A 57,671-nucleotide genomic window follows, 5' to 3' on the forward strand; every position below is an offset into this window, starting at 1 on the left:
TCACCCGTCCGCCGCTAAGCTGCTCGAGAGCAAGCTCTCTCACAACTCCGCTCGACTTGCATGTATTAGGCACGCCGCCAGCGTTCGTCCTGAGCCAGGATCAAACTCTCCATAAAGGTAAACCTTAAGTGAAGAGCCGTGATGGCTCAAAAGTTAAAGCTGGTTTTCGAACCGAAGTCCGAATCCGTATTACGCTCGATGTTCAGTTTTCAAGGAGCAATTCGCTCGGCCCGAAGGCCTCTGATTTCGCACCGCTCAAGAAGCGGCTTAAATAATATATCACGGTCGCCCGCCCGATGCAACCCTTTTTAGGCTGGTTATTTCAGTAAATTCACGAGTATACCGATTTAGAATAACCTTTGCGGCTTAGCTTAACGTAATCCATGATGTTCGACGCGGTGACTCCCGCATGGGCAGCCTTGCGGAACTCAGCGCCTTTCATTTAATCGAATACTGCGGTTTGTTAAACTAACGGGACCGGAAGCCCTTATTCGCCTTCAGACAAGGGTTTTCCCCCCAAAATCCGCCCAATCAGCGCATCTGGTCCCGTTAGATTCGGCAATGTCACAGAAAAGGACGCCTAACGGCTGTGAGTTACGTTAGTTCGGTCTCCGCATCACAAATGAAGCATCGCCCAAGCACCGATCGTTTACGGAACTTGCGAATCGATCTACTAGACGATTGCAGCGATCGCATCAAGCGCGGTCCCCAAGCATAATGAAAAGCCGCCCGCCCCAAGGGCGAACGGCTCCCGCAATCCTCAGTCTTCTGCGCGCTCCCGCATGTGCGGGAACAGCAGCACGTCGCGGATGGACGGCGAATCGGTCAGCAGCATGACCAGACGGTCGACGCCGATGCCCAAACCGCCCGTAGGCGGCATCCCGTATTCCAGCGCCCGGATGAAATCTTCGTCCATCTCGTGCGCCTCGTCGTTGCCCGCGGCTTTCTCCTTCAATTGCGCTTCGAAACGCTGGCGCTGGTCGATCGGGTCGTTCAGCTCGGTGAACGCGTTCGCGTGCTCGCGCGCCACGATGAACAGCTCGAAACGGTCCGTGAACCGGGGGTCCTTGTCGTTCTTCTTCGCCAGAGGAGAGATATCGACCGGATGTCCGGTCACGAAGGTCGGCTGAATGAGCGTGTGCTCGACGAACGTTTCGAAAAACGCGTTGACGATATGTCCGAACGCCATGTGAGGCTCGACCGGAACCTTGTGTTCTTTGGCCAGCCGGTGCGCTTCTTCGTCGGTCATCTGGGCGGTAAAGTCGATGCCTACGGCTTCCCGGATCAGCTCCATCATCGACACACGGCGCCAAGGCGGGGCCAAATCGACCTCCTGGCCCTGATACATGATCTTCGTCGTGCCCAGCACCTCTTGCGCGATATGGGCGATCAGGTTTTCGGTCAAATCCATGATATCCTTGTAGTCGGCATAAGCCTCGTACAATTCGATCATCGTGAACTCGGGGTTATGCCGCGTCGAAATGCCTTCGTTGCGGTACACCCTTCCGATTTCGTACACCTTCTCCAAACCGCCTACGATAAGGCGTTTGAGATGGAGTTCGATGGCGATCCGCATGTACAATTCCATGTCCAGAGCGTTGTGATGCGTAATGAAGGGACGCGCCGAAGCGCCGCCCGCGATCGCATGGAGCGTCGGTGTCTCGACTTCGAGATAGCCGCGGCTGTCCAGGTAACGGCGCATCGATTGGATGATCCGCGAACGGGTAATGAACGTTTTCTGAACTTCCGGGTTGACGATCAGGTCCACGTACCGCTGGCGGTACCGGGTCTCTACGTCCTTGAGGCCGTGGAACTTGTCCGGCAGCGGCAGCAGCGACTTCGTCAGCACGGTCAGTTCCCGCACTTTGACGGACGTCTCGCCGGTCTTGGTTTTGAAAACGACGCCTTCCACTCCGACCATGTCCCCGATATCGAGCAGGTCGAATGCCGCGAATTGGTTGCCGGGCACCGTATCCTGGCGGACGTAAATCTGAATTTTGCCGCTCAAATCCTGCAAATGCGCGAAAGCGGCTTTGCCCATCCCGCGCTTCTGCATGATCCGTCCGGCCAGACGAACCTTGATGGCCCGCTCTTCCAGCTCGTCGTGAGACAGCTCGCCGAATTGCGCCAAGATGTCGCCGGCTTGATGAGTGCGGACGAACTTCGCCCCGAACGGGTCGACGCCAAGGTCGCGCAGCTCATCCAGCTTGTTGCGCCGAATCTGCAGCAGCTCGCTCAGTTCGGCCGTTTCCGTAGATCCCGTATGCTCCATGATCGAACACTTCTCCTTTGTATCCATCCAAACGCGCGAAAACGCCTGCCGCTTTTCACGATGGTTTCTCTGCGATGGTCTTTGCCCGCCTGCGTCCAATTCTCTTGCCATAACAGCCAAAAAAGCTTCCGGAGGAAGCTTTTCTGCGCGGTTCGCGCTTGCGCCGGCAAGGCCGATTTACTTCTTGATATCGACGATTTTGTATTGGATGATGCCCGCAGGAACGTTGACTTCGACGGTCGTGCCCTTCTTCTTGCCGATAATCGCTCTGCCGACGGGGCTTTCGTTGGAAATCTTGTTCTGCGCGGGGTCCGATTCGGCCGTTCCGACGATCGTGTATTCCATCGTATCGCCGTATTCCAGATCCTCCACGATAACCGTCGATCCGATGCCTACCGTTTCGAGATCGATTTCCTCGTTATTGATGATGCGCGCGTTGCGGAGCATCTTCTCCAGCGTGATGATGCGTCCTTCGATGAAGGCTTGTTCGTTCTTCGCATCTTCGTACTCCGAGTTCTCGCTGATATCGCCGTATCCGATCGCGATCTTGATGCGCTCGGCCACTTCGCGGCGTTTGACCGACTTCAGGTTCTCAAGCTCCTCTTCCAGCTTTTTGAGCCCGTCGGGGGTCAACAGAACTTCCTTATCGCTCATTTCACCGATCTCCTGTCATGGATATGTTAACTGCAACGGTTAATTACTCCAATATATGGCGCTTGCGCCCCGTCATGACACCGAAGGGAGGAAACTGGCCCGAACCAGCCGGCCCTTGCGAATATTGGTACTGATTATATTTCAACCCCTCAAAAATGTCAATTCACGGAAACGCTTGCCAGCGCCCACTTAGTGGACGAGAACGGATCCCGCCTCCGCGTCGCCGGTACCGTCCATGTTTTCGATCGACCGCACGTATTCGTTCAGCACGGCTTCTACGGCATCGCGCTCCGTCAGCTCCATGATCGAGTCCTTCACCTTATGCGCGTTCGGGAGCCCTTTCAAATACCAAGCCAGGTGCTTGCGCATCTCGCGCACCGCCTGCCCCTCGCCTTTCAGGTTGACCAGGCGGTCGAGATGCAGCATGGCGATGCGGATTTTCTCGCTCGGGGAGGGCTCCGGGAGGATTTCCCCGCGGGTGAGGAAATGGACGGTGCGGTACAGCATCCACGGATTGCCGAGCGCGCCGCGGCCGATCATGACGCCGTCCGCCCCCGTGTGCTCCAGCAGTCGTTTCGCATCCTCCGGCGAAAACACGTCCCCGTTGCCGATGACCGGAATGGACACAGCCTGTTTAACGTCCCTTATGGTATCCCAGTTCGCTTTGCCCGTATACAGTTGTTCCCGGGTCCGGCCGTGCACGCTGACGGCGGCGCCGCCCGCGCGCTCCACCGCCTGGGCGTTCTCGACCGCGTAAATGTGCTGGTCGTCCCAGCCGATCCGCATCTTTACGGTGACCGGCTTCTTGGCGGCTTCGACGGCATACGAAACCATATCGTAGATCTTGTTCGGATCCAGCAGCCAACGCGCGCCGGCGTCGCATTTGGTCACCTTGGGCACCGGACAGCCCATGTTGATGTCGATGATGTCGGCATTCGTGTTCTCGTCGACGTATTTGACGGCCGAGACGAGCGACTCCTTGTCGCCTCCGAAAATCTGCAGGCTGAGCGGCTTCTCCCGCTCGTCCACGTACAGCATCTCCAACGTCCGCTGATTTCCGTGGAGAATCGCCTTGTCGCTGACCATTTCCGCGCAGACGAGCCCGCATCCGAATTCCTTGGCGATCAGCCGGAACGCCGGGTTGCAGACGCCCGCCATCGGGGCCAGCACGACGTTGTTGTCCATCTCTATGTTGCCGATCTTAAGCATCCTGTCCACTCCTTTCCGTCACCGGATTCTCTTCTAAGTCCAAACGGCCCCGCAGCCGGATGCCGGCCGCCTCGACCGCTTCCGCGTTCAAGAGGCTGTCCCAAGGGAACGAGGCCTCCGGCCTCCATACGTCCCGCAGCGGCACCAACACGAATGCCCGCTCCCCCATTCGGGGATGCGGGAGCGTTAAGGTCTCCGTCTCCATCTCAACGCCTTCGTACAACAGCAGGTCCAGGTCGATCGTCCGGGGTCCCCAGCGGATCTCCCGCACGCGTCCCATCTCCTGCTCGATCCGAAGAAGCGTCTCCAGCAGCGCCTCCGGCTCCAGATCGGTCGCCACGGCCGCCGCCATATTCAGAAAAGCCGGCTGATCGGTATATCCGACCGGATCCGTCTCGTATACGCCGGAAATCCGGCGCACTTCCAATCCCGGAACGCATGCCATCCTGCCCAAGGCTTCCCTCAAGGCAAGATGCCGTTCGCCCAAATTGGCCCCCAGAGCCACATATGCTTCCTTCAAAACGTTCCATCCTTTGCGGGAACCGCGCCGCCGCCGCCATCCCGGCGTCTTCGAAGCTCCACGGTCACTCCGTCGAAGGTGATATCGAACGGGGGATTCGGCTTCGTTACCGCCACTGCGGCTTCGCTGATAATAGTATACGTACCGAGTATCGCCGACGCAATCTTTTCGGCAAGCGCTTCAATCAGCTTGACGGGCGTCCCTTCGACAATCTTCTTCACCAAAGCGTGGATTTCGGCGTAGTTGACGGTGTCCTCCACCTCGTCCGATCGCGCCGCCTTCGACAAGTCGAGCCGGAGATCCAAATCGACGTAGAACTTTTGCCCCAATTTGTTTTCTTCCGGATAAACCCCATGGTAGCCGAAGAAAACCATTCGTTTCAAAACCATCCGGTCCATTAAAGCCCGCTCCTTCCCGCTTGCCGGTAAACGATGGCGTCCGTCATTGCCGCCACCCGCTTCATTTGTTTGACGTCGTGGACGCGGATGATCTGGCAGCCTTGCGCGATGCCGACCGCTTGGGTCGCGGCCGTTCCTTCCAGCGCGTCCCACGCTTCCACGTTCAGCGTGCGGCGGATGAAGGTTTTGCGCGAGGTCCCGAGCAGCACCGGGTAGCCGAGCCGGACGATTTCGTCCAAACGTCCCATGAGTTCGACATTCTCGTCGTATTCCTTCGCGAATCCGATCCCGGGGTCGAGCCAAATGTTCTCCTCGGCGACGCCCGCCGACTTGGCGCGGGACACGGAAGCCAGCAAATCCCCGATCACGTCCGGCACGAAATCCGCGTAATCCCGGCGCTCGCGGTTGTGCGTGAGAATCACGGGACAGCCGTATTCCGCGGCTATCGCCGCGATGCGTTGATCCCTTTTGAAGCCCCACACGTCGTTGATTAAATGTGCCCCGGCCTCCAGCGCCTGGCGAGCGGTTTCCGCCTTGTAGGTGTCGACGCTGATTGGCAGCCGGACCGCTTGGCGAACCGCTTGCACCGCGGGGATGACCCGCCGCAGCTCTTCCTCGAGCGGAACCGGGTCATGGCCGGGACGCGTCGATTCGCCGCCGATGTCGATCAGGTCGGCGCCTTCGCTCTCCATCTGCCGGGCTCGTTCGACAGCCGCTTCGACGGCATCGTACCGCCCTCCGTCGGAGAAAGAATCCGGAGTGACGTTCAGGATTCCCATGATCAGCGTCCGGCGGCCAAGCTCCAGCCGCAATCCGCCCTGAAACGAGTAGCTCCTATCGTGAAAAACCGGCTTCATCGTTCGCCCCCTTCCGCGCGATTCCGGTACAGCGCCATCCATTCCCGCGTCAACGACCCGGCGTCTCCCGACGCGAACCGCCGAACGGTTTGGCCGTACTCGTCCTCCAGCTCCGTCACCGGAACGATCTCCTGGATCGAATTCGTCAGGAAAACCTCTTCGGCGGCTGCCAGCTCTTCGAAGCGATAACCGCCTTCCCGTACCGGATACCCCGAGGAGGCAGCCATTTCCAAGACGAATGCCCGGGTAATGCCCGGCAACGGCCCTGTTTCGAGCGAAGGCGTGTACAACGAGCCGGCCGACAGCCAGAACACGTTGCTGACGATCCCCTCGCACACGTTCCCGTCAGCGTCGAGGAACAAGCCTTCCACCGCGGGACTGGCGCCCGCAGCGGCCAATTCCCGCTTGGCAACAATATTGTTCATATAATGGAAAGATTTTAACCGGACCTCGCCCTCGGGGGAGCTCCGCCGGAGCCTGAGCAGCCGCAGCGTCTTGCCGGCGCGGGTGCGCGGGGTATCTGCCGCAAGCTCCTTGGCATAGACGATTTCGACGGGGGCTTCATACGGTCCGGAAGGCAAACCCACGATGCCTTCGCCCGCCGACACCGACCAGCGGATGTAGGCGTCCTCCATCCCGTTCGCCGACAGAAGCCGGGCAATGCCGTCCCGCATCCTTTCGGCGTCCGGCGAGTAATCGATGCCGAGCTGCCGGCAGCCTTCAGCCAGCCTGGCCGCATGCCGTTCCAGCAGCCACGGCCGCCCTCCGTAGGTGCGGAACGTTTCGAATAACCCCATGCCGTAAAGAAAGCCGTGATCGAATGCGGAGATCACGGCTTCCTTGCTGTCTATGACTTGTCCGTTCCGGAGAACGTTCATGCCCGAATGCCGTCCTTGTAGGCCAGGAAGTTGCGTAGCATGCGGAGCCCGCTTTCGGTCATGATCGATTCGGGATGGAACTGCACGCCCTCCACCGCGTACTCCTTGTGCCGCAGTCCCATGATTTCGCCGTCGTCCGTCTCCGCGCTGATTTCGAGGCATTCCGGCAGCGTATCCCGTTTCACCACCAGCGAGTGGTAGCGGGTTGCCGTAAAGGGCGAAGGAAGCCCTTCGAAAATCGTGCGCTCGTCATGCTTGATTTCCGACGTTTTGCCGTGCATCAGCTTGTCCGCCCGCACGACGTCCCCGCCGAAGGCTTGGCCGATCGACTGATGGCCCAGGCAGACGCCGAGAATCGGGATTTTTCCTTTAAAACGCTCGATGAGCGCCAGGCTGATGCCGGCGTCATCCGGAGTTCCCGGCCCGGGAGAGATAAGAATATGATCCGGCTTCAGCCGCTCGATCGTATCCAGGTCGATCTCGTCGTTGCGGTACACGGCGATCTCTTCCCCGAGTTCCCCCAAATATTGAACCAGGTTATAGGTAAATGAATCGTAATTGTCAATGACGAGAATCACCGTTCGTTCCTCCCCTGCGTTCAGACGGGCGGCTGCACCCTTCCCGCAGCCCGCTCCGCGAAACGCTGTCCGTATTGTACCGCTTTCCATAACGCCTTGGCTTTGTTCAAGCATTCGTAGAATTCCCGCTCAGGGTCGGAATCGATGACGATCCCCGCTCCGGCTTGGATGTGGCAAACGCCCCCGGTTACGGCGATCGTGCGGATAATAATATTAAATTCCATATTCCCGGCATAGTCAATCCACCCCATCGAGCCCGTATAAGGCCCCCGGCGGACCGGCTCCAATTCCTCGATGATTTCCATCGTTCGGATTTTGGGCGCCCCGGTGATCGTCCCGCCCGGAAACATCGCCGCCGCGACGTCCAGCGCATCCTTTCCGGGTGCCAGCCGGGCCTCCACCTGGGAAACGAGGTGCATGACGTGGGAGTACCGCTCTATGGTCAGGAGTTCAGGCACTTTCACCGTTCCGTAAGCCGCGACCCGGCCCAGATCGTTGCGCTCCAGATCCACGAGCATGATATGCTCCGCCCGCTCCTTCTCGCTGGACAGAAGCTCGTCCTCCATGGCCCGATCCTCCTCCGGCGTCCGGCCCCGGCGGCGCGTTCCGGCGATCGGCCGGGCGGACAGCTTGCCGCGGTCCAGCTTCACCAACAACTCCGGGGATGCGCTGACGAGCGAAAAGCCGGGCGTTCTCAGCATGCCCATATAAGGAGAAGGATTCACGATCCGCAGCCATTCATACAGCTGTTCGGCCGGCGTCTCGACCGGCAGGCTCTGGCGGATCGCCAGGTTGACCTGAAACGCGTCGCCCTGGCCGATATACGCCTGGACCCGGCGCACGGCGTCTTGGTAGCCCTCTTTGTTCAAGGAGGTCGTCAAGCCGGGCAGCTTCTCCACGTCGATCTCGAGCCGATCCTCCTCCAATAGCCCCCGCATGCGGCGCAAACGGGACAACGTCTCCGGATCGTCCGCTACCCGGCACCAGTCCCGCCACTGCCGTTCCATTTCGTCCGCCGCCCGTTCCGCTTCCCGATAGCAGAAGGCCAGTCCGTCTTCGGATACATCCGGTCCGACCGCGGCATGGACCGCCAGATGCACCGTGCCTTGCCGATGGTCGGCGATCCACAGCCGCTCGTATCGTTGGAACAGGTAATCCGGCCAACCGAGATCGTCAGCCGCGAGCTCGGGCAGCTTCTCCAGGCTGCGGGCCATGTCATAGGACCAGAACCCGACCGCGCCTCCGTTGCAATCGGGATATCCTTCCGGCCGCGGTGCCGTCCAGCCGCCCAACCAAGACCGCACCACCTCGATCGGCGCCCCCCGAAGCCGGGCTTGTTCCGTCCAATCCTCTCCGTCCGGAGACCAAATCCGCGCCTCGCGGCCCTTGCCCTCGATCACCTCTGCCGGATGAAGGCCGGCGATCGTATAGCGCCCCCCTTTGCCGCTTTCCAGGATGCATGAATACGAGGAAGCGTCCCGCCAGAAACGGTCCCAAACGAGCGGAAGCAAAGCCTCCCCCGGGGACCGAATCGTCCTGATATAAGGAAGCAGGGTGTACTTGCCCTGCCATGTCTTCCATTGCTCCAACGTTACGTTGTTCACGATGTTTCACCCTCGCCGATCCGCCTAGGTCCGAAGCTCCGTCCGGACGTTTACTTAGCAGGATACCACTCCCTCCGCAAGCGGCGCAATGCTTTCTTCCTCTCGGGAAATGTTTCAATTTTGTAACCATAGTTACAGTTTTTTGGAAACGGGGCCTGTAAAATGGTCCACGGTGCCGATCCGACGAAGGCGCCAATCCGATAACGGTACAAAGGAGCAAAATGATGTCCAGGAAACGGTTTACGATCACGCGGCGATTGAAGTTCATGGTTACGCTGGGACTTATCGCAGCCCAATTGCTCTCGTATTATCCGGCCGGCCAAGCGAGCGCCGCTTCGGAATTCGCGGCCGCGGTGCAAGCCAGCCAGCCGAGCGCGAAACCCGGCGACACCGTCACGCTGACGGCTTCGATTTCCCCTTCCATTACCCGTTCGATCAACGTGCAGCTGCAGGTTGTCGGCGCGAACGGAGCGAAGGTGTTCGACAAATGGTTGACCCGGTTGCCCGTCACGGCGGGGGTCACGGAGCAATATCCCGTCGATTGGACGTTGCCCGATGGTCTGCCCGCGGGGAAATACAGCGTCAGCCTCGGCATCTTCGGTGCCGACTGGGACCGGATGTACAGCTGGGATACGGGTCTCGCGTACGTGACGGTTCAATCGGGCGCCTCGCTGCCGGCTTTCCGTGCGACGATCGATGCTCCATCCCAAGCCGCGGCGGGCAGCACCGCCTCCGTGAAGGCCAAGCTCGTCAGCGATCAATCGGCCGCCGCTTCGGTCAGACTGGCGATCTACAGCCCGTCTAACGCCAAAGTCCACGAGGAAACGTTCGCCGATCAGGTTTTCGCCGCCCAGACGGCCCTATCGCTCTCGACTCATTGGCCAATCCCGGCTGATGCTTCCGGGACTTACCGCGTCGAGCTTGCGGCAACTTCTCCGGATGGAGCGCAAACCTATTACAGCCAGCCGAATGCCGGATCGATCGCGGTCGCGAAGGACGATCCGGCCGCGTCCGCCGCATTCGTCACGGGTGCCGCCGCGGAGAACCCTAACGTCAAAGCGGGCGACACCGCGGCTTTCACCGCGAAGATCGCTTCCGACCGGAACGCATCCGTGCTCGTTGACGTCGTCGTCCGAAATCCGTACACCCGCGAGACCGTCTTCCAAGCCGTATTCGAGCGCCAAGCCTTGACCGCCGGCACGGCCCTCGATATCCCCGTGTCGTGGAACGTGCCCGCGGACGCCGCGACGGGCACTTATCCGATCGAAATCGGCATATTCGGCAACGGTTGGGAAGGTCCGTACCACTGGAACGCGAACGCCGGGTACATCCAAGTAACGGACGGAACGGCGCCGCAGATCCAATTCACCGCCTCGACGTCCGTCGCGCAGACTCCGATTCGAGCGGGCACGACCCAAAGCTTGTCCGTTACCGCCTCAAGCCATTCGGCGACGGAGGCCCTCGTGAGCGTGAAAGTGTTGAACCCGCAAGGCACTGCCGTCTATACCCGGGAGTTCCCGAACGAATCGTTTGGCGCCCGGCAACCGAAGAACTTAACGGTAAGCTGGCCGATCCCGACCGGCGCGGAGTTAGGCACCTATACGATCGAAACTGCCATTACCAACGCCGACCGTACTCTCATCTACTACCGCAATGCTTCGGCCGCCCAATTCATCGTAGAAGCCGGATCGACGGAGCCCGATCAGCCGGATCACGGCGCAACGGCGAATTGGACGACGTCGGCCGAGGTTGCCGCTTCCGCCGAAGCCGGTTATCCGGTCACCGTCACGGCGCAAGTCGTCAGCGACGATTACGCCAAGGCGCTCGTCGACGTCGAAATCTGGGACGAATCCGGCCAAGTGTACCAATCTTTCGTCGACAATCAGTATTTTCAGCCGAATGTGCCGAAACAAATTCCGGTCACCTGGAACATTCCGGCGATGCAGCACCGCGGCCGGTATACGGTCAAGATCGGGGTCTTCCCGCCCGGGTGGAACACAGCCTGGGAGCACCATTGGAACAACGGCGCCGCTTCTTTCGAAGTGAATTGGGGCCTCGTGCCGGATATCACGCTGACAAGCACGGTCGATGCGGAAACGGTTCAGCCCGGCACCGAACAAACGATCCATACGCGGCTGACGAGCAGCGAAACGCTGCCGGCGGCCGTCCGGCTCGAGTTGCTCGATCCGGCGGGCAACCGGGTTGCAAGCGGAGAATACCCGGATGCCTCCTTTACGCAAGGCGTTCCGAACGATTATGCCCTGGAATGGACTCCGGGTTCCGATGCGGTCAACGGCGTTTACAAGCTGCGGGTTTCCGTCGCCAAACCGGACGGGGTGCGGGTGTTCTATTCGAACCCGGACGCCGCGCGGTTCAGCTTGACAGGCGGCATCGATTTGGCTTACACGCTGTCCGCGGAGACGGCGCAGGCCGAAGTCAGCGCAGACCAGACGCTGAACGTAGAAGCCCGCGTGGGAAGCACCGCTCCGGCCGTCGTGTCCGTGAAAGTCAACTTCGTCGACGCGCTCACCGGCGAGACGGTGCATAGCGAAACGCTCCGGAATCAAGCGGTATCCGCTTCGCAAGAAGCAACCTTGAATGTGAAATGGAAGCTGCCGAAATGGATCAAGATGGACGAGAACAAGGTCCGTTCCGGCGAAGAGCCGCTGGTCCGGTACGTGCTGGACGGGGACTACAAGATCGGCATCGAGCTCTACAACGCGGATTTGAGCTATAAGATCATGGCCCAAGACGACGCCGCGGCCTTCAAGGTCGTTTCGCCCGTCGATGCTCCCGCCCCGCAGCCTGCCGAACCGCCGACTTTGCCGAACATTTTGAAACTGGGCGTTTTCGCAACCAATAACGATGAGTACGGAGTGACCGGCTGGATGCCGGAAACGGGACTCCCCTGGAACTTCGCTTACCGGTATCTCAACGGCGGAGTGAACAACGAGGAAGGCTGGACGTCCTGGGATCCCTACAACGTGGGCGATTGGCGGGGCGCGTATGCCTACGATTACGCGAAGGATGCCACCGACCGCGGGTACACGCCGGTTTTCACGTTTTACGAGATGCTTCAAACGATTTCCGGCGATTGCCTGAACTGCGGGGATAACGAAGCGAAGGACGACCTCGTCACCTTGAACGACGAGTACGCCATGCGGGCTTATTTCGAGGAATTCAAGCTCCTCATGCAGCTGATCGGCACGGGCACCTATAACGGAAGGCAAGGCATCGGCAAAACGGCCATCGTGCACGTGGACCCCGACCTCGCCGGATACGCCCAGCAAGCCGTGCTCGACAACGGCCGCTGTTACGGACAATGCACGGGCCAAGGCAACAACCCCGCATTCTTGAAAGCCGCGGTGTCCAGCACCCGCATGCCCGAGCTGGCCGACCTGCCCGATACGTTCCAAGGTTATAACTGGGCGCTGCTGCGACTTCGCGACCTGTACGCTCCGAACGTCATCTTGGCCCCGCACGTGAACAGCTGGGGAACTTTGATCGACGTAGGAAGGGACACGAACCCGAACCTGGACGTGACCGCACTCGGCAAGCTTGCCGGCGAGTTCGCCAACCTGAGCGGAGTGCAGACGGTACCCGCAGGAATCAAGCCTTACGACTTCATCTTCAACGATATCGACGACGATGACGCGGGCGGCGATCGGGGCTATTGGCTGGATCGCACGAACTTGACGCTGCCCAACTTCCACCGGTGGGAGCAGTTCGTGAAAGCCGCATCGGAAACAACCCGGAAGAAGGTGATGATCTGGCAAATCCCGGTCGGCAACCAGGTCTACCGCGCGATGGACAACACGCCGGGCCATTATCAGGACAACAAGGTGGAATATTTCTTCGGTCACCTGCAGGAGCTTATCGACATCGGGATCGTCGGCCTCATGTTCGGACACGGCCAACCCGGATCGACCTCGCATTACAACCGGATGGACGACAACGGCCTTGACGCCCCGCCATCCGAGGACTATTACAATCCGGAGCCGCTTACGTTCTCCGACGGCTGGGGAGACGGGAGCGTGCATACGAACGGCAAGGAAGCCGATTTCACCGACGACGACGGCGGCTACCTGCGATTGCAAGCGACGGAATATTACAAGCATCCGTTACCCGTATCCAACCAATATTGAGCGTACAATGAAACCGCCCATGCAGATTGATCTGCATGGGCGGTTTGTTGTCCATAAGCGCGAATCGGGTCTTAATTCTCGAAGTTGAACAGCGGCGTGCTCAGGTAACGTTCGCCGTTCGACGGGACGACCGCGACGACGCGTTTGCCTTCGCCCAGCTCCTTGGCGACCTTCAGCGCGGCGTAGATGGCAGCGCCGGAGGAAATGCCGCACAGGATGCCTTCTTGCTTGGCGGCCGCGCGGGCGGTTTCGAACGCTTCCTCGTTCTCAACGGTGAGGACGCCGTCATAGATTTCACGATCCAGAATATCCGGAATGAAGTTCGCGCCGATGCCTTGGATCTTATGCGGACCCGGCTTGCCGCCGGAGAGAATCGGGGATGCCGAAGGCTCGACCGCGTAGATTTTGATATTCGGGAAGTTCTTCTTCAGCACTTCGCCTGCGCCCGAGATCGTGCCGCCCGTACCGATGCCGGCCACGAACGCGTCCAGCTTGCCGTCAAGCGATTGGATGGCTTCGACGATTTCCGGACCCGTCGTTTCGCGGTGGATCTTCACGTTGTCCGGGTTCTTGAATTGCTGCGGCATGAAGTAGTCCTTGTTCTCGGCCGCGATTTCCTCGGCTTTCTTCACGGCACCGTTCATGCCTTCGGAACCCGGCGTCAGCACGAGCTCCGCTCCGTAAGCGCGAAGCAGGTTGCGGCGCTCGAGGCTCATCGTCTCCGGCATGACGAGAATCGCGCGGTAGCCTTTGGCCGCGGCTACCATGGCCAAGCCGATCCCGGTGTTGCCGCTCGTCGGCTCGACGATCGTCGTGACGCCCGGCTTGATGTCGCCGCGTTTCTCGGCTTCCTCGATCATGCTGATGGCGATCCGGTCCTTGACGCTGGCGCCGGGATTCTGGTATTCCAGCTTCACGTAGATTTCGGCGCTGCCCGCCGGCACGAGCCGATTCAGACGCACGAGCGGCGTATCGCCGATCAACTGGGTGATATTCTGGACAATCTTAGCCATGGACAATTTCCCTCCCGATATGTTGCGGCTGCTGCCGCTCGAGCTTTAATCCGACTAAATCAGTCGGCATTTAACTACAATCATCTTATCAACACGGCAAGGGAATGTCAATAGCGGCGCTGCCGGAACAGGCCGCCGCGGCGCGATTGAAATCGGTTTCCCGCCTTACCGATTTGACGGTAACCGGAGCCGGGGATCCAGCGTTTTCGCCCCGTATTCGTCCAGAAGTGACTGCTCCACATCCCGCAAGGAAGGGGCCTGTTCCATGGCCAACTGCCGCCGGATTTCCTCACGTACGGATTCGTAGTCCTTCCCTTGGACGGTTTTGATCCCGTTCAATTGCAGTACGGCATACCCTTGGTCCGTTTGGATCGGCCCGGCCGCTTCCCCCACCTGCAGCCCGCCGGCCGCCGTGATCAGCTTAGGGTCCTGCAAGGGATCGAGCTCGTCGACCCAGCCCAGGTCTCCGCCGTTCTCCGCGGTCATCGCGTCGGCGGAATACCGTTTGGCCAGTTCGCCGAAGTCCTGGCCGTTCTCCAGCCGGCTCAGCACGGAAGCCGCTGCCTCTTCGCTAACCGTCAGGATCCAGACGAGCTCGTATTGCTTACGCGGGCCGTATTCGCGTCTGTGTTCTTCATAATACTTGCGGATATCGGCTTCCGGAACGTCCACGTTCCGGGTCGCCAGCTTCTCCAGCAGCAATCGGTGCCTGGCATCCTCCCGGACGGCTGCCCGGTTCATCCCCAGCTGTTGCTGCATGGAAGCATAGAAATCCGCCTCGCTCCCATACCCTTCGCTCATTCGGCGAAGCTCCCCGTCCAGCTCTTCCCCGCTTACGGTGACCCCCAGCCGCTCCGCCTCCCGGTTTACCGCTTCGCGCAGCATCAGCTCCCGCAGCACTTCGGCACCATAGCCGTCAAGCAGGCGGTCGACGAGTTCTGCCCTCGTGATCGTGACGCCTCCGACGACGGCGACCGCGTCATCCGGAGGCGAAGACGAAGGGCCGCCGGACGGCGTGTCCGGCGGCTGGCGGGTCGGGCTCTCGGAGGAGGAGGACGATCCGCCCGTGCATCCGGCCAGCAAGACCAGCATGAGCACCAGGGCAGACCAATAGAACCGCCGAAACGGCGCACCCGCGACGTTCATTCCGCGTCAATCTCCCTTCGGGATTCTCTCCGAAGCGCGCCGATGCAGCTCCTCCAGTTCTTCGGCCGTGAAGGCATACGTCTCGTTGCAGAAATGGCAGAGCACATCCGCTTTCCCGTCTTCGTCGATCAGACTTCGAAGCTCATCGGGCCCCAGCGTCACCAGCGTTCTCTCCACCCGCTCCCGCGAGCATTGGCAGCGGAAAACGGGCTCCATCGCGTCATGGATGGTCACATCTTCTCCGACGAGATGCTTCAGGATGCCTTCCGGTGTCTCGCCTTGATCCAGCAGCTGGGTCACGTGCGGCAGCGAGGCAACGGCGGCTTCCAGGCGCTGCAGCTGATCTTCCGGCAGACCCGGAAGCACCTGCACGATCAGTCCGCCGGCGTGGATGACGGAATTGTCCGTATCGACCAGCACCCCGAGCCCGACGACGGACGGAATCTGTTCGGATTCCGCGAAATAATAGGTGAAATCCTCGCCCAGCTCGCCGGAAACGATCGGAACGCTGCCGCGGTACGGCTCGCGCAGTCCCAGATCCTTGATCACGTTCAGGTACCCGCTCGTGCCGACGGCACCCGCGACATCCAGCTTGCCGAATCGGTTGCTGGGCAGATGCACGTGGGGATGATCCACGTATCCTCTCACTTCCGCGCGCGCATTCGCGTCGATGACGATCTGGCCCAAGGGGCCGTCGCCCTTGACTTGAATCGTGAGCTTGCCCTCGTCTTTCAGCATGACGCCCATCATCGCCCCGGCCGTCGCGGCCCGGCCGAGAGCGGCCGTCGCGGTCGGGAACGTGTCGTGCCTTCTCTGCAGCTCCGAAACGAGCCGGGTCGTCCGGGCGGCGAACACCCGAATCCCGCCGCTCCACGCCGTTCCGCGAACCAATTCGTCTTTCATTTGCGTGCGTTGCCCCTTTCCTGCTAACGGCTCATGCCGTCATTGCACGTTCCGTTCGTATACGATGCGCAGCCCTTCCAGCGTCAGCATCGGATCCACGAGCTCGATCGTCTCGGACTCACCCGCGATCAGTTCCGCCAGCCCGCCGGTCGCGATCACGCGGGGCTTGCCCGGGAACTCCTTGAAAATCCGCCGGACGATCCCGTCCACCTGCCCCGCGTATCCGTAGATGAGGCCGGATTGCATCGCGGCCACCGTATTGCGGCCAATGACCGCACGGGGTTTAGCCAGCTCGATGCGAGGCAGCATCGAAGCCCTCTGGTACAAGGCTTCGGCGGATATTCCGATACCGGGCACGATGGCTCCGCCCAAATAAGCGCCGGACGAATCGATGTAATCGAAGGTGGTGGCCGTGCCGAAATCCACTACGACGAGCGGCGTGCCGTATTTCTCGATGCCCGCCACGGAGTTAACGATCCGGTCCGCCCCGACTCCCTTCGGATTTTCGTACCGGATGTTCAGCCCCGTTTTGATCCCCGGCCCTACGATCAGCGCCTCTCTGCCTACGTATTTGACGAACAGCTGCTCGAGCGTATGCATCAAAGGAGGGACGACGCTCGAGAGGATCACGCCCTCGATTTCCGAAGCCCGGACATTCGCGATCTGGAACAGGTTCGTGATCATGATCCCGTATTCGTCCACCGTCGCGGAACGGTTGGTACTGAGCCGCCAATGGTGCGTCAGAGTCCGGCCGCCGTACAAGCCGAGCACGATGTTGGTATTCCCGACATCCACGACCAAAATCACGGGTTTACCCCCTTCATCTCGTTCAAGTCGAGGCTGATGTCCAGCGCCTGGAACGAATGCGTCAAACTTCCGGCGCTGATGACGTCGACTCCGCTGGCCGCGACCTCCGCGACCTGCTCCGGCTTCAAGCCGCCCGACGCTTCCAGCACGACATGAGGGGCGATCGCCCGAACCTGGGCAGCGGCGGCCTTCATCGCTTCCGGGGTCATGTTGTCGAACATGACGATATGGGCGCCCGCGCGGACCGCCTCAAGCGCCTGCTCTACCGTTTCCGCTTCGACTTCGACGGACATCGTGTGCGGAATCCGCGCTTTGGCCGAGGCGACGGCCGCGGTGATTCCGCCTGCCGCTTTGATATGATTGTCCTTGATCATGACCGCGTCGAACAGGCCGAAACGGTGGTTGTACCCTCCGCCGACCCGCACGGCATACTTCTCGAGCGTGCGGTGTCCCGGCGTCGTCTTCCGAGTGTCCGCGATCCGCACGGGATAATCCCCCGCCGCGTCGACATACGCCCTCGTCTTGGTGGCGATGCCCGACAAACGCTGCATCAGGTTCAGGGCCAGTCGCTCTCCCGTCAAGATCGCATGCGTCGAACCTTCCACGACGGCCAGCACGGTTCCCCGCTCCACCCGGTCGCCGTCGGCCGCATGCGCCTGAAAACGCAGCGACTCGTCCACGACCCCGAATACGAGGCACGCGAGCGGAATTCCCGCCGCAATCCCGCTCTGCTTGGCGTGGATAATGCCGCGGGATACGTGTCCCGGCGGCACCGTCGCCATCGTCGTCACGTCGCCGGACCCGATGTCTTCCGCCAGCCATCTGCGGATTTGCTCCTTGACCGCCTCTACGGCGGGTCCCGGGATCATCCAATCGCTTTCCCGCTCGAACATGGCAGCCGCTCCTCTCCCAGCCCGTTTTCTCTCTCTATAATGGTATGTTTCAGCCACCGGTCATCGTCGCGTTCCGGATAATCTTCCCGGTAATGCGCGCCCCGGCTTTCCTCTCGGGAAAGGGCCGATTCGGCGGCAAGCGCCGCGCATGTGAGCAGGTTGGCGAACTCCAGCTCCTCCTGGGTGGAGAGCCGCGCCCGATAAATCGGAAGATGCCGTTTCATCTCGTCCAGCGCCCGCTCCAACCCCTGCCGATTCCGCCGGAGGCCGACCCATCTGACCATCGTTTTCTGCAGCTTCAGCCTTCGTTCCACGACCGGGCCTGGAGGATGCGATTGCCGGTCTTCCTGATAGCGGAGCGCCATTGGCGTCCGCACGGGCTCCAACTGGTTGATGCTCTCCACGATCCGGCGGCCGAATACGATCGCTTCCGACAGGGAGTTGCTCGCCAGCCGGTTCGCGCCGTGCACCCCCGTCGAGGAAACCTCCCCGCACGCGTACAGGCGTCCGATGCTCGTTTCACCCTGCAGCCCCGTCCTCACTCCGCCCATCGTATAATGGGCCGCCGGCGCGACGGGAATCCAATCCGTCGTCAGGTCGAGGCCGTACTTCAGGCAGTATTGGTGAATGGTCGGAAAACGGTGCCGGACGAGCTCCGGGTCTTGGTGCGTAATGTCGATGTACACGTAGGTCGATTTCGTTTGCTCCATCTCCTCGACGATCGCCCGGGCGACGACGTCCCGGGGGGCCAACTCGAGCTGCGGATGGTATTTGTCCATAAACCGTTCGCCCCGGATGTTCCGCAAATAAGCCCCCTCGCCCCGGACCGCCTCCGAAATGAGAAAGCGGGGCGCGCCCGGGTAACAGAGGGACGTCGGGTGGAACTGGATGAACTCCATGTCCCGGATGACGGCTCCGGCCCGATAGGCCATCGCGATGCCGTCGCCTGTCGCGACATCCGGGTTCGTCGTATAGCGGTACAATTGCCCCGTGCCTCCGGTGCAGAGGACGACGGCCTTGCCGAATACCCCGACGCGCGTTCCGTCCGGCTTCTGCACGATGGCGCCGCGGCACTCCCCGTCTTCCGTCAGCAAGTCCAGCACGAAATGGTCGTCCCACACTTCGATGGAAGGATTCGCCTGCACCTTGGCTGCCAGGGCCCGGACGATCTCGAATCCCGTCGCGTCACCGTTGGCGTGCAGGATGCGACGCTGGCTGTGGGCGCCTTCCCGGGTCAGGGCATATTGCCCGTCTTCTTCTTCATCGAATTGCGTTCCGAGGCGGATCAGCTCCTGCACCCCTTGGGGACCCTCATGCACGAGGATTTGCACGGCCGCTTCGTCGCACAAGCCGGCCCCGGCGATCAGCGTGTCCTGAAGATGGAACTCGGGGGAATCCTCCTCCGAGAAGACGGCGGCAATGCCGCCCTGGGCGTAGCGGGTATTGCTCTCGAACAGAGACTTCTTGGTGATCATGAGCACCCGGTTCCTTTCACTGGCCTTGATCGCCGTGAACAAGCCCGCGATGCCTCCCCCGATCACGATGACGTCCGTATGCAGCTTCGGCAGCGTTTCCAAATCGAAATCAACGATATAGCGCGGTATCATGGATTCAAGTTGCTCCCGTCGGGCAAGAGAGTAGCGCATGCTGCATCACTTGGTGATTCAGAAAGTATAGAATCTGCGATACTTTTCTGAATCACTTCGATAAAACGTCTATCCGTCCGAAAAGGACGGCATAGCCGTTTTACTTACAGCATGCTACTTTACTTGCAGCATTCGTTCCAGCGATAGTCTTGCCTTGTCCGCCACTTCCGGGGAAACGTAAATCTGCGGCTGCATCGTCTCCAGACAGCGGACGACTTTCTTCAGGTTGTTCACCTTCATGTTCGGGCACACGAGAAACTTGGAGGCAAAATGGAACGTCTTGTTCGGGCTGTCCAGCCGCAGCTGGTATCCGGTGCCGTCCTCCGTTCCGACAATGAACTCTTGATGGTCGGACTCGCGGCAATATTTGATGATCGCGGTCGTGCTTCCCACGAAATCCGCCAAGGCGACAACCTCAGGCCGGCATTCCGGATGGACGACGAATTGGGCGTTCGGATGTTTCGCCCGCATTTCCGCGACGTCTTTCACCGTCAGCATGTCATGCGTATTGCAGTAGCCTTCCCAAATGATCATCTTCTTGTCTGTGAATTGCGAAACATAATGGCCCAAGTTCTTGTCGGGACACCAGATGATCTCGTCCGCGTCCACCGAATTCACGACTTTGACAGCGTTCGCCGACGTACAGCAGATATCGGTCTCCGCCTTGACGTCCGCGGAAGAGTTGATATAGGTCACGACTTTCGCGTTCGGGTGCTTCGCTTTCAATTCCCGGAGGCCGATGGGATGGACCATGTCGGCCATCGGGCAGCCCGCGCGTTCGTCGGGTACGAGGACGATTTTGTTCGGTGCCAGGATCTTCGCGCTTTCGCCCATGAAATGGACGCCGCAAAACACGATGACATCGGCATCGGTCGCGGCCGCCTTCTGTGCCAGCAGGAAAGAGTCGCCGCGGAAGTCCGCCACCTCTTGGATCTCATCGCGCTGATAGTAGTGGGCGAGAATAATGGCGTTGCGTTCTTTCTTCAGCTGCACAAGCCGTTCACGCAGTTCGCGGTTCTGCTCCGCCTTGCGTTCCAAGGCCAATGCTTCCATGGCAGAAATTCCTCCTTCGGATGCCATACGCCGTATTCCGCTAAAAAGTTTGTGAACTGAGTCACAAAGTAGGAATGACGCGAGATCCGTTTTCGATGATTAACCCCTAATTTACACTCGCTTTATCAGGATGTCAATCAATTCGCGCGACAATACGCACGGTTTTGTTGGAAGTCGGCAAAGCGCCGAATCCCCGTGCTCAGGTGGAAACGGCAATCGTTTTCTGCCCGTTTTCACCACGAGACCGGGCCGAATCGCTTTGGCGGAGTTAAGGTCTATTGTGCGACTCATCTCGGCTGATCTCCCGCCATTCTGGCGGTTAAGACCGTTTGTACCTCAACTCGGATGATTTCACTCCATTCCGGCGGAGTTAAGTCCGTTTGTGCCTCAACTCGGCCAATTTCACTCCATTCTGGTGGAGTTAAGACCGTTAGTGCCTCAACTCGGCCAATCTTCCACCATTCTGGTGGAGTTATGGCCGTTTGTGCCTCAACTCGGCTGATCTACCGCCATTCCGGCGGAGTTAAGTCCGTTTGTACCTCAACAGCGCCGATCTTCCACCATTCTGGTGGAGTTAAGACCGTTTGTGCCTCAACTCCGCTGATTTCACTCCATTCTGGTGTAGTTAAGGCCCTTTGTACCTCAACTTGATCGATCTACCGCCATCCGGCGGAGTTAAGACCATTTGTGCCTCAACTCGGCTGATCTACCGCCATTCCGGCGGAGTTAAGACCGTTTGTACCTCAACTCGGCTGATCTACCGCCATTCCGGTGGAGTTAAGACCGTTTGTGCCTCAACTCGGCTGATTTCACTCCATTCTGGTGGAGTTAAGACCGTTTGTGCCTCAACTCGGCTGATTTCACTCCATTCCGGCGGAGTTAAGACCGTTTGTACCTCAACTCGGCTGATCTACCGCCATTCCGGCGGAGTTAAGACCGTTTGTACCTCAACTCGGCTGATCTACCGCCATTCCGGCGGAGTTAAGACCATTTGTGCCTCAACTCGGCTGATCTACCGCCATTCCGGCGGAGTTAAGTCCGTTTGTACCTCAACTGCACCGATCTTCCACCATTCTGGTGGAGTTAAGACCGTTTGTGCCTCAACTCGGCTGATCTACCGCCATTCCGGCGGTTTAAGACCATTTGTACCTCAACTGCGCCGATCTTCCACCATTCTGGCGGAGTTAAGTCCGTTTGTACCTCAACTGCACCGATCTTCCACCATTCTAATGGAGTTAAGACCGTTTGTGCCTCAACTCGGCTGATCTACCGCCATTCCGGTGGTTTTAAGACCATTTGTACCTCAACTGCGCCGATCTTCCACCATTCTGGTGGAGTTAAGACCGTTTGTGCCTCAACTGGGCCAATCTTCCACCATTCTGGTGGAGTTATGGCCGTTTGTACCTCAACTCGGCTGATCTCCCGCCATTCCGGCGGAGTTAAGACCGTTTGTGCCTCAACTGCGCCGATCCTCCACCATTCTCGCGGAATAAGGCCCTATGTATGATGTCCGTCCACTGTTGGGGAATAGAAAATGGGACGGAATGGGGACGAACGGCTTCCTTTCTCGCGAGAAAGCTTGTGCGTACTTTGCTGGACGAAGGCCATTTGGTCATCGTGCACGCCACGAGCTTCTGCAGTCAAGCGATACAAGGTTTCATGCGAATCGGTAAGCAGGATATTGGACCGTGAGTCGAAGGCTTCTACCAATCAACTGCGCCGATTCCCTCCGACACAAAAAAATCACCCCGGCTCGCACACGGCAAGCCAGGGTGATGGACGTTCCTGCGAAACTTCGATCAAACTTCCCCGTTCGACCCGTCGTCTCTCCGCTGGTCCGGATTCTGTGGGGTCGGCGTCTGCTGGTCGTCCTCGCGGGTCTGGATGCGGACGCGAACGCCTCCTCCGAGCGTATCCACGATCGGATCGGTGTTCGGCTCTCCGCTGCTGCCGCCGCCGGTCGTACCGGCATCGGAGCCGTCCAGGTTGCCCTTCTCGATCAAGCTCTTGATCTGGTCGAGGTCGAGCGTTTCCTCCTCGAGCAGCGTCTTGGCGATGAGGTGCATTTCCCTGCTCTTCTCGGTCAGCAAAGTTTTGGCCCGATCGTAACAGGATTTGATGATTTCCTGCATCTCTTGGTCGATCTCGTACGCGATGGCGTCGGAATAGTTCTGTTCGTGGCCCAGATCGCGTCCGAGGAACACTTGGCCTTGGGAGGTGCCGAACTGCATCGGTCCGAGCTTCTCGCTCATCCCGTATTCCATGATCATGCTGCGCACGATGCTGGTCGCCTGCTTGAAGTCGCTGTAGGCGCCGGTGCCGATCTCGCCGATATACAGCTCTTCGGCGACGCGCCCCGCGAGCAGTCCCGTGATTTTATCCAGCAATTCCTGCTTCGTGACGAGCATGCGGTCTTCCTTCGGAAGCATGATGACGTAACCGCCGGCGCGGCCGCGCGGAATGATCGTCACCTTGTGGACCATGTCGGCGTTCTCCAGGAAGTAGCCCGCGACCGTGTGGCCCGCTTCGTGATAAGCGACGATCCGCTTCTCGCGTTCGCTGATCACGCGGCTCTTCTTCTCGGTGCCGACGATGACGCGGTCGATCGCTTCATCGACCTCTTGCATCGCGATGTCCTTCTTGTTGCGGCGAGCGGCCAGCAGGGCCGCTTCGTTGAGCAGGTTCTCCAGGTCGGCGCCGGTGAAGCCGGTCGTCCGCTTGGCGATCGTGTTCAACTTGACGTCTTTGCTCAGCGGCTTGTTGCGGGCATGGACCTTCAGCACCGCTTCGCGGCCTTTGACGTCCGGACGGTCGACGGTGATCTGACGGTCGAAACGGCCCGGGCGCAGAAGCGCAGGGTCCAGGATGTCCGGCCGGTTCGTCGCCGCGACGATGATGATGCCTTCGTTCGCGCCGAAGCCGTCCATCTCGACGAGCAGCTGGTTCAGCGTCTGCTCGCGCTCGTCGTGTCCGCCGCCGAGGCCTGCGCCCCGCTGACGTCCGACGGCGTCGATTTCGTCGATGAAGATGATGCAGGGAGCGTTCTTCTTCGCGTTCTCGAACAGGTCGCGAACGCGGGAAGCGCCGACCCCGACGAACATTTCCACGAAATCGGAGCCGGAAATGCTGAAGAACGGAACGCCGGCTTCCCCGGCTACCGCGCGGGCAAGCAGCGTTTTACCGGTACCCGGAGGGCCGACGAGCAGCACGCCCTTCGGAATGCGGGCGCCGAGCGCCGCGAATTTGCGGGGATCCTTCAGGAACTCGACGACCTCGACCAGCTCCTGCTTCTCCTCGTCCGCGCCGGCGACGTCCTCGAACGTGACGCGTTTTTTCTCTTCATTATAAAGACGCGCGCGGCTCTTGCCGAAGTTCATCACCTTGCCGCCGCCGCCCTGCGCCTGATTGATCAGGAAGAAGAACAGGATGAACATGATGACGAACGGAATGATGGACGTCAGGAAGGTCAGCCAGAAACTTTGTCCCGGCATCTTGAGAACCTGCACGTCGATCCCCTTGCTTCTGGCCAGCTCGACCAATTGCTGCGACCCTGCATCCGTCATCAGCACGCGTCCGGTGAACGTATCCGATTTCGCTTCGGCCTTGGACGGATCTTTATATTTACCGGTGACCAAGTAAGAACCGTTCTGGAGCTGGATCTTGAGTTCGGTGGCGTTGCCTGTTTCGACTACTTGCATGATTTTGTTGTAGTTGATTTCATCCGTCGTTTCGTTCTTGCTGATGAAGAACTGGACGATTCCGACGGTCACCAAAAATATAAGCAAATAAAAGCCTGTGTTCCGGATGATCCGATTCATCCCTGGCCTCCTCTCGGCACGCTTACATCATTTTACCATAGCCTGTCTTGGCATCACAATAGAACGGGGCGGCCGCGAAACACCCGTCCGGCAGGCCCTCAGGAGCCCGAGTAAACCTCCGGTTTCAGCACGCCCACGAAGGGCAAATTCCGGTATCTCTCGGCAAAATCGAGGCCGTATCCGACGATGAAAGCATCGGGGATGACGAAGCCGGTATAGTCGGCGTTGATCTCCGTGGTCCGCCGGCCCGGTTTGTCGAACAAGGCGACCACGCGGACGGACAGCGCGTTCCGCCGCTCCAGCACGTCGATCAGGTAGCTGAGCGTGAGCCCGCTGTCGATGATGTCCTCCACGATCAGCACGTCGCGCCCCTCCACGGACTGATCCAGATCCTTGACGATCCGAACCTCCCCCGACGATCGGGTGGACTTGCCGTAGCTGGACACCGCCATGAAATCAAGCTCGATCGGAATCGTGATGCTCTTGGCCAAGTCGGCCATAAAAATAAACGCGCCCTTCAGCACGCAAATCACCAGCGGGTTCCGTCCCTCGTAGTCCCGGCTGATGGCGTCCCCCAGCTCCTTCACTTTGGCCTTAATCGCTTCTTCCGAATAAAACACTTCCTGAATGTCTTTGAGCAAAGAAGGGACCTCCCAGTCGGTTATTACACGGTATGATGGCATGGCTCCGTTCATGTCGCCGTTCAAGCGGGGCCGCCGTCTTCCGTCCGCATCTCGATCCGGAGCGTTGCGGCCGTATCCGGACGGACCGGTGCCAGACGGGACCGGCGTAACCCCGGAATCCAGAGGATCCGGCCTTCCGCGTCTGCGATCAGCGGCCAATCGTCCCGCTTGGAGCGCGGGATTTTGGCGTCAACGAACATATCTTGCACTTTTTTGGTGCCGTTTAGTCCAGCGGGTTCCATCCGGTCTCCCGGCAGCCTCGTCCGGACGATAAGCGGAAGTTTCAAGCAGGATTCGTCAAAAAAAGCCTCCCACCGGTTGTCCGGCAGCGAGGTGACGGCTCCTTCCAAACGTTCGAACCCGATAGACCGGCCGTTACCCAGCCGGAACTCGCAAGGGAATTCACGGACCGGAAGGCGGTAACCGGAGCGTTCCTCCGGGAGCGGCCCCAGGTAGGCTTCGTCGTACTCGCGCACGAGCGTCCACCCGCCGCCGAGATCCATTCGGGTCACGGTGTTGTTCTCGTCGGCCAGAGCCTCCAGAATGTCCTCGATAAGACGGAATTCCAAGGAGTGCCAAGGGTCCGAAGAATACTTTAATATTAGTTTAATCAATCTGCGTTGTAAAGCGACGTGCAGGCCGCGGAACCGGCGCCGCTCAAGCCGAAATCCCCTCCCGGAGCGTACCGCCGTTTCGGGCAGAAGGCGGGCGGTTTCCGCTTCCAGGTAATCGTCATCCGCCGCCGCCGCCTCGGCCAGCCGGATCAGCGATTCCTTGAACCGGGGGTTGTATTGTTCCAGCATCGGAAACAGATCCAGCCGGACGGCATTGCGAAAATAATGGCGGGTCAAGTTGCTGCTGTCAACCGCGTATGGCACCCCGTTTCGCTCACAATAAGTGAGAAGCTCTCGTTTGGTCATACGCAGCAAGGGGCGGATCAGTTCCAGATTTCCTTCTTTGCGCCGATAGGGAATTCCCCCCAGTCCGCTCACGCCGGTCCCTCGCAGTACCCGCATGAGAACGGTCTCCGCTTGGTCGTCGGCATGGTGGCCGAGAAAAAGGCAGGAAGCGGCATGCGATGCCGCCGCCTGCCGAAGGAATTCGTAGCGCTTCTCCCTTGCAGCGGACTGGGGGTTCATCCCCGTTTCTTCAATATATGCAGGCACGTCGATCGCAGCCGCCTCGAACGGAATGCCCCAGCGCTCCGCCGCGCGGGCGACAAGCTCGGCTTCCGCCTCCGCTTCCGCTCCCCGGAAGCGATGGTTCACATGGGCGGCGACGAGCGGGAACGGACGCTCCTGCGCCATCCGCCACAGCAGATGGAGCAAAGCCATCGAATCCGGCCCTCCGGACACGGCGGCCACGGCCGACAGCTCCTGCGTCCACCAACCGGCTTGCTCCGCTTCCGCCATCATGCGCACCAACAGTTCGTCCCGGCTCACCCTGCCGCCCTCCCTTCCGTGATTTATCGGAACAACCATACGGTCGCCAGCGTCGCGCACAGCGCCACGGACAAGATGAGCAGCCCGGCCATCCACGCGGGGACGTGCGCGGGGCCCTTCGCCGCGTCCGTTCCCTGCTTGCGATGCGCCAGCCGCCATTCTCCCAAGGCTTCCCTGGAATCCCCGAAGCTCCCGTGAAATGCCCGCTCCAGCCACTTCTCCATGGGCCTTAACCTCGAGTTGCTGCGGACCAGCTTCATCAAATCCTCGACTCCACGGTCCTGGGGGAGCCTGGTGTTCAACAGCTGCAACAGCCGCTTGCCGTCCGTCGCGTGCAGCCACAGCATGCCGAAGGCGAACCAGTCGTAAGCGGCGTCCGCGGTCCGGCTGCCGGCCGACCAGAAGCCGCGGTCGTAGAGTTCGGTGAATTGCCGCACGCTTCGGCCGATCGCCGTCACGCCGCCGAAATCGACGAGCTCCACCCGCCCGTAATCGTGGACGAGCACGTTGTCGTTTTTGATGTCGCAGAACACCCAGCCCGCTTCATGCAGCTCCGCCAGCCTCTCCAAAAGGCGGTATCCGATGACTCCGATCCAATGCTCTCCGTGGCGTTTGAGGTAGTTTTTCAGAGGAGTGCCGGGAACGTACCGCATGGAGTAGAACGGGATATCCCGTCCGTTCAGGCTGAAATCGTCCACGTCCAATAAAAAAGGGGGACGCCCGCGTCCGCGCTCTGTGCCGTCAAGCGAGGCGAGAACGTTGGCTTCCCCTTGAAGCTCGGCCGCTTCCGTGCCGATCTTGAGCGCGCAGAAGGAACGGCCTTGGGAGGCCAAGTACACCTGTCCGTTGGCGCCGACCCCCAGAAGCCGCTCCAGCTTATATTTTTTGCCGTTCCATTTGCCCGTTACGACCGTGCCGGGAGGCAAACGGTTTCTCTCAGACGACGTAGTCACTGCGCACCTCGCCCGCATCGCCCCGCCCGTAAGCCGGAGCTTCCGCAAGTTCTGACCTGATCTTACCACAAGTTTCCCGGAAATAATCAACCACCTGCAGCAGCGCCGGACCCGTGGGCGTCGTTCCTTTCATTTTAATGCGCGAAAAAAGAAGCGGCAAATGTCCGGCATCCGAAGTCCAATCGCAATCGAGCGCGCACGGAAGATGGCCGAACTCGCCGGGGTAGTGGAACACCGCGACGGCGCTGCTTCCGATCCGGGCTTCCAGGCTGAGCGCGAGATCCCGGACCGCCTCCTCCACGGCGTGCAGCTTCGGCTTCATGCTGGCGCTCGTATCGATCAGCAGCGCGACCCGCAGTTCGGACGTCTCCTCCAGCTCGTCCATCACCTTCACCACTTCGGCCCGTTTGGCGGGCGGCAACGCGCCCACGGACTCCAAGCCGAACAGCTGCTTCAGCTCCTGGTTGACGGCTTGCCGGATCGTGCCGGCGACCGTCTGTCGCGTCATCATCTGAACGGTCTGCGACAATTGGCGGGTCTGGACGATCCGGCTCATGCCACCCCCGGCCTTGGCGATCTCGCCGATTTCCCTCGCCCCGTGCTCGCCGATCGTTCCCTCGTCCACGACGCCGGCCACGTTGACGGTAATCCCCTCCGCGAAGGCCTGCGCGGCGGCCGACACCGGACTTTCCCCGACGTTGGAGCAGCCGTCCGTAATGAGCAATATTTGCTTCATGAGTGATCACTCCCTCTCATCTCTATCAACATTGTCGCCAAGGAGTGGGAGATTTAATCTAAGGGTCTTGAGAGAGGGGAAATCGGCCGCGGTTCCTGTATTCGAATGAATGAGCCAGGAACTGAAGCGGCAAGACAGCTTTAATTTTGACAGGAAAAAACGTCCAATCTTTTTATGGTTCCGTTTTCGCTTGAAGTGCTATAATCCTTTTTATTTCATTTAGGCAGCGGGGGGATATCGGAATGGGGACGATTGAGGTTCGGGGGTTGAAGAAGGTATTCCGCCAAGCGGTGAAAGACCCGGGGCTCGCCGGCGCGATCAAGCATTTGTTCACGAGAAAATTCACGGAGAAGACGGCTGTCAGCGGGATCGATCTGACCGTCGAGGAGGGCGAAGCGATCGCGTACGTCGGTCCGAACGGGGCCGGCAAATCGACGACGATCAAGATGCTGACCGGCATTCTCGTGCCGACGTCGGGTGAAATCCGCGTCATGGGCGTCGACCCGTTCCGGGACCGCATGCGCAACGCCCGTCAGATCGGCGCGGTGTTCGGCCAGCGGACGCAGCTGTGGTGGGATATCCCGGTAAGGGAATCGTTCGCGCTGCTTAAGGATATCTACGAGATCCCGGAGGACAGATTCCGGCGTAACCTGAATACGTTCATCGAACTGCTCGGGATGGACGAGTTTCTTGGGCTGACCGGGCGCAAGCTGTCCCTCGGTCAGCGGATGCGGGCCGATCTGGCCGCTGCTTTGCTGCACGATCCGAAGATCGTTTATTTGGACGAGCCTACGATCGGCCTGGACGTCGCGGTGAAGGAAAACATCCGCGGGTTCGTCCGGGCGCTGAACCGGGAGCTGGGAACGACGATCATGCTGACGACGCATGACCTGAAGGATATCGAAGACATTTGCCGGAGGCTGGTGATCATCGATCATGGGCGCATCATCTACGACGGCACGATCGAAGCGGTGAAGGACGCTTTCGCGACGGAACGGACGATCCATTTTCAAGGGACGTTCGAGGAAAGCCGGCTGCGCGAACTTGCGGACCGTTTGCCGGCCGCGGAAGTGACGATCCATGAGCCCGGCCATTTTTCCGTTCGGTTCAACCGGTTCGTCACGGGGGCTCCGGAGATCACCTCGCAAGTGATGGGCGTGGCCGAGGTAGCGGATTTCCGCATCAGCGAACCGGACATCGAAGAAGTGATCCGGAAGGTGTACGAGGGCGGAATCGAACTTCCGCGCTTGACCGGGATGGGGGCATAAAACGGTGAAAGGTGCGAAGAAATACGTGTCCATGGCCGTTTGCTCCATGCAGAATTCGCTGGCTTACCGGTTCTCTTACATCATGAACCTGACGTCCGGCCTCATTACGCTGGTGTCTCTGTTTTATTTATGGAAAGCCGTTTTCCGAGGCCGCACGGAGATGGCGGGGTTCACCTGGCAGGAAATGCAGACCTACCTGCTCGTCACGTTCTTCCTGGGCTGCCTGCTCTCCTGGTATTCGGAAGGAAGGATTTCCGGCAAAATTTTGGACGGCAGCGTGTCGCTCGACTTGCTGAAGCCCCTCGATTTCCAGAAAGCGCGGTTCGCGGAAACCGTAGGCTCCCTCGCGATCGAAGGGGTCGTGAGCGGGATTATGATTACCGGTTTGCTTGGCGCGACTGCCGGCATTTCCGTCCCCCATTCTCCGCTGGTCTGGGTCCAGTTTCTGATGAGCACGGCCGCGTCGGTCATGGTCAAGTTCGGGATCGTCTACATGACCGGCTTGATCTGCTTCTGGACCACCGGTTCGTTCGGGGTGGTATGGGCGCGGATCGCGGTCACCAATTTGCTGTCCGGCGCCCTCGTGCCGCTGGCCTTTCTTCCGGAATGGCTGCAAAAGCTGGCCGAGGTACTGCCTTTTCAGGCCATCGTGCACGTGCCTGCTTCGATTTTTCTCGGCAAATATTCGGCGCCTGACGCGGCGGGAATGATCGTGCTTCAATTCGCGTGGGCGGCCGTTCTCTGGATGTGCGGCAAGTGGATGTGGAAAGGAGCCGTTCGGCAGATTACCGTTCATGGCGGATAAGGGGGAGACGCGGAAATGCGGGTGCGTCCGATTCGGGGTTTGTATTTATATTGGCGGTTTATTTCGACGCAGATCAAAGCCATTCTGGAGTATCAAGCCGATTTCTGGATTCTTGTCGTATCGGCCGTGCTGACGCAATTGATGGGCGTTGTTTTCATCGCCGCGGTGTTCGCCCGGATTCCCTCGATCGACGGATGGGGCTTCTGGGAAGTTTGCTTTATGTACGCGATGATCTATGTCACCGAAGGGATCGGTTCGCTCTTCTTCGAGGGAACTTGGCGGATGCTTCGGTACGTAAACATGGGAGAGCTCGACCGCTTCCTGCTCCGTCCGGTGTCCCCGGTCCTTCAGATGCTGGCGAGCGCCGTCGGCATGAACGGTCTCGGCAATATCACGCTCGGCTGCGCGCTCATCGCCGTTTCGCTTCGGCATGTCCGGATCGAATGGACGGCTTTGACGGTGTTCTGGACGGCCGTTCTCCTCCTGTCCGCTGTAGCCATCCGCGTCGCGATCAACTTCGGCTCCAACTGCTCCGCTTTCTGGAACAAAAGCTCCGGCAACGCGGTTCCGCTGGCGGTCCACAATGTCGGGGAATTCGCGAAATTTCCGATTACCGTCTTCTCCCACGGGGTACAGCTTTTCGTGTCGGTGGCCGTTCCCTTCGCCTTCGTCAGTTTCTATCCGGCTGCCTATCTGTTCGGACATGAGGATTGGACCCGGTATGCGTACTTCGGACCGCTGGCTGCGGTTTATGCCTGGGCTGTCGCATACGGGATTTACCGAATGGGCCTGCGCCGCTACGAAAGTACGGGGAACTGATATTTTGGGCGGGATTCGGTGAGGGAGTAGGGTTGTTCGGGGCGCTCTAGCCGGGTTTTTCCGGGTTGCAGCATTCGATTGGGTGGGTTCGGGGCGCTCTAGCCGGGTTTTTCCGGGTTGCAGCATGCGATTGGGTGGGTTCGGGCGCTCTAGCCGGGTTTTTCCGGGTTGCAGCATGCGATTGGATTGGGTCGCGGCGCTCTAGCCGGGTTTTTCCGGGTTGCAGTTTGCGATTGGATTGGGTCGCGGCGCTCTAGCCGGGTTTTTCCGGGTTGCAGTTTGCGATTGGGTGGGTTCGGGCGCTCTAGCCGGGTTTTTCCGGGTTGCAGCATGCGATTGGGGTGGTTCGGGGCGCTCTAGCCGGGTTTTTCCGGGTTGCAGCATGCGATTGGGTGGGTTCGGGCGTTCTAGCCGGGTTTTTCCGGGTTGCAGCATGCGATTGGGTGGGTTCGGGCGCTCTAGCCGGGTTTTCCCGGGTTGCAGCATGCGATTGGATTGGGTCGCGGCGCTCTAGCCGGGTTTTTCCGGGTTGCAGCCAAAGAATATTCCCCATTCACATGAGGATTCCAAAGTATTACTTGGCAGCTCAAACGAAACTGTTGCCCTACAAACGATCAATCTTCTTACGGGGAACTCGAACAAAATTTCAGCTGCATAAGACGGCAAGAACGTCTTACGGAGACGCTCGAACGAGATTTCACCTCCGCAAGACGGCCAGAGCGTCTTACAGAGACGCTCGAACGAAATTACGCCTCCGTAAGACGGTCAGAGCGTCTTACAGAGGCGCTCGAACGAAATTTCGGCTGTGCAAGACGGTGGGAACATCTTAGGGAACCGGCCGTTCGCGGCTACGGCACGGAAGACGGCTTGAGCGTCTTGCGAACATACGGGTAGTCGATGCCATCCGGTTGGTTTCACTGTCCATTCCAATCCTCCCTTTCGCACCTGCTCGAGTCCCCCGTTTTCAAACATGAGCAACGCGAACGAGCGTCCCGGCGGCCCCCTAAGCTTCCGCTCTTCCGCTCTTCCGCTCTTCCGCTCTTCCGCTCTTCCGCTCTTCGGCCCTTCGGCTCTCCGGCTCTCCGGCTATTCCGCTCTTCGGCTCTTCGGCTCTCCGGCTCTCCGGCTCTCCGGCTCTCCGGCTCTTCGGCTCTTCCGCTCTTCGGCTCTTCGGCTCTTCCGTTCTTCCGTTCTTCCGTTCTTCAGCTCATCCGCTTTTGGGCGCATCCGCTCTGCGGCCCTTCAGTCCTCGGCTCTACGGCTCCCAACTCTTCAGCTATTCAGCTCATCAGCTCTTCAGCCCTTCAGCCCTTCCGCTCTCTCTTCGGTTCTTCGGCTCTGCCGCGACACTCCTTTCTGCCACCCTGCGGCTCTTCTTTTTCGCTTCCCAGCTCGTCACTCATCCACTCGCCCCACTCACTCGTTGCCCCTCACCTTCCTCTCCCCACGGCTCTCCCGGTCAGCTCACCGTCCGCGGGCGCTCCACGCGGCCGAGGCCGGGAAAGCGGAACGCCGCCCATTCGGGTTGATAGCGGGTGATCCGCGACACCACGACCGTCATATCGTCGCGGATGCCTCCCGGATTCTGCTTCAGCGCGATATCGAGCAGCTCGTCTGCCAATTCCTGCGGGTCGTCGGTCTCGATTTCCGAAAGCACCCTCTTGATCCACACCTCCTTGTTGATCGCATGTCCGGGCGCGTCGAGAATTCCGTCGGTCATCATGATCAGCGTGTCGCCCGGCAGGAGCTGCACCCGGAGCAGATCGATCTCGATCTCCTGCAGGATGCCGATCGGCAGATTGTTCGCCGCGATCGGGATGATGTTGCGTCCGCGCTTGATGAAGCTCGGCGTGGAGCCGATCTTGAGCATCGTGGCGTGCGCGGAGTACAGATCGATAAGTGCCAGGTCGATCGTCGCGAACATCTCGTCGGGCGACCGGAGCAGCAGCACGGAATTCACCGATTTCACCGCCAGCCTCTCGTCGATGCCGGATTGCAGCAGCTGCTCCAGCATGGACAATGCCGCGCTGCTCTCCATTTTCGCCCGCGCCCCGTTCCCCATGCCGTCGCTGAGCGCGACCGCGAACTTCCCGTTTCCCAGCTCCGTGATCGTGAAGCTGTCGCCGGACAGCAGATCGCCGTCCTTGGCCGCGCCGGCGACGCCTGTTTCCACCTCGTACGCCTTCGCCGAAGCGAAGACGACGGTGGTCAAATGCGCGGCGGGCTCGCCGCTTCTCTCCTGCCGGACGCTCACCGTCTCCCCGAGTATTTCGGACAGCAGCGGCGCGATCATTTTCCGGCACTCGTCATAACCGGTCCGAAACGCATGGACCAGCTCGATTTCGATTCTCCCCTCCTCCAGGCTGATGATATCTATACTCTGAACGGCAAGCCCCAATCGGTCGACGGCTTCCCGGATTTGCGCCTCCTGCCGCTCCATCTGCTGCGCTTCCCGCCGGATCTCCTTGACGAGGTCGTCCATGACCTGAGACACCCCGGACAGCTGATCGGCCACGAGATAGCGGCTGTCCTGAAGCTGCCGGCGCCAATGCAGATCGTGCCGGTACAGATCGTACTCCCGTTTGAGAATGTCCAGCACCTGCGGGGTTTTGACGCACAGCCGCGACCAGCTCTTCGGCATCTCTCCCGGCTGCAGGTTCGGGTTGTCCGCCACCGCGCCCATCATGTCCGTCACGAGCTTGTAGGTCTGGAAAAACTGCGTGTCCCAGCACAAGCCGCGCCTATGGCAGCTCGCGCAAGCCTTCTCGTGGACGGCGCCGGCGAAGTGGTCGAACTGCTTGTCCTGCCGGACGGTCTCCCCCGCGTCGGTCATCTGCCGGAAGCTGCCCGACAGCTGGCGGAACACTTCCGAGAACCGCGCCACCCGCTCGGCGGTCAGGTCGCGGACTTTTTGCGCGTAATCCCTCTGGTTTCGCGCATAATGGGGGGTGCCCGGCACATAGGATGATATTGCGTCGGTCGCGGTCCTCGGCGTGAAAAACAGGAGGATCGCCGCCGCCACGGCCGCCCATGCGGACATCATCGTCTGGGCGGCGTCGGAAGCGAACAGGCTGAGCACCGACGTGCCGAGCAGCAGACCGAACACGGTCGCGGCTTTGCCGCCTTCGCGGATCAGGCCCGCCATCAGTCCTCCGAACGCGAGCAGCCCGATGTCGCCGGCAGCGGACAGGTTGGATAGGGTCAGCATCATGCCCGCCACGACACCCGCCGAAGTCCCCAAGGACACGCCCCCGACGAACGCGGCGATCAGCACGACGTATCGGGTAAGTACGTCCGTGATTTCCATGCCGTAGACCGACCAGCCGGTCATGCCCGTGAGCAGGCAGGCCGCCAGAATCAGTACGCCGATCCATTCCTCCTGCCGGAGCTGGACCGATTTCTTCGTCCGGTTGAGAAGCGGCAGCGCGTGCAAGAAGAGCATCGTCAGCACGAACGCCAATCCCGCCTCGACCGTCGTCCATACGTAGGGCAACCAAGCCGGCTTGTCCGACAGCACCGTATCGAATAATCGGACAAGCAGGGTCGCCGCGAAAACGACGACGGGCGCATGGGACAAATCCGCTTTCTCGTATACCTCCAGCCCCCGGTAAAGCAGGTAGAGGACGCCGATTTCCGCGATGATGACGGCCGGAGCAGGCTCCGCGGCCCAGAAACTCCCTGCGATCAGCGAGACCGCCGCCCAAAACGCCATGTCCCTCCGCACATAGAGAACGACCCCGAAAAAGGCGGCGGCAAACGGAGCGATGTTCTCCAACAGCTCCGCCCGTCCGAGCAGAAAGCCCATCACAATCGTGAGCAGCATCCATTTTCGCTCCCGCAAGGCTTGTCCCGCGCGGACGAAAGCACCCGGCGGAGCACCCGGGGAACGCCTCTTCCTGCGTCTTGCCCACCAACCTTCCTTCGCTTCCGAACCTTGCGGCTCATCGCCGCCCGGACGCGGAATGAACGGCACGACGGTCGACTTGTCCATGTTGCACACCCCAATCTCCAGAATGAATGTGCCTCTAATTATAGGGTGGCGGTTTCATGAAAGTTTGTCAGAAACCGTTGGGCCGGCAAAAGTTTTTTCCGACACCCTCCGTACGGCGGCGGCGACGGTATTCGGGAGCATGGCGAACCCGCGGCAGAGCGGAACTTTTTCCGAATAACAGAAAACACGTTCCCCTCGCCGGCATCCGGCATCCCGCGAAAAAGCGCGCCCATCCGACGGCACCCCCCTTCCTGAAAACAGACGCCATCCGCGCGGCACTGCCGGAAGTTCGCGAATCGAAGCAGGGTGGTCATCCCTTTTTTTGACGGACCCAACCGGTTCATCCGAACAAAATAAGCCCGATCCGACCGGGATCAGGCTCTCGTACTGTTCTCGACCGGAAACCATCCGGGCGTATTCATGATCGCTTGCCACAAAGGGTCCGGGATGACCAGCTTCTTCTGGTCTTGCGGATGGAGCGAGGTGAGAATGTCCGTATCGTTGCCTCCCGCGATTTTGCCGACCCAATCCGGGTCCATGATCAGCTCGCGGCCGAGGGCGATCAGCGGCACGCCCGATTTCAAGGCCTTCAGCGCATCGTCCGGCGTGCGGATCGAGCCGACGCCGATGACGGGCTTACGCGCCCCTGCCCGCTGCATGATCCATTGCATCCGCGTGCCGCTTCCATCCGGTTCCGTCCTCGGAACGGACCAGAAGTCCAAGAGCGACACGTGAAGGTAATCGATCGGCTGCTCCGTCAAAGCGTCTACGAGCCGCATCGTGTCGGCCATCGTGATGCCCGGGGTTTCCGCTTCTTCCGGGGAAAACCGGTAGCCCACCAGAAATGGCTTGGCGGCGTACTCGGTCGCCACGCGAACGACCTCCTCCACGACGGCGAGCGGAAACGCCATCCGGTCCTCCGCGTCTCCTCCCCAGCGGTCGTCGCGCCGGTTCGAATGGGGAGAGAAGAATTGCTGGAGCAAATATCCGTTAGCTCCGTGGATTTCGACGCCGTCGAACCCGGCTTCGATCGCGCGGCGGGTCGCTTCTCCGAAATCCCGCACGATCCCGTCGATTTCATCGTCCGCCAATGCCCGAGGTACCGCGGAGCCGGGTTCCACCGCCGGGACCGCGCTCGCGCTCACGACATCTCCCCCCGGCACGAGTTCAGGCGGGCAACTGCGGCCGCCATGGAAAATTTGCAGCACCGCCTTGGCTCCCCGATCCCGAATGGCCGAAGCCAGCCGGCGCAAACCCGGCACGAGCTCGTCCCGGTCCGCTCCGATCTCCCCGCGGAAGCCTTTGCCGCTCGCGGAGACATAGGCGCAAGCCGTGATTACCATGGAGACGCCGCTCGACCTTCGCGCGTAATAGTTCACTTCGGCATCGGAGACGGATCCGTCCTCATGGGAAGCGAAGTTCGTCATCGGGGCCATGACGATACGGTTTTTCAAATGAGTGCCGATGGGGAAAACGAATGACTCGAACAAGGGGGCGTATTTGGGATTCACCGAAACGCTGCACCTCCAATTCAACCGACGGCCTCGGATGGAATTAAGATGTCTGAAAGCGGGAAGCCTTATTCCCCTCCGGACGGCCCCGAAAGTGCTCAATAATACCTACAGCACACCTAAGGATTTCGCAAAAATAACGTCTCCGGAAGTCACTACGGCGCTCGTAGTCGGGGATTTCGCAGAAATAACGTCTCCGGAAGTCACTACAGCGCTCCGAGTCTGGGATTTCGCAGAAATAACGTCTCCGGAAGTCACTACAGCGCTCGCAGTCGGGGATTTCGCAAAAATAACGTCTCCGGAAGTCACTACAGCGCTCGTAGTCGGGGATTTCGCAAAAATAACGTCTCCGGAAGTCACTACAGCGCTCGTAGTCGGGGATTTCGCAGAAATAATGTCTCGAGAAGTCACTACAGCGCCCGTAGTCGAGGATTTCGCAGAAATAACGTCTCCGGAAGTCACTACAGCGTTCGTATTCGGGGATTTCGCAGCAAGACGAGCAAAACAAGAACGGGAGCGCCAATACCGAAAACGGCTCCTCTCTCGCTTCCCCAAAACCACTCTCTGGAATCATATTAATTTCTAAGCACCATTACCCCCGAATGTCAAAAAACCGGACCTCCCGGTCCGGCCTTCAGAACGTATATTACGAACGGCGCCCGCCTCGGCCGCCCCTTTTGGATTCGGTGCTTTTCTTCAAGGAGGAAATGCGCTCTTCGCTGTCTTTGAGGAACCGGCTGACCTTATCCTCGAAAGAGGCGCGCCCTCCCCCGCCTCCGCCCTTGAAAGGCCTGCCGCCGCGATCGCCGCGCGGTCCTCTCGGGTACGGTTGCTGTTGTTCAGGCGGTTTATCTACAGCCTGCCGAATGGACAATCCGATTTTGCCGTTCGGGTCAACGTTGATGACTTTGACCGTTACCACGTCATTCACTTTCAAATGCTCGTGGATGTCCTTCACATAGCTGTCGGCAACCTCGGAAATGTGAACGAGCCCCGTGACGCCGCCCGAAAGATCCACAAAAGCTCCGAAATGCGTGATGCCGGTCACTTTGCCCTCCATTTTGGTGCCCACTTCGATGGCCATAAAAACCGATGTTCCTCCCTGAACTGAGTGTGACCGAACCGCAGAAGTCCGGCTATGCCGATTATAACCGACAGCGGAAAGCAAGGTCAACCGGCGGATGCCCCGTCCTGCTTGGCGGCATTCGATTTTAAGGTGCGGATTTCTCGATTTGGATCGGCTGTTCGCCCGGCAATCCCATGCCTTGTTCCTTGCGCGCGATTTGCCCGATGTATTCCGGATCGTTCAGCCGGATCGTCTCTTGCTTCAGCGCTTCGCTCTTCGCGAGGGCATCGGACAGCTTCTTGCCGGTTTCCTGCAGCTGCGCGCGGCGGTCGCTCATCTGTCCGTACTGGCCTACCAGGATGTAAGCGGCCCAGCTCATGAACAGAACCATGACGACCATAAGCAGCTTCAATCTTCTGCGCGCGCCGATCGCGGAAGGTGTTGCCGCCGCCTGTCGGCTGGACATGTCCGATGCTCCTTTCCTAGCGTTTGCGCTTCTCCCAGACGTGCCGAATTATGGACAAAGTCTGCGGGACGCGATCATTATAGCATATTTCGGGACGATAATAATATAATTCTTCCGATTCAATTCCGATCCTCTATCCGCTTCGAACGGTGTCGAAACGAAAGGAAACGTTACTTCTTCCGAAACAGCTCCCAAGCCGCCTTGATTTTCGCTCTCCAGCGCCCGAACGATTCGGTCCAAGCCCTGACCCGCCGGCGGACCGGAAGAAGCTTTCCCCAAGCGTATCGAGCCGCGGGCCGGAGCGGGAGGAGAAGGATCTTCGCTGTCCACAGCAAGAGAGCCGCAACGATCACGAATGCGATATCGAGCACCCGGGCAAGCAGACGCACGATCCACATGGATGGATTGACCAGCAGCAGGCGGAACATATTCCACAGCCATGCCGCTAGCCCTATGATCAGCGAGATCAGGCGGTGGGCCGCCTTCACGACGCGAGGGCTGAGCAAGCCGAAATAGCCGGTGACTCCGATCCCAAGTCCCAGGAACACATAGAGCCTGACTTCACCGTGATTGTGACGGAGCAGAACGCCGAAAACGCCCAGCGTCGCCGCAGCCCAATAGACGACGTCCATAACGGGGAGCAGCCAGCGGGGAATCCGGAAACGGTACGCGATGACGCGGTAGAGATCGAAAACGAAGCCCATCGAAGCTCCGCATAAAACCATCCAACCGATCGTCGTCCATTGGGACGCCGCGTTCACTTGAACAACTTCCCGAACAAGCCCTTCGATTTGCCCGTCCCGGCGCCGTCCAGGTAGACGAGGGAATGTACCGTCCCTTCGATGGCGACGAGCCCCTGCTCCAGGCTCAAGTTTTTCATGTGCAGATTTTGTCCCCGCACGGCGAGGAATCCGCACTCCGTAACGAGTAGGAATTCTTCGCTGTCAAAGCTCTCGACGTTGCCGACGCCGGTAATCTCGAGCGTCTTGCGGTTGAGCATGCGGATTTCCTGATGCTTCGCGCCTTTGCCGTGTTCCATGGCCCGTCCCCTCCCTTATGCCACTAGCATATGGGGGGACGATTTCGTTTAGAACCGGGCTTGGACTTATTGGACGTGCAGCCTGGACAGGAACGCTCTCGTCCGTTCGTTGCCGGATTCGCGCAGCACCTCGGCCGGCGTTCCTCGTTCCACGATGCGGCCGTTGTCCATTAAAACCACCGTATCGGCCACTTCCTCGGCGAACTTCATTTCGTGCGTGACCACGACCATCGTGCGGCCTTCCGCGGCCAGCGCCCGCATGACCTTCAGCACTTCTCCGACGAGCTCGGGATCCAGAGCCGAAGTCGGCTCGTCGAACAGCAGCAGGTCCGGATCCATGGCGATCGCGCGGGCGATGCCGATCCGCTGCTGCTGACCGCCGGAGAGCTGGTGGGGATACAAGTCGGCCTTGTCCGCAAGCCCCACCTTCCCGAGCAGCTCGAACGCCCGTTCGCGGGCTTGCTGCTTGCTTGTTTTCCGGACGGTGATGAGACCTTCCATGATATTCTCCGCCGCGGTCCGGTGCGGGAACAGGTTGTAGCTTTGGAACACCATTCCCGTGCGCTGGCGCAGGGCGAGAATGTCCGCCTTCCTCTGCTTCCTGCCCGGCGCGAAAGCAAGCTCGAGGTCCCCGACCGCGACCGAACCTTCCGTCGGGGTTTCGAGCAGATTGATGCACCGCAGCAGCGTCGTCTTGCCCGAGCCGGATGGTCCGATCATCACCAGAACCTTGCCTTTCTCGAGGCGGAGATCGATTCCGTCCAGCACGGCGGCGCTGCCGAACGATTTGCGAAGTTGGGATACGGTTAGCATGCCGGCAGCCCTCCTAACGGGTATGATAGCGGTCGAAATGTTTCTCCAAACGGGCTTGGCCGAAAGAGAGGAACGAACAGATCAGCAGATAAATCAAAGCGACTTCCACGTAAAGCACCAGCGGCTCGTAGGTAGTGGCCACGATTTGCTGGGATCTCTGGAACATTTCAGGCACGGTAACCGTAAAGGCGAGCGAAGTGTCCTTCACGAGACTGATGAACGAGCTGGCGAGCGTCGGCGTCGCCACGCGCGCCGCCTGCGGCAGCACCGTGCGCCGGAGCGCTTGCCATCGGGTCATGCCGAGCGCATAGCTCGCCTCCCATTGTCCCTTGTGGATCGACAGAATCGCCGCCCGCACCGTCTCCGAGCCGTATGCCCCGACGCTGACCGTAAAGCCGATGATGGCCGCGGGGAAAGGATCGATCACGATGCCGACTCTGGGAAGTCCGAAGAAAATGATGAACAGTTGAACGAGCAAGGGCGTCCCCCGGATCACCCATACGTAGAACTGGGCGGCCAGAGCAAGGGGCTTCGGTCCGTACAGCCGGATGATCGCCGTCAGGACAGCCACAAGAAGACCCAGCACGAACGAAATCAAAGCAAGCGGAATGGTAAAAGCTACCCCTGCTTTGAGCAGGGGTAGCAGCGAATCCAAGGCGATGTTCCATTGACGTTCGGTCATGAGGATCGTCCTTTACTTGGACACGTCGGCGCCGAAATATTTCTCGGAAATGCGCAGGTACGTTCCGTCCTTCTTGATATCGTCAAGGGCCTTGTTGACGGCTTCGACGAGCTCGGGATTGCCTTTGTTGAACAGGAACCCGCTCTGGGAAGCGTCGGACGTCTCGTCGACGACCTTGATCGGAGCGTCTGGCTGCTGCTTCTTGAAATCCAGGAAAGACAGGCCGTCGTTAACGGTGGCGTCGATCCGCTTGGACAGCAGCAATTCGATCGCTTGGTTGAAGCCTTCGGTTTGCACGATTTCCGCGCCGTTCGCTTTGGCGATGTCGGTCAGGTTGCTGGTCAGCGATTGGCCGGCTTTTTTGCCTTTCAGGTCGGACAGCTTCTTGATCTCGTTATTGTCCTGGTGCACGATAAGCACGGCTTTGGACACGATGTACGGGTTGGAGAAATCGTACTTTTTCTTGCGGTCGTCGCGGATCGACACTTCGTTCGCCACGACGTCGAAACGCTTGGCGTCCAAGCCGGCGAACATGCCGTCCCACTTCGTTTCGATGAACTCGGCTTTCACGCCTAGGCGTTTGGCGACTTCTTCGGCCAGCTCCACGTCGAAGCCGGTCAGCTTGCCGTCCTTGTCGTGGAACGTGAACGGGGCGTACGTGCCTTCGGTTCCGATGCGGATCGTTCCGTTCGCCTTGATCGTGTCGAGCAGCGACGTCCCTGCCGCGGGAGCGCTCGCGGATGCGGACGCCGACGGAGAGGCGGAGGGCGAAGCGGCTCCTTGTCCTTCGTTATTTTTCTTGCCGCATGCTGCCAGCAGGACCGTAAACGCGAGCAGTAACGCAATCGTGACATTCAGCTTTTTCATGGTGCAAACCCCTTTCAAGTAATTCCGATAGGATTAATGGGAATATATACGATATTAGCATCCGGCAGTATCTCCGGTCAATTCTTTTTTATCTGCAGGGGATTACAGTTCAACGCAATCCCGGGTTGATCCGGACGCAAACCGGCTTGCGTGCCGGAATCTCGGTGCCGGCATAGATCGGCAAGCCCGTCGCCGCATCGACCCGGAACAGCGCGATGTTGTCCGTATCCTGGTTGGCGGCGAGCAGCCAGCGTCCGTCCGGCGTGATCGCGAAGTTCCGGGGCGTCCTGCCGCGGGTGGAGACATGACCGGCAGGCTGAAGAGCGCCGGATTCCTCGTCTAGACGGAAAACGGCGATGCTGTCATGTCCGCGGTTGCTGGCATAGACGAACCGGCCGTCGGGCGATACGGCGATTTCCGCGCACGTATTGCCGCCCTGGAAGTGGCCAGGCAGCGTGGACACCGTCTCCTGGCGCTCCAGCACGCCCGCTTCCGGATGCAGGAATCGGGTGACGCTGCTGCTCAGCTCGTTTACGAGATAGGCGCTTCGTCCGTCCGGGTGGAACGCGAAGTGACGGGGGCCGTCCCCCGGAGAGAGGACCGCGGCGCCGACACCGGTCCAGTCGGTGCCGGATTCGACGTTCTCGTAGACGACGATCCGGTCAATCCCCAGATCCGGAACGTATAGAAACCTGCCCCCCAGCGGGTCGAATACCGCGGAGTGCGGATGGGGCTTCTCCTGCCGCTCCGGATTCGGCCCCGAGCCGGAATGGCGCAAGCGGACCATGGCGTCGCCGGGTTTGCCGCCCGCTTCCAGCGGATACAACGTGACCGAGGAGCCGTTGTAGTTCGCCACGGCGAGCCACCGTTCGTCGGGGTCCAGCGAGACGTGGCACGGCCCCGCGCTATGCGTGAGGCGCTCCCAACCGTCCTGGAGCTTGCGGGATTCCTCGTCGATCGGATAGGCGATCATCCGTCCGCCGGGCTGGCCCTCTGTTTCTTCCGACTCGCTCACCGTGTAGAGCACCGTCCCCGCACGATTAAGCGCAAGAAACGACGGATTGCTGGTTCCGCCATACTCGGACGTTTTCGCCCACTCCCCGGTTTCCCCGTCCAGCTCGAGCCTCGTGATGCTTACCTCTTCAGGCGGTGCGTAAGCGCCGATCCAAATTTCCCACTTCCGGTTTGCCGTCATGTCATTACCCCCGTTCCTATGCAAAAGGCCGCCTCGTGGGCGGCGCATGGTCGCTTGCATGATTGATGCCCATTCCATTCTACCAAAATAGCGGCATTACGGAAACGAAGGGCCCTCGTTTTTGCGGAACTCTTCCTTGAGCACCGTATACATGCCTTCGGTGTCTTCCTTCTTCGCCGACTCCGCAAGCCGCTCGATGCGCACGGTGACGGTGCGCTGGCCGTACTGGATTTCGAGCTCGTCCCCCGGCTTGACGACGCTGCCCGGTTTGGCCTCCTTACCGTTGAGAAGGACGCGCCCTTGATCGGACACGTCCTTCGCGACGGTGCGGCGCTTGATGAGGCGCGACACCTTCAGGAATTTATCCAGACGCATGAATTACTTGACAGCGTCCTTCAGTTTGTTGCCGGCTTTGAATGCCGGAACTTTGGAAGCCGGGATGGTGATGGATTTGCCGGTTTGCGGGTTGCGGCCTACGCGGCCGGAACGGGAGCGGGTTTCGAAAGTGCCGAAGCCGATCAGCTGGACTTTGTCGCCTTTGGCCAGAGCGCTCTCTACTTCGCCCAGGAAGCCGTTGAGCACGGACTCTACGTCTTTCTTCGTCAAACCGGTTTTGCTTGCGATGTTGTTGATCAGGTCGGTTTTGTTCGCCATTGCTAAAATTCCTCCCAATATCGTTGATTATTTCGCCGTCCCGTCTATAACGGGGATTCAGCGTTTGTTGGATGAAGCACGAAGAATACTATTCTGCTCTTTGTTAAAAAAATCCTGCCGGCCGTGCAAAATTTTTCTCGAAAAAAGCAGAATACGCCGGAACGGTGCCGAATTCGGGACTTCGGAACCAATATTCAGCCTCGCCCGGGACGCTTCTTCGCCTCCTGCCACCATTCTTCCATCTCTAGTAAATCAGTCTCGTCAAAAGTTTTCCCGCTTATACGCAGTCTCTCTTCGATATAGGCGAAACGGGAGGAGAATTTGCGGTTGGTGCCCGCGAGCGCCTCCTCCGGATCGGCCTTGAGAAATCTAGCGGCGTTCACGACGGCGAACAGCAGGTCGCCAAGCTCGTCGATTTTCCGTTCCGGCGATTCGCCTGCCGCGGCTTCGCGCAGCTCCGCCAGCTCTTCCTCGATTTTGTCGAAGACGCCTTCGAGGTCGGGCCAGTCGAAGCCGACGCCGGCGGCTTTCTTCTGCAGCTTGTACGCGCGGGGAAGGGCCGGCAAATCCTTCGGGATGCCGTCGAGCACCGAAGTCCGCTCGGGCACGCCTTTGCGGCGCTTCTCTTCGGCCTTCATCTGCTCCCAGTTCCTCAGCGCTTCTTCGGCGTCCTCGGCGTTCTCCCCTCCGAATACGTGGGGATGCCGGAAAATGAGCTTGTCGTTCAGCTCCGCCAGCACGTCGAACACGTCGAACGTTCCCGCCTCTTCTTCCATCTGGCTGTGCAGGAGCACCTGCAGGAGAACGTCTCCGAACTCTTCCTTCATGCCGTCCGGATCGTCGTTGTCGAGCGCTTCGACCGCCTCGTAAGTCTCTTCGATGAAGTTCTTGCGGATCGATTGGTGGGTTTGCTCCCGGTCCCACGGGCAGCCTTCGGGGCTCCTCAGGATGCCTACGATTTCGTGGAGGCGTTCGAACGACCGGCGGCGGAGCCGTTCGCCCTGGTCCGCGCGTATGTACACGAGCGTAAGATTGCCGTAAGCGTCAAGCCGGTCGAGCTCATGCAGCGGGACGGTCAGGATCCGCTCCTGGCCCGGGACGCCGAGCGCTTGTCCAACCACGACCGGGTAATCGTCGGGATACACGTTCATGAGCGCCAGCTTCACGTCCGAAGCGGTGAAGGCGTCATACACCTGTCCGATGACGGTGTGCAAGCGGGGGCGAAGATGCTCGCGGGTCACATCCGCGGCGTCGAGCAGCTGGAAGCCCTCGATCGGATCGAAGCCGAGCCGGACGAACGCCTGGTCGAGGAAGCTCTCGCCTCCGAGCAGCCGAAGCCGGGTTCCCTGCTTGGGAGCACGATCGCGGAGCAGCTGCACGGTGCGCTCCGCGACCATGGGGTGGCCGGGCACCGCGTAAACTACCGTATCGGCCGCGGAATCGGCAGCGGCTTCCAGCAGCTTGTCCGCGATCGCGTCGTACACGTCTTCGAACGAATCGCGCGCTTCATATACGGCGTCGAAAGACGCGAATTCGATCCCTCGCGCGGACAGGTCGCGAACGGCCGGGTGGTCCGCCGTCCGCACGAAACGGAGGCGGGATTGCTCGAGCGTCTTCAGGACGCCGAGCGTCAGTTGGTCTTCGCCGCCGGAGCCGAGTCCGACGACGGTGATGGTTGGGGTCATCTTGGCGATCATCCTTCCCGGGATGTTGGGGATGAGGGAGCCAGGCGGCCAGCGGCGGCTTGCAGCCTCGTGAGCCAGGCATCCATGCGGGAGCCCGCCGCGCAGCCGGGCAGCTCCCGCCATTGCCGCGGGCCGACGGCTCCGGCGGCGATCAGCGCGCCGGCGAAGACGGCCGCGCCGACGGCGACGCCGGGAAGTGCGGTGAGCAGCGCCCCGGCGCGTGCCGGCAGGCCGTGCGTGAGCGCGCCGAGCGTCAGCGCGGCGGCGGCGACGGCCGCGGCCATCACGGCCAGCGCGGCGGCGGGGCGCCAAGCGGCGGCGAGACGTACGCTCGGCACCGCGAGCTTCTGGCGCAGCGACAACGCGTTAAGCAGCGCGGCGGCGGCGTACGCGCCGACCATGCCGGCAGCCGCGCCGGTGATGCCGTACGCCGGCACCAACAGCGCGTTCAGCGCCAGCTTGAAAACCGCCGCCACCGCGAGATTGACGGCCGGGGAACGCAAGTCTCCCCGGCCCTGAAGGAGGCCGCCGCTCACCGCCTGCACCGTGCCGAAGACGGCGGCCGGCGCGAGCAAAGCGATCGCCAGGCTGCCGGCATCGTCCGCGAACAGCGCGACGTCGATCGGCGAAGCCAGCAGCGCGAGGCCGATGGCGGCCGCTCCGCCCAGCCACCAGGCCCACCGCAGCGCATTGGCCGCCTTATCGGCCGCATCCGCCGCATCGCCGCCCCGCGCGCGCGACGCGGTCAATGCGGGCACAAGCGCGGCTGCGGCGCCCGCCGCGCCCATCAGCACCAATTGCAGCAGCGCGATGCCGCGGTTATAGACGCCGAACAAAGCCAGCGATTGCGCGGGGTCCGCGCCTTCTTGCTGAAGGAGCCTCGGGATCGTGAACGCGTCGATCAGCCCGAATAGCGGAGCGACCACCGAGGCGGCCGCCACCGGCAAGGCGACGCCGATAATGCTCCGCACGAGGGCTTTCCGGGATTCGGGCAAAAACACGATACGGGTGGGTCTTTCTCCGGGATTCGCAGAGAACGTCTTCTTGGCCCCGCTTCCGGGTATCCATACGCCCTCGTCCTTCCTTGACCGCTCCGGCCACAGCATGGCGGCCAAACCCGCCACGGCGCCGGCCGCCAATCCTCCGTGTACGGCGGCCGCGACCGCCGGAGCGCTCCAGCCGGAGGAGACCGCCCAGGCCAGCATGACGAGCATGAAGGCCACCCGCGCCGTCTGATCGGCCACTTGGGACACCGCCGGCCGCAGCATGCGCATCTGACCTTGCCGGTAACCCCGCAGCACGGCGGTTGCCGGCGCGACGAGCAGCGCGATGGACGACGTGCGGATCGCCGCTTCCGCGCCCTGCGCTCCCATCCAATCGGCGAACAAGGGGGCGCCGAACTGCAGCGCGGCGAACGCCGCAAGCCCGCTGGCGCACAGCAGGCCGAGCGACCAGCGCACGATCCGCTGCGCTCCCGACTCGTCTCCCTCCGCCTCCCGCTCGGCCACGAGCGCGCTGACGGCGGTCGGAACGCCGGCGGCCGCCAGCGTCATCCACATGACGGCGAGCGCGTACACCGCGCTGTATAACCCGAACACTTCGTCCCCCGCGTAATTCTGAAGCGGAATCTTCTGCACCGTCCCGATGAGCTTGGACACGAGCGCCGCCCCGCCCAGGAGCGCCGCTCCCTGCAGGATCCGTTTGCCCGAAGGCGGTTTGGGGTTCCTTTCCGTTGACATGCCGATTGTTCTCCCGTCGGTCGTACTATGGTATTGCAGAAACTCCATGTTCGCATTATAAACCAATCCGCAGCCCGGCACGAGTCACCTCAGGGAGCTCCTGGTTAAAATACAGCAAAAAACTTCCCGGAACGAAGGCTTCTCGTCCGGGAAGCGGCTGGCGCGCGTTTATTGCTCCATCTGTTTGGCCAGGAATCCGGCCGCCGTCTCGACCATCTTGCTCTCCATCTCGCCCATGGTGACGCCCTCTTCCTTGCTCAGCAGGACGACCGTGCCGATCGGATCCCCGCCGGCGACGATCGGCGCCGCTACGAAGGAGCTGAAATTTTCGCCGCCGTCCCGCATGATCTCGAAGCTCCCGGCTCCAGCCTCCAGCATGATTTTGCGGCTCTCCATGCAGTTCTCGAGCACGGATCCGATCGGCTTGTCCAAATATTCTTTCTTGGAGGCGCCGGCAATCGCGATCACCGTGTCACGGTCGGATATCATCGTAATATGGCCCGTGCTTTCGTATAAGGATTCGGCGTATTCCTTGGCGAAGTCGCCGAGTTCTCCGATGGGGGAATACTTTTTGAGAATGACTTCGCCGTCCCGGTCAACGAAAATCTCGAGCGGGTCCCCTTCCCGTATGCGGAGCGTACGGCGGATTTCCTTCGGTATGACGACCCGGCCGAGGTCGTCGATGCGGCGTACAATCCCGGTTGCTTTCATGGCTGCTGTTGCCCCACTTTCTTAGGTGATTTGACCATTAGCTGCTGCGCCGGCTGGGAATCTGACCGGCATGTATCCGCGAACGCGAGTGCCCCGGAAATAGGTGACATGGATTCGTAGGTGTAGTATTCAACCCCTCCCATTTTCTTATGCGCTTGCCCTCTGCTGGCAGAAACGACCAACCGCCCTTACGAGCCGGACTCCATCCATTCGCCGGCCAGGTCCACGAATGCTTTGAACCGTTCCCTGCCCAGGCCGACCAGCCCGGCCTTCGCTTTGTCGAATTCGCCCTCCAGCATCCAACGGGCATTCCGGTCCTTCGCTTCGTCAAACGCCTCCCAGAGCCTTAACAGGGCTTGAAAATAGGCTTTGTCGGTTTCCCCGGCCGCTTGATTCCCGATTTCCCGCAACAGGATGGCCATCCCCGCTTCCTGCTCCTCCTTTTTCCGATGCCACTCCCGGATCGTATCCATGTCGCGGGATTCGATCATGGACACCATGATCGCACGGATCCCCATCGCACGCTCGATCAAGCGGTCGACTTGCTGCTGCAGGGGATGTAAGGCAGCCGGGACGGGAAGCTTGAATTGGGAAACGACCGAACGCAGGGACTGGCTGTCCCGCTCCGTCTCCCGGATGCCGTCCTTCAGCCCTTGCACGTTCTGCAGCTGGATTTCCGCGGACGCGAGCACTTCCTCGCTGCCGGCCGCCGCTTCCTCGAACGCGGCCGAAACCCGGTTCGCCGCAGCCGTAACGGAAATCGTGCTGGATGCGACTCCGGCCAGCTGGCCCTCGATCTCCCGCATGTTCTCCAGGATGCCGGCCAGGAACGATTCGATCCGCTCGTAGTTGCCCGTGGCGGACTGCATCGTCTGCATGCCGGCGCCCACGGTTTCCTGCATCCGGACGACGGAATCGTTCAATTGTCCCGCGTTTTCGCGGGCAGAGTGGACCGCGCTCCGGATACCCAGCGCCTCCTGCCGGGTTTGCTCCGCGAGCTTGGAAATTTCGCGGGCCACGACCGCGAACCCCTTCCCTTGCTCCCCCGCATGGGCGGCTTCAATCGCGGCGTTCAGCGCGAGCAGCCGGGTCTGATCGGCGATCTCCTCGATGAGCCTGGCCATGCCCGTAACGAGCCCGATGGACTTGGACAGCCGCTGCATCCCTTGCTCGACGGCGGCGCCGTCCTCCGAAATCCGGCCCATCTGCTCCATGGCGGAACCCATTTCTCGGCCCCCGGCGGCCACCTCTCCGGAGAACCGGACCGCATCTTCCACGAGTTTCGCGTTGTTTCGATTGACATTTTCCAAATAGCCGTTGATCCGGTTCATTTCCGCCGCGATATCCGTCACGTGCACCGAGGATTCCTGCATCGCCTCCGCCATATCCCGGATCGTGACCGTAACCGTCTCCACTTGTTCCGCGATGGCGGCGGACCTGGCCCCCATTTCCTCCACCTTGAGGTGAAGCTTCTCCGAAGAACGGTTAACCGCCCGGACGAGCGACTTCAAGCTTCGGGCCGTTCTCTTGATCGCCGTCAGCAAGGTCGATTTCGGCCCGGCGGTTCCTCCGTAGCCGGACGAGAAATCACCGCCGGCAAGCCGGGCCAATTCTTCGTTGATTCGCCGATACGTCTTCATGCTGAGCCATTTGATCATCTCGGTTCCACTCCGTTTCCTGTGCCGGCGCTGCGCCCGAACCGTCCGGACAAACAACAAAGCCCCGCGAAACGCAAGGCGCGCAAGGTCCGAACCGAACCTTTGCCTATACGTTTGCAGGGCTTCATTGCCCGTCCGGGATTCACGGCACTGGGAGTCCCGGCACGCTTCTCATTACTTGCTTGCGGTTGCCGACGCAGTCGGGGAAGACGACGGCGTTGCGGTTGGGGATGCGGCCGGCGAGCCGGACGGCGAGGCCGTCGGCGAAGCGGACGGGGACGGAGAAGGTTCCGCCGGCAGCGTCACTTTGATGTCCAGCTTCTCGTCTTCGGCTTGCAGGTAGTCCTGAACCTTCGCGTTCACGACGGTTTGCTTCAGCTGGTCTTTGTCCGCCTGGGCCAGTTTGTCGTACGGCGTCTCTTCGCGGCTCTCCACCTTCATGACGTGGTAGCCGTATTGGGTTTTGACCGGATCGCCAATGACGCCGATCGGCTGCGTGTTGGCGGCGTTTTTGAATTCCGTCACCCAGCCCTTAGATTGCTGCTTCTCGTACAGGCCTCCGTTGTCCTTGGAGCCCTCATCGTCGGAGTATTCCTTGGCGATCGTCTTCCAATCGCCGCCCTTCTCGAGCTTGTCCTTCACTTCCTTGGCGCGCTTCAGCGCTTCCTCGTCCGTTCTCAGCTGCTTGCCCGTTTTCAAGTCGGTGGTGGCGACCAGCACGTGGCGAACGGTATCGATGTTGTAGTCCGATTTGACTTTATCGTATTCCGCTTTGATTTCGGCGTCGGTGACGGCTTTGGCGAACTCGTCGCTCTTGGCCTTCGCGATCTGGTTGCCTGCAGCCAGCACCTTCACGATGCGCTTCATTTCGTCGACTGTCAATTTTTTCTCATCGAGCGTTTTCTTCAGGTCCGCGTTCGTTTTCAAAGCGTTGCCGATGTCCGTCTCGAACTTCTTCACGTCCTCGTCCGCGGCTTTGGCTTGATCGGCGGAGGCTCGTCCGGCCAGCACTTTGTACAGCGCCCACTGGCGGACGAATTGCTCCTTGAACTGCGGAATCTGCAGATACATCGCGGTCTGGGGATCCGACACTTCCATAAAAGCCGTATACTTGTCGAACTCCCCTTCGGTCACTTCGCCGCCCTTGTACGTGGCGATGACCTTCCCTTGCCCGGCGCCGGGGAGCCCGGTTTCCTGCTTCTCGTTCTTCTTGCCGCATCCGGCGAGCAGCGCGGCCAGCAGCACCGCCGCCAAGACCAGCAGAGCGGTCCGGCGCGCCGATGCGCGTTTAGGGTGCAACATCCTGAAGTTCTCCCTTCGATTTTAGGACTTCCTTGTATTGTACCAGAAACTCTTCGACAAGCGCCAACAGCGCATCCTCATCGAGTCCCCTCGTCTTGAGCTTGACCGACAGCTGCTGCGAAGACAGGGTGACCGAGAGCCGGCCCTGGAATTTCGACTCCATCGCTTTCAGCTTGGAAGGCTCGACTTCGCCGGCCCTGCGGTCTTCGAACTTCAAGACGGTTTCGTCTCCCCGCCGAAGGATCGAGTCGACGCCATACTGCCGCCCGTAAATGCGAAGCCGGGCGACGGCGAGCAGGTTGAGCACGGCCTTCGGAGGATCGCCGAACCGGTCCAACAGCTCGTCGAACAGGTCCGACACGTCCTCGAGGGATGCGGATCCGGCCACCTTCTTGTAAATTTCGATCTTCTGGATGCTGTCGTAAATATAGTCGGGGGGCAGGTAGGCGTCCACGGCCAAATCGAGCTGGGTATTCACCGGCTGAATGGCGGCCTCTCCCGTCCCTTGCCATTCGGCCTTGCGCTTGTTGATCTCCTCGGCAAGCATTTGGGAATACAGGTCGAAGCCCACGGACGCGATAAAGCCGTGCTGCTCGGCTCCGAGCAGGTTGCCCGCGCCCCGGATCGCGAGGTCGCGCATCGCGATTTTGAAGCCGGACCCGAGCTCGGTGAACTCCTTGATCGACTGCAGGCGTTTCTCCGCCACTTCGGTCAGAACCTTGTCCCTCTGGTAGGTAAAGTAGGCGTACGCGATGCGATTGGACCGCCCGACGCGCCCGCGCAGCTGATAGAGCTGGGACAGGCCCATTTTGTCGGCGTCGTGCACGATCAGCGTGTTGACGTTCGGAATGTCCACGCCGGTTTCGATGATGCTCGTGCTGACGAGCACGTCGTATTCCCCGTCGAGGAAATCCAGAATCGTCCGCTCCAGCTCCTGCTCGGACATCTGGCCGTGGCCGACGGCCACTCGGGCATCCGGTACGAGGGCGCCGATCTGCTCCGCCATCTGGTAGATTCCCTGAACCCGGTTGTATAAATAATAGACTTGGCCGTCCCTCGCCAGTTCCCGCTCGATCGCTTCCCGCACGAGCGTCGGGCTGTGTTCCACGACATACGTTTGAACGGGAAACCGGTTCTCCGGCGGCGTCTCGATGACCGACAAGTCCCGCACGCCCAGCATCGACATGTGCAGCGTCCGCGGGATCGGCGTCGCGGTCAGCGTGAGCACGTCCACGTTCGTCTTGATCTTCTTGAGCTTCTCCTTGTGGGACACGCCGAACCGCTGCTCTTCGTCCACGATGAGCAGGCCCAAATCCTTGAATACGACGTCCTGGGACAGGAGGCGGTGCGTGCCGATGACGACGTCGACCGTCCCCGCCCGGAGTCCCTTGATCGTGTCGTTCTGTTCCTTGCGGCTGCGGAAGCGGCTCAGCACTTTGATGTTGAAGGGATAGCCGGAAAACCGTTCGCGGAAGGTCTCGTAATGCTGCTGGGCCAAAATCGTCGTCGGCACGAGAACCGCAACCTGCTTGCCCTCGATCGCCGCCTTGAACGCCGCACGCACGGCGACCTCCGTCTTGCCGTAGCCGACGTCGCCGCAGAGCAGCCGGTCCATCGGCCGCGGCTTCTGCATATCCTCTTTGATCTCGCGGATCGACCGGAGCTGATCGTTCGTCTCCTCATACGGAAACATCGCCTCGAATTCCTGCTGGTAGGTCGTGTCTTCTCCGAACGCGAAGCCTTTCGTGGCCTGGCGGGAGGCGTACAACTTGATCAAATCGTCGGCAATGTCCTTCACGGACGAACGGACCTTCGACTTTACCCGGTTCCATTCTTGCCCGCCCAGCTTGTTGATTTTCGGTTCTTTCTCTTCCGCGCCGACATATTTCTGAATGAGATCGAATTGCTCCACGGGCACCGAGAGCTTGTCGCCGCCGGCATAGAGGATGTGAAGATAATCCTTGTGGATGCCCGCGACCTCCATCGTCCCGATCCCGAGGTATTTGCCGATTCCATGGTTCTGATGGACGACGTAATCGCCGACTTTCAGCTCGGTATAGCTCTTGATCCGCTCGGCATTGTCGAGATGGCGGTCAACTCGGCGCGCCTTCCGCTGCTTCTGGGTGAACATTTCGCCTTCGGTAATGACGACCAGCCGCACGGAAGGAAGCTCAAACCCGCTTTGCAGGTTCCCCAGCAGAATTTCCGGCGGCTCGATATGATAATCGTCCAGCACGCGGCGGATGCGGTCGGCCCGTTCCGGGCTGCCCGCCAGCATCAGGATCCGGGCGCCGCTCTTTCGCCAGCGCTCCATTTCCGCCTTCAATACGTTCATTTGTCCGTGAAAATTCTGCATCGACCGGCAAACGAAATTGACGATGTTCTGCGGCTGCGTATGGGGGATTTGCCGCACGAACAGCGACATGTAAACCGTCTGGAACTGTTTCGAATACAACGCTTGATCGCCCGGAACGGCGAGAACGAAGCCGGGAAGCGTTTTGCCTTGCTGCAGCAGGTGCACGCTCCATTCCGATTCGTCGCGCTCCAGCTGCTTGGCCGTTTCCGCCAGCCGGTTCGGTTCGTCCATGACGATCAGCGTATCGCGCGGGATGTAATCCAGCAGCGTCTGGCGTTCCGGATACAGCAGCGAAACGTATTTATAAATTTCGGGAAAATAGACGTTTTGTCTCAAAAGTTCGATTTCCCGGGAAATCTCGGCTTCCAGCCGTTCTTTCGCCTGCCGGTCGGACATTTTCTCGACTTGCTTATCCAGCAATTCTCGGGCATGCTGCGCGGCATTGGCGAATCTTCGCGCGTCGGCGATCAACTCCCGGCAAGGGGAGACCGAATACGCTTCCAGCTTGGAGATGGATCTCTGGTCCGTCGGATCGAAGGTCCGGATCGAGTCGATCTCGTCGTCGAACCATTCCACCCGATAGGCGATGGAAGAAGCGAGCGGGAAGAAATCGACGATGCCCCCGCGCACGCTGAAATGGCCCTTCTGCTCGACGCGGTCCACGCGTTCGTAGCCGAGAGCCACCATATCCCGCAAAAACGTTTCAAGCGGAAGCGTTTCTCCGACCTTCAGCTCGATACGGGACTCCGCCATCGTCTGACGGGCCGGTTGGAACCTTCGTACGCCTGCGAACGGTACGACGATTACGCCGCGAAACCCGGCCGCCAGCTTCAGGAGAACTTCAAGGCGCCGGGCGGACGTCTCCGGACTGGAAATCGCCGTTTCGGCCGCGATCAGTTCATTGGCCGGATACAGCAGCACTTCGCCCGAAGGCAGGCACTCCTGCAGATCGTCGGCCATCTTCTGCGCGGAGAACATATTATGGGTCACGATCAGAAGCGGTTTATTCAGCTCGCGGAACATTCCGGCAATGATCGCCTGGCGCGCGGAACCCGACAGCCCGGCGACCAGCTGTTCCCTCATGCCGCCGCGGATCCCGTTCATCACGCTGACCAGATCGGAATCCGTGACGATCGTCTGGAGTAGCGGGTTCATGACATTTCCCTCCCGAAAACGAAACCATACAAGCAAATCGGCTGCGCGTCCTTTTCGGACGGATAGACATCGAAGCCCGACTTAAGTTTTCGTATCCATCATAAAAAAGAGCCCGGCTCATGCCAAGGCCCCATACAGGTTCAACAATGCGCCGGGACGCAGGCTTTCATTGAAGCGGATTGGACAGCAGCACCAGCTCGGGATGGGTTTCCAGCGTCTGGCTGCAGTACTCGCAAATGACCTTAACCGTCACGTCCCCGTTCGAATCATACGCTATTATACGCTTTCGCTCTTCGGGGGTCAAGAATTGCAGGCCCAGCCGGTATTCGGGGACTTGCTCGTTCTCGAATCGTCCGAGCGGCATACGGCAATGTCGGCACTCATAGTTTACAGCCATATGTATGCCTCCTGAAGGGGGGATATGCGGCATGCGGCATGCGCGCCCGCTCCCTTCAGTATGCCCGTCACTCGCGACTTTTAAGCGGACTCCCTGCCCAATCTATTCTCCGGAGCTTCCGTTGAATTTGGCCATCGTCTGCTCGAACGTATGCGATAAGGCGTATTCGACCGCATCCGCGGCTTCTTCGACCATCCGCCTCACCTCGGGGATCTCCGCTTTGGCGAAAGGAGCCAGCACGTAATCGGAGACCGCCATGCCGGGTTTGGGGCGGGAAATCCCCATGCGCACGCGGTTGAAGGTTTGAGTGCCCGTATGCTGGATGATCGATTTGATGCCGTTGTGTCCGCCCGCGCTTCCTTGATAGCGGAGCCGGATTCGGCCCACCTGCGTATCCAGGTCGTCGTAAACGACGATCGCGTCCTCCAGCTTCGCTTTGAAATAATCCATGTAGGCACGGACCGATTCCCCCGACAAATTCATGTAGGTCATCGGTTTGATGAGCGCCGCCCTTTCGCCTTGAACCCGGGCCTCGGCGATCATCGCCTTGCATTTGCTCTGGAAGCTTCCGGCGTTCCAGCGCCGGGCCAGCTCGTCGATCACGAAAAATCCCGCGTTATGGCGGGTCGCTTCATATTCTGCGCCGGGATTGCCCAGTCCGACGATCCAACGCATGTGTCCATCAACCTCCAACGATCATCCGGCGTGCGGAATCGGAAAAATTTTCAGGCGGATGCAACGAATCGGCACCCCTGCGTGTCCTAATTTATAGATCATGATTACGGGAAAGAAGGGTGAACGGATGTATCTCAATGGCCAAATGATTTTCGACGACCGCCACTTCCAAGATCATATGGTATCGGAAGTACCCATTCAAATTTACTGCGGCCGAGATCACAGCGACATCGGGTTCATCGAATATTATGGCAAAGAATTCGTGAAGGTCAACAATATTTTCTACAGCCGCAGGCAGTTCACTTTCGTCTCCCGCCCAGGGTACTGAGAGGATTTTCTCCGTCGCCTCCAAAAAAGTGATCGGAACAGGCTTCGGAGGTTTACGTCACCTTTTGGGTAAATGTAGAAGGCCGCGCCAACCGGGGCGCGGCCTTCTTGCCGTCTATGCGGAACTATTCGACTCTCGCAGCCGTTTTGGCTTGACTCTCGTTTTCCTCGGCCGCGTCGCCTGCCGCGTCCGCTTCCTCCGCCGACATTTCCTTCTGCGGCGCAAGAATCGCGGCGACCACGGTATCCGGATCCATCGTCGGCATCACGCCTTCGGGAAACCGGATGTCAGCGACCGTCAGCGTATCGCCGACCAGCAAGTTGTCGATCTCGAGGACGATCGAGTCAGGCAAATCCTTCGGCAAGCACTCCACCTCCATCTCGTGCAGAACGAGCTGCAGGAGGCCGCCTTCCCTCTCCCCCGCCGATTTGCCCGATACCTCCAGACGCACCGGCGCTTTGATGCTTTCGTTCAGGTTGATTTTGTGAAAATCGACGTGCAGCACGTCCCGGCTCATGGAGTCCCTCTGCACGTCGGACATCAGCACGTTCTCCTTCCCGAGTCCCGCCACGTCCAACTCCAGCACCGCATGCGGATGCGTGCTCAGAAGCATCTGCAAATCCTTGACATCCACGGCGACGGGCATTGCTCCTTCCACGCCTTTCCCGTAAATCACGCCGGGAACGCGGCCGTGCTTGCGCAGCTTCCGCAGCTCGCCTCGGCTTGCGGTCTGCCGCCGCTCGGCTTTTAAGGTCATCGGGTTCATCGGGCACCCCTCCTTGCAGGTTTACCCTATTGTTACCCCTTGGACCCGTTGGTTAAACGTGGAGCTCGAACAGTTGCTGATTCGACCCGCACGGAGTTATACGTGGGGCTCGAACAGCTTGCTGATCGACTTCTGCTCATGGATGCGCGTGATGGCTTCGCCGATAAGCGGCGCCACGGACAAGACACGGATCTTGGAGGAGCCGTGGTTTTCCCGCAGAGGGATCGTATCGAGAACGACGATTTCCTTCAGCGGGGACGCTTCCAGACGCTCGATCGCCGGACCCGACAATACGGGATGGGTGCAGCACGCGTACAATTCCTTGGCTCCGGCCTTCTGGAGCGCGGACGCCGCGAGCGCGATCGTGCCCGCCGTATCGATGATATCGTCCACGAGAATCGCCGTCCGTCCAGAGACGTCCCCGATGATGTTCATGACTTCGACGACGCCCGGCTCCGGGCGCCGCTTGTCGATGATGGCGAGCGGAGCCTGAAGCGTGTCGGCCAATCTGCGCGCCCGGACGACGCCGCCATGGTCGGGGGATACGACGACCGGCTTCTCGAGTTCTTTCTCGTAAAAATAGTCGCCTAGGATAGGAACGCCCAGCAAGTGGTCCACCGGAATATCGAAGAACCCTTGGATCTGCATGGCGTGCAAATCCATCGCGATGACCCGGTGGGCTCCCGCCGTCTCGATCAGGTTCGCCACGAGCTTGGCCGTTATCGGGTCGCGGGAACGGGCTTTACGGTCTTGCCTGGCATAACCGTAATAGGGCATCACGACGTTGATCGTTCTGGCGGACGCGCGCTTAAGCGCATCCACCATGACCAGCAATTCCATCAAGTTCTCGTTCACCGGCGCGGATGTGGACTGCACGACGAACACGTTGTTTCCCCGCACGCTTTCATCCAGCTTGATATGAATTTCGCCGTCGCTGAAACGGCTCGTCTCGCAATCGCCCAGTTCCACCCCGATATGGCGGGCGATCGCTTCGGCAAGCTTCTTGTTGGAACTGCCCGAAAATATTTTTAAGTTGCCGTCATGATAGGCCACTCGGAAACAACCCGCTTTCCGCGGGCGGAGCGGAACGCCCCGCCGACCGTGATTTTATGAATTGCCGCCGCTCTTCTCTTTGATCGACTTGGCGCGGGCGCGGATTTTCTCTGCGTAACCCGGCTTGTTGACCTGGCGCGACCTTGCGATCGCGAGATCGTTGTCGTCCACGTTGTGCGTGATCGTGGAGCCTGCGACGACATAAGCGCCGCTGCCGATTTTGACGGGGGCGATGAGGTTGGCGTTGCTGCCGATGAAGGCATTGTCTCCGATTTCCGTTACGGATTTATTATACCCGTCGTAGTTGGCGGTAATCGCGCCGCAGCCGATATTGACGCCGGATCCCACGATCGCGTCCCCCACGTAACTCAGATGCGGCACTTTGCTCCCTTCCCCGATCGAAGCATTCTTGATCTCGACGAAGTCGCCGACCTTCACTTGCCGGCCCAGCTTCGTTCCGGG

49 protein-coding genes and 1 rRNA gene (1 of these 50 running past the window's edge) are annotated in these 57,671 nt (G+C 60.1%); 5 read left to right on the forward strand and 45 right to left on the reverse strand.

Annotation, left to right across the window (positions count from 1 at the left end):
- From GE107_RS23645 to GE107_RS23690, 10 genes are all read right to left on the reverse strand, one after another.
- Positions 1 to 116 (reverse strand): 16S ribosomal RNA (locus GE107_RS23645); the annotation flags it as partial.
- 644 nt (positions 117 to 760) lie between these two features.
- The gene (gene lysS / locus GE107_RS23650) at positions 761 to 2,272 is read right to left on the reverse strand and encodes a lysine--tRNA ligase (RefSeq protein WP_219643823.1); all 1,512 of its coding nucleotides are present in this window, start codon (positions 2,270 to 2,272) and stop codon (positions 761 to 763) included.
- Between the two features lie 177 nt (positions 2,273 to 2,449).
- Positions 2,450 to 2,926 (reverse strand): transcription elongation factor GreA, encoded by a 477-nt coding sequence (gene greA / locus GE107_RS23655; protein WP_219643825.1) that lies wholly within the window; start codon positions 2,924 to 2,926, stop codon positions 2,450 to 2,452.
- Between the two features lie 189 nt (positions 2,927 to 3,115).
- Positions 3,116 to 4,135 carry a tRNA dihydrouridine synthase DusB gene (gene dusB, locus GE107_RS23660; protein ID WP_219643827.1) on the reverse strand — a complete coding sequence of 340 codons (1,020 nt, stop codon included), beginning with the start codon at positions 4,133 to 4,135 and terminating at the stop codon, positions 3,116 to 3,118.
- Entirely contained in the window at positions 4,128 to 4,655 is a 528-nt protein-coding gene (gene folK, locus GE107_RS23665) for a 2-amino-4-hydroxy-6-hydroxymethyldihydropteridine diphosphokinase (protein WP_219643829.1), read from the reverse strand. The genes dusB and folK overlap by 8 nt, the downstream gene beginning before the upstream one ends.
- Positions 4,652 to 5,053: a dihydroneopterin aldolase gene (gene folB, locus GE107_RS23670; protein WP_219643831.1), complete on the reverse strand. Its 402-nt coding sequence runs from the start codon at positions 5,051 to 5,053 to the stop codon at positions 4,652 to 4,654. The genes folK and folB overlap by 4 nt, the downstream gene beginning before the upstream one ends.
- Complete coding sequence (folP, locus tag GE107_RS23675; RefSeq protein WP_219643833.1) at positions 5,053 to 5,910, reverse strand: dihydropteroate synthase; 858 nt, start codon at positions 5,908 to 5,910, stop codon at positions 5,053 to 5,055. Before folP ends, folB begins: the two co-directional genes overlap by 1 nt.
- The gene (gene pabC / locus GE107_RS23680) at positions 5,907 to 6,788 is read right to left on the reverse strand and encodes an aminodeoxychorismate lyase (protein WP_219643835.1); all 882 of its coding nucleotides are present in this window, start codon (positions 6,786 to 6,788) and stop codon (positions 5,907 to 5,909) included. Before pabC ends, folP begins: the two co-directional genes overlap by 4 nt.
- Positions 6,785 to 7,366, reverse strand: coding sequence for an aminodeoxychorismate/anthranilate synthase component II (pabA, locus tag GE107_RS23685; RefSeq protein WP_219643838.1), 582 nt, complete (start codon positions 7,364 to 7,366; stop codon positions 6,785 to 6,787). Before pabA ends, pabC begins: the two co-directional genes overlap by 4 nt.
- A gap of 20 nt (positions 7,367 to 7,386) precedes the next feature.
- A complete protein-coding gene (locus GE107_RS23690; protein ID WP_370636513.1) occupies positions 7,387 to 8,970 on the reverse strand; it encodes an anthranilate synthase component I family protein in 1,584 nt (527 codons plus the stop codon).
- A 224-nt stretch (positions 8,971 to 9,194) separates the two neighbouring features.
- On the opposite strand from GE107_RS23690, the gene GE107_RS23695 reads away from it, so the two are divergent.
- Positions 9,195 to 13,115, forward strand: a complete 3,921-nt coding sequence (locus tag GE107_RS23695) for a hypothetical protein (protein ID WP_219643840.1) — start codon at positions 9,195 to 9,197, stop codon at positions 13,113 to 13,115.
- Between the two features lie 71 nt (positions 13,116 to 13,186).
- Here GE107_RS23695 and cysK read toward each other — a convergent pair whose 3' ends face one another.
- The 12 genes from cysK to GE107_RS23755 form a co-directional block, all read right to left on the reverse strand.
- Entirely contained in the window at positions 13,187 to 14,128 is a 942-nt protein-coding gene (cysK, locus tag GE107_RS23700) for a cysteine synthase A (protein ID WP_219643842.1), read from the reverse strand.
- A gap of 165 nt (positions 14,129 to 14,293) precedes the next feature.
- The gene (locus tag GE107_RS23705) at positions 14,294 to 15,274 is read right to left on the reverse strand and encodes a peptidyl-prolyl cis-trans isomerase (RefSeq protein WP_219643844.1); all 981 of its coding nucleotides are present in this window, start codon (positions 15,272 to 15,274) and stop codon (positions 14,294 to 14,296) included.
- A gap of 6 nt (positions 15,275 to 15,280) precedes the next feature.
- A complete protein-coding gene (gene hslO / locus GE107_RS23710) occupies positions 15,281 to 16,177 on the reverse strand; it encodes an Hsp33 family molecular chaperone HslO (RefSeq protein ID WP_219643846.1) in 897 nt (298 codons plus the stop codon).
- A gap of 39 nt (positions 16,178 to 16,216) precedes the next feature.
- A complete protein-coding gene (locus tag GE107_RS23715; RefSeq protein ID WP_219643848.1) occupies positions 16,217 to 16,984 on the reverse strand; it encodes a type III pantothenate kinase in 768 nt (255 codons plus the stop codon).
- Positions 16,981 to 17,877, reverse strand: a complete 897-nt coding sequence (nadC, locus tag GE107_RS23720) for a carboxylating nicotinate-nucleotide diphosphorylase (protein ID WP_219643851.1) — start codon at positions 17,875 to 17,877, stop codon at positions 16,981 to 16,983. Before nadC ends, GE107_RS23715 begins: the two co-directional genes overlap by 4 nt.
- Positions 17,850 to 19,484, reverse strand: a complete 1,635-nt coding sequence (nadB, locus tag GE107_RS23725; protein ID WP_219643854.1) for an L-aspartate oxidase — start codon at positions 19,482 to 19,484, stop codon at positions 17,850 to 17,852. Before nadB ends, nadC begins: the two co-directional genes overlap by 28 nt.
- Positions 19,485 to 19,637: 153 nt before the next feature.
- The gene (gene nadA / locus GE107_RS23730; protein WP_219643855.1) at positions 19,638 to 20,576 is read right to left on the reverse strand and encodes a quinolinate synthase NadA; all 939 of its coding nucleotides are present in this window, start codon (positions 20,574 to 20,576) and stop codon (positions 19,638 to 19,640) included.
- A 1,799-nt stretch (positions 20,577 to 22,375) separates the two neighbouring features.
- The gene (gene ftsH, locus GE107_RS23735) at positions 22,376 to 24,394 is read right to left on the reverse strand and encodes an ATP-dependent zinc metalloprotease FtsH (protein ID WP_219643857.1); all 2,019 of its coding nucleotides are present in this window, start codon (positions 24,392 to 24,394) and stop codon (positions 22,376 to 22,378) included.
- A gap of 98 nt (positions 24,395 to 24,492) precedes the next feature.
- Entirely contained in the window at positions 24,493 to 25,035 is a 543-nt protein-coding gene (gene hpt / locus GE107_RS23740; RefSeq protein WP_219643858.1) for a hypoxanthine phosphoribosyltransferase, read from the reverse strand.
- A 62-nt stretch (positions 25,036 to 25,097) separates the two neighbouring features.
- Positions 25,098 to 26,519: a tRNA lysidine(34) synthetase TilS gene (gene tilS, locus GE107_RS23745; RefSeq protein WP_219643860.1), complete on the reverse strand. Its 1,422-nt coding sequence runs from the start codon at positions 26,517 to 26,519 to the stop codon at positions 25,098 to 25,100.
- 23 nt (positions 26,520 to 26,542) lie between these two features.
- Positions 26,543 to 27,472, reverse strand: coding sequence for a serine/threonine protein kinase (locus GE107_RS23750; RefSeq protein WP_370636514.1), 930 nt, complete (start codon positions 27,470 to 27,472; stop codon positions 26,543 to 26,545).
- A complete protein-coding gene (locus GE107_RS23755; RefSeq protein ID WP_219643865.1) occupies positions 27,456 to 28,208 on the reverse strand; it encodes a vWA domain-containing protein in 753 nt (250 codons plus the stop codon). Before GE107_RS23755 ends, GE107_RS23750 begins: the two co-directional genes overlap by 17 nt.
- Positions 28,209 to 28,450: 242 nt before the next feature.
- Between GE107_RS23755 and GE107_RS23760 the strand changes: the two genes are divergently transcribed.
- From GE107_RS23760 to GE107_RS23770, 3 genes are read left to right on the forward strand one after another with little or no spacing between them, the layout of a single operon-like run.
- Positions 28,451 to 29,476 (forward strand): ABC transporter ATP-binding protein, encoded by a 1,026-nt coding sequence (locus tag GE107_RS23760; protein WP_219643868.1) that lies wholly within the window; start codon positions 28,451 to 28,453, stop codon positions 29,474 to 29,476.
- 4 nt (positions 29,477 to 29,480) lie between these two features.
- Positions 29,481 to 30,281: an ABC transporter permease gene (locus GE107_RS23765; protein WP_370636515.1), complete on the forward strand. Its 801-nt coding sequence runs from the start codon at positions 29,481 to 29,483 to the stop codon at positions 30,279 to 30,281.
- 15 nt (positions 30,282 to 30,296) lie between these two features.
- Positions 30,297 to 31,100, forward strand: coding sequence for an ABC transporter permease (locus tag GE107_RS23770; protein ID WP_219643869.1), 804 nt, complete (start codon positions 30,297 to 30,299; stop codon positions 31,098 to 31,100).
- A gap of 1,459 nt (positions 31,101 to 32,559) precedes the next feature.
- Here the strand turns inward: GE107_RS23770 and spoIIE are convergent.
- From spoIIE to pth, 20 genes are all read right to left on the reverse strand, one after another.
- The gene (gene spoIIE, locus GE107_RS23775; protein WP_219643871.1) at positions 32,560 to 35,091 is read right to left on the reverse strand and encodes a stage II sporulation protein E; all 2,532 of its coding nucleotides are present in this window, start codon (positions 35,089 to 35,091) and stop codon (positions 32,560 to 32,562) included.
- Between the two features lie 374 nt (positions 35,092 to 35,465).
- Positions 35,466 to 36,602: an NADH-dependent flavin oxidoreductase gene (locus GE107_RS23780; RefSeq protein WP_219643875.1), complete on the reverse strand. Its 1,137-nt coding sequence runs from the start codon at positions 36,600 to 36,602 to the stop codon at positions 35,466 to 35,468.
- Between the two features lie 646 nt (positions 36,603 to 37,248).
- Positions 37,249 to 37,686 (reverse strand): S1 domain-containing RNA-binding protein, encoded by a 438-nt coding sequence (locus GE107_RS23785; protein WP_219643877.1) that lies wholly within the window; start codon positions 37,684 to 37,686, stop codon positions 37,249 to 37,251.
- Positions 37,687 to 37,813: 127 nt separating this feature from the next.
- Positions 37,814 to 38,134, reverse strand: a complete 321-nt coding sequence (locus tag GE107_RS23790; RefSeq protein WP_219643879.1) for an FtsB family cell division protein — start codon at positions 38,132 to 38,134, stop codon at positions 37,814 to 37,816.
- 170 nt (positions 38,135 to 38,304) lie between these two features.
- Positions 38,305 to 38,895 (reverse strand): spore cortex biosynthesis protein YabQ, encoded by a 591-nt coding sequence (gene yabQ / locus GE107_RS23795; RefSeq protein ID WP_219643881.1) that lies wholly within the window; start codon positions 38,893 to 38,895, stop codon positions 38,305 to 38,307.
- On the reverse strand, positions 38,892 to 39,173 hold the full coding sequence (gene yabP / locus GE107_RS23800) for a sporulation protein YabP (protein WP_219643884.1): 282 nt from the start codon (positions 39,171 to 39,173) through the stop codon (positions 38,892 to 38,894). The genes yabQ and yabP overlap by 4 nt, the downstream gene beginning before the upstream one ends.
- A 66-nt stretch (positions 39,174 to 39,239) precedes the next feature.
- Positions 39,240 to 39,986: an amino acid ABC transporter ATP-binding protein gene (locus tag GE107_RS23805; protein ID WP_219643886.1), complete on the reverse strand. Its 747-nt coding sequence runs from the start codon at positions 39,984 to 39,986 to the stop codon at positions 39,240 to 39,242.
- 13 nt (positions 39,987 to 39,999) lie between these two features.
- On the reverse strand, positions 40,000 to 40,668 hold the full coding sequence (locus GE107_RS23810; RefSeq protein ID WP_219643888.1) for an amino acid ABC transporter permease: 669 nt from the start codon (positions 40,666 to 40,668) through the stop codon (positions 40,000 to 40,002).
- Positions 40,669 to 40,680: 12 nt separating this feature from the next.
- A complete protein-coding gene (locus GE107_RS23815; protein ID WP_219643890.1) occupies positions 40,681 to 41,535 on the reverse strand; it encodes an amino acid ABC transporter substrate-binding protein in 855 nt (284 codons plus the stop codon).
- Positions 41,536 to 41,644: 109 nt separating this feature from the next.
- Complete coding sequence (locus GE107_RS23820) at positions 41,645 to 42,730, reverse strand: lactonase family protein (RefSeq protein WP_219643892.1); 1,086 nt, start codon at positions 42,728 to 42,730, stop codon at positions 41,645 to 41,647.
- Positions 42,731 to 42,826: 96 nt separating this feature from the next.
- Positions 42,827 to 43,105 (reverse strand): RNA-binding S4 domain-containing protein, encoded by a 279-nt coding sequence (locus GE107_RS23825; RefSeq protein WP_219643894.1) that lies wholly within the window; start codon positions 43,103 to 43,105, stop codon positions 42,827 to 42,829.
- A gap of 3 nt (positions 43,106 to 43,108) precedes the next feature.
- Positions 43,109 to 43,384 carry an HU family DNA-binding protein gene (locus tag GE107_RS23830; protein ID WP_219643896.1) on the reverse strand — a complete coding sequence of 92 codons (276 nt, stop codon included), beginning with the start codon at positions 43,382 to 43,384 and terminating at the stop codon, positions 43,109 to 43,111.
- Between the two features lie 194 nt (positions 43,385 to 43,578).
- Complete coding sequence (gene yabN / locus GE107_RS23835) at positions 43,579 to 45,069, reverse strand: bifunctional methyltransferase/pyrophosphohydrolase YabN (protein ID WP_219643898.1); 1,491 nt, start codon at positions 45,067 to 45,069, stop codon at positions 43,579 to 43,581.
- Between the two features lie 8 nt (positions 45,070 to 45,077).
- A complete protein-coding gene (locus GE107_RS23840) occupies positions 45,078 to 46,808 on the reverse strand; it encodes an oligosaccharide flippase family protein (RefSeq protein ID WP_219643900.1) in 1,731 nt (576 codons plus the stop codon).
- A gap of 168 nt (positions 46,809 to 46,976) precedes the next feature.
- Complete coding sequence (gene spoVT, locus GE107_RS23845) at positions 46,977 to 47,519, reverse strand: stage V sporulation protein T (RefSeq protein WP_219643903.1); 543 nt, start codon at positions 47,517 to 47,519, stop codon at positions 46,977 to 46,979.
- A gap of 188 nt (positions 47,520 to 47,707) precedes the next feature.
- Positions 47,708 to 49,177, reverse strand: a complete 1,470-nt coding sequence (locus tag GE107_RS23850) for a methyl-accepting chemotaxis protein (RefSeq protein ID WP_219643905.1) — start codon at positions 49,175 to 49,177, stop codon at positions 47,708 to 47,710.
- Between the two features lie 174 nt (positions 49,178 to 49,351).
- Positions 49,352 to 50,479: a peptidylprolyl isomerase gene (locus GE107_RS23855; protein ID WP_219643907.1), complete on the reverse strand. Its 1,128-nt coding sequence runs from the start codon at positions 50,477 to 50,479 to the stop codon at positions 49,352 to 49,354.
- The gene (mfd, locus tag GE107_RS23860; protein WP_219643909.1) at positions 50,466 to 53,990 is read right to left on the reverse strand and encodes a transcription-repair coupling factor; all 3,525 of its coding nucleotides are present in this window, start codon (positions 53,988 to 53,990) and stop codon (positions 50,466 to 50,468) included. The genes GE107_RS23855 and mfd overlap by 14 nt, the downstream gene beginning before the upstream one ends.
- Positions 53,991 to 54,156: 166 nt before the next feature.
- Positions 54,157 to 54,387, reverse strand: coding sequence for an anti-sigma-F factor Fin (gene fin, locus GE107_RS23865; RefSeq protein WP_219643911.1), 231 nt, complete (start codon positions 54,385 to 54,387; stop codon positions 54,157 to 54,159).
- A gap of 102 nt (positions 54,388 to 54,489) precedes the next feature.
- On the reverse strand, positions 54,490 to 55,062 hold the full coding sequence (gene pth / locus GE107_RS23870; protein ID WP_219643912.1) for an aminoacyl-tRNA hydrolase: 573 nt from the start codon (positions 55,060 to 55,062) through the stop codon (positions 54,490 to 54,492).
- A 127-nt stretch (positions 55,063 to 55,189) separates the two neighbouring features.
- Here pth and GE107_RS23875 point away from each other — a divergent pair, with 127 nt between their 5' ends.
- Complete coding sequence (locus GE107_RS23875; RefSeq protein ID WP_219643914.1) at positions 55,190 to 55,390, forward strand: hypothetical protein; 201 nt, start codon at positions 55,190 to 55,192, stop codon at positions 55,388 to 55,390.
- Between the two features lie 124 nt (positions 55,391 to 55,514).
- Here the strand turns inward: GE107_RS23875 and GE107_RS23880 are convergent, their stop codons facing one another.
- From GE107_RS23880 to glmU, 3 genes are all read right to left on the reverse strand, one after another.
- Positions 55,515 to 56,156: a 50S ribosomal protein L25 gene (locus tag GE107_RS23880; protein ID WP_255570818.1), complete on the reverse strand. Its 642-nt coding sequence runs from the start codon at positions 56,154 to 56,156 to the stop codon at positions 55,515 to 55,517.
- A 96-nt stretch (positions 56,157 to 56,252) separates the two neighbouring features.
- A complete protein-coding gene (locus tag GE107_RS23885) occupies positions 56,253 to 57,209 on the reverse strand; it encodes a ribose-phosphate diphosphokinase (RefSeq protein ID WP_219643916.1) in 957 nt (318 codons plus the stop codon).
- A 54-nt stretch (positions 57,210 to 57,263) separates the two neighbouring features.
- Positions 57,264 to 57,671, reverse strand: partial view of a bifunctional UDP-N-acetylglucosamine diphosphorylase/glucosamine-1-phosphate N-acetyltransferase GlmU gene (gene glmU, locus GE107_RS23890; protein WP_219643918.1) — the final stretch only. Its footprint extends 996 nt past the window's final position; 408 of the gene's 1,404 nt are visible here — the last part of the coding sequence; the start codon falls outside the window, past its right edge; the stop codon is at positions 57,264 to 57,266.

This window comes from Cohnella sp. CFH 77786 (assembly GCF_019400745.1).
In the GTDB taxonomy this organism is placed as follows: domain Bacteria; phylum Bacillota; class Bacilli; order Paenibacillales; family Paenibacillaceae; genus Cohnella.

Coding starts and splice junctions, on each gene's coding strand:
- GE107_RS23695 (WP_219643840.1), top strand. CDS start 9,195: ATGTCCAGGAAACGGTTTACGATCACGCGGCGATTGAAGTTCATGGTT.
- GE107_RS23830 (WP_219643896.1), bottom strand. CDS start 43,384: ATGGCGAACAAAACCGACCTGATCAACAACATCGCAAGCAAAACCGGT.
- GE107_RS23810 (WP_219643888.1), bottom strand. CDS start 40,668: ATGACCGAACGTCAATGGAACATCGCCTTGGATTCGCTGCTACCCCTG.
- GE107_RS23875 (WP_219643914.1), top strand. CDS start 55,190: ATGTATCTCAATGGCCAAATGATTTTCGACGACCGCCACTTCCAAGAT.
- spoIIE (WP_219643871.1), bottom strand. CDS start 35,091: ATGGACAAGTCGACCGTCGTGCCGTTCATTCCGCGTCCGGGCGGCGAT.
- GE107_RS23840 (WP_219643900.1), bottom strand. CDS start 46,808: ATGTCAACGGAAAGGAACCCCAAACCGCCTTCGGGCAAACGGATCCTG.
- GE107_RS23770 (WP_219643869.1), top strand. CDS start 30,297: ATGCGGGTGCGTCCGATTCGGGGTTTGTATTTATATTGGCGGTTTATT.
- folB (WP_219643831.1), bottom strand. CDS start 5,053: ATGGACCGGATGGTTTTGAAACGAATGGTTTTCTTCGGCTACCATGGG.
- pth (WP_219643912.1), bottom strand. CDS start 55,062: ATGCGTTGGATCGTCGGACTGGGCAATCCCGGCGCAGAATATGAAGCG.
- GE107_RS23785 (WP_219643877.1), bottom strand. CDS start 37,686: ATGGCCATCGAAGTGGGCACCAAAATGGAGGGCAAAGTGACCGGCATC.
- GE107_RS23705 (WP_219643844.1), bottom strand. CDS start 15,274: ATGAACGTCGCGGGTGCGCCGTTTCGGCGGTTCTATTGGTCTGCCCTG.
- GE107_RS23820 (WP_219643892.1), bottom strand. CDS start 42,730: ATGACGGCAAACCGGAAGTGGGAAATTTGGATCGGCGCTTACGCACCG.
- ftsH (WP_219643857.1), bottom strand. CDS start 24,394: ATGAATCGGATCATCCGGAACACAGGCTTTTATTTGCTTATATTTTTG.
- GE107_RS23850 (WP_219643905.1), bottom strand. CDS start 49,177: ATGATCAAATGGCTCAGCATGAAGACGTATCGGCGAATCAACGAAGAA.
- folP (WP_219643833.1), bottom strand. CDS start 5,910: ATGAAGCCGGTTTTTCACGATAGGAGCTACTCGTTTCAGGGCGGATTG.
- GE107_RS23825 (WP_219643894.1), bottom strand. CDS start 43,105: ATGCGTCTGGATAAATTCCTGAAGGTGTCGCGCCTCATCAAGCGCCGC.
- nadB (WP_219643854.1), bottom strand. CDS start 19,484: ATGATACCGCGCTATATCGTTGATTTCGATTTGGAAACGCTGCCGAAG.
- GE107_RS23880 (WP_255570818.1), bottom strand. CDS start 56,156: ATGAACCCGATGACCTTAAAAGCCGAGCGGCGGCAGACCGCAAGCCGA.
- lysS (WP_219643823.1), bottom strand. CDS start 2,272: ATGGAGCATACGGGATCTACGGAAACGGCCGAACTGAGCGAGCTGCTG.
- pabC (WP_219643835.1), bottom strand. CDS start 6,788: ATGAACGTTCTCCGGAACGGACAAGTCATAGACAGCAAGGAAGCCGTG.
- GE107_RS23815 (WP_219643890.1), bottom strand. CDS start 41,535: ATGAAAAAGCTGAATGTCACGATTGCGTTACTGCTCGCGTTTACGGTC.
- fin (WP_219643911.1), bottom strand. CDS start 54,387: ATGGCTGTAAACTATGAGTGCCGACATTGCCGTATGCCGCTCGGACGA.
- dusB (WP_219643827.1), bottom strand. CDS start 4,135: ATGCTTAAGATCGGCAACATAGAGATGGACAACAACGTCGTGCTGGCC.
- GE107_RS23760 (WP_219643868.1), top strand. CDS start 28,451: ATGGGGACGATTGAGGTTCGGGGGTTGAAGAAGGTATTCCGCCAAGCG.
- mfd (WP_219643909.1), bottom strand. CDS start 53,990: ATGAACCCGCTACTCCAGACGATCGTCACGGATTCCGATCTGGTCAGC.
- GE107_RS23805 (WP_219643886.1), bottom strand. CDS start 39,986: ATGCTAACCGTATCCCAACTTCGCAAATCGTTCGGCAGCGCCGCCGTG.
- GE107_RS23755 (WP_219643865.1), bottom strand. CDS start 28,208: ATGAAGCAAATATTGCTCATTACGGACGGCTGCTCCAACGTCGGGGAA.
- spoVT (WP_219643903.1), bottom strand. CDS start 47,519: ATGAAAGCAACCGGGATTGTACGCCGCATCGACGACCTCGGCCGGGTC.
- hslO (WP_219643846.1), bottom strand. CDS start 16,177: ATGAAAGACGAATTGGTTCGCGGAACGGCGTGGAGCGGCGGGATTCGG.
- yabP (WP_219643884.1), bottom strand. CDS start 39,173: ATGGAACACGGCAAAGGCGCGAAGCATCAGGAAATCCGCATGCTCAAC.
- GE107_RS23790 (WP_219643879.1), bottom strand. CDS start 38,134: ATGTCCAGCCGACAGGCGGCGGCAACACCTTCCGCGATCGGCGCGCGC.
- yabN (WP_219643898.1), bottom strand. CDS start 45,069: ATGACCCCAACCATCACCGTCGTCGGACTCGGCTCCGGCGGCGAAGAC.
- greA (WP_219643825.1), bottom strand. CDS start 2,926: ATGAGCGATAAGGAAGTTCTGTTGACCCCCGACGGGCTCAAAAAGCTG.
- cysK (WP_219643842.1), bottom strand. CDS start 14,128: ATGGCTAAGATTGTCCAGAATATCACCCAGTTGATCGGCGATACGCCG.
- nadA (WP_219643855.1), bottom strand. CDS start 20,576: ATGGAAGCATTGGCCTTGGAACGCAAGGCGGAGCAGAACCGCGAACTG.
- nadC (WP_219643851.1), bottom strand. CDS start 17,877: ATGTTCGAGCGGGAAAGCGATTGGATGATCCCGGGACCCGCCGTAGAG.
- GE107_RS23855 (WP_219643907.1), bottom strand. CDS start 50,479: ATGTTGCACCCTAAACGCGCATCGGCGCGCCGGACCGCTCTGCTGGTC.